A 48334-nucleotide genomic window follows, 5' to 3' on the forward strand; every position below is an offset into this window, starting at 1 on the left:
CTGGAGAGCCCGCAGGCGGTGCGCGACTTCCTCAAGGCGCGGCTGCGCCACGAGGCCCACGAGGTGTTCGCCTGCCTGTTCCTCGACGGCCGGCACCGCGCCCTGGCCTTCGAGGTGCTGTTCCACGGCTCCATCGACAGCGCCAGCGTGTACCCGCGCCAGGTGGTCAAGCGCGCCCTGGCGCACAACGCCGCGGCGCTCATCCTCACCCACAACCATCCGTCGGGCATCGCCGAGCCGAGCCAGGCCGACCGCGTGCTGACGCGGCGCCTGAAGGACGCCCTGGCGCTGGTGGACGTGCGCGTGCTCGACCACTTCATCGTCGGTGACGGCGAGCCGCTGTCGATGGCGGAGATGGGCTGGGTCTGACGCGCGCCGGGCGGCTGGCAGCGGCCACCCGCCCGGCGAGGAGCCTCAGAGGCTGACCTTGGAGAAGTCCTGGCGGCCGAAGGGGTTCACGGCGTAGCCCTTGACCTCCTTGCGCAGCAGCACCGAGGCCGTGGGGTGCGCCAGCGGCAGCCACAGGGCCTGGTCGTGGATCAGCCGCTGGGCGTCGTGGTAGAGCGCGCTGCGCTTGTCCTGCTCGCTGAGCGCCTTGCCCTGGCTGATCAGGCTGTCCAGCCTCGGGTCGCAGAAGCGCGCGAAGTTCAGCCCGGACTTCACGCTGGCGCAGGAGAATTGCGGGGTGAGGAAGTTGTCCGGGTCGCCGTTGTCGCCGGCCCAGCCCATGAACAGCAGGTCGTGCTCGCCGGCCTTGGCGCGGCGGATCAGCTCGCCCCATTCGATCACCCGCACCTCGGCCTTGACGCCGATCTTCGCCAGGTCGGCCTGCAGCAGCTGCGCGCCCAGGCTCGGGTTGGGGTTGAGCAGGCTGCCGCTGGGGCGTGTCCAGATGGTGGTCCTGAAACCGTCCTTGAGCCCGGCCTTTTCCAGCAGCGCCCGGGCCCGGGCCGGGTCGTAGGGGTAGCCGGGGATGTCCTTGGCGTAGCTCCAGGTGTTCGGCGGGTAGACGCCCTCGGCGGCGCTGGCGCTGCCCTCGAACACCGACTTCAGGTAGGTCTGGCGGTCGAAGGCGAGGTTGATCGCCTGGCGCACCTCGGGCTTGTCCAGCGGCGGGTGCTGGCTGTTCAGGGCGACGAAGGCGGTCATGAATGCCGGCGTCTGCTCGACGCGCAGGGCCGGGTCCTTGGCCGCGGCCTCGACGTCCAGCGGCTTGGGCGACAGGGCGATCTGGCATTCGCCGCGCTTCAGGCGCTGCAGGCGCACGTTGGCGTCGGGGGTGATGGCGAACAGCAGGTTGTCCACCGCCGGCTTGCCGGCGAAGTAGTCCGGGTTGGCTGTGTAGCGGATCTGCGCGTCCTTCTGGAAGCGCTTGAACACGAAGGGGCCGCTGCCGATGGGCTGGGCGTTGAGCTTCTCCGGGGTGCCGGCCTTCATCAACTGGTCGGCGTACTCGGCGGAATAGATGGAGGCGAAGCCCATGCTGAGCATGGGCAGGAAGGTGGCGTCGGGGTGGCTGAGGGTGAAGCGCACCTGGTGTTCGTCGACCTTCTCCAGGCCTTTTATCAGAGCCGGCAGCTGTAGCGACTGGGCGTGGGGGAAGCCGCTCTGCGCCACCTTGTGCCAGGGGTTGGCGGGGTCGAGCATGCGCTGGAAGCTGAACAGCACGTCGTCGGCGCCCAGTTCGCGACCGGGGTTGAAGTAGTCGGTGTGGTGGAACTTCACCCCGGCGCGCAGCCTGAAGTCGTAGGTCAGGCCGTCGGCGGAGACCGTCCAGCTCTCGGCCAGGCTCGGCACCACCTTGCCCTGCGCCGCGTCGAACTCCACCAGGCGGTTCATCAGCACGTCGGCCGAAGCGTTGGTGGTGGTCAGGGCGTTGAACTGCACGACGTCGAAGCCATCGGGGCTGGCCTCGGTGCAGACGCTGAGGGTGCTGGCGCCGGCCAGGGCGGGGGCGAGCAGCAGGGCGAGGGGAAACAGACGCATGACGGACTCCGGAAATGGTGGGAAAATGCCCGTCCCGTGGGCTGGGCGCAGTCATGCAAGGCCGTTGTCGGCCTTGAACCGGCTACCCTAGACCAAGCCGCGGCGGCCGACAACGGTGAAAGGCGACGAACGGCAACGGCGGCGGGCCGCGGCCGCGCGGCGCCGGCATGTGGATAAGCTGCCTGCGCCCTTGCGGCTCTAAGTGCCTTTCTGATATAAAGCTGCGCTCTTTTCTGGGGCCCTGCCCCGTCGACTCGGAATCGAGCGGCGGACGGGCAGGTAAGACCCGGGTGGAAAACCGAGTATCAACGAGTTCAAGCAGCCAACCCATGCCGGGTTTGGCATGTGGTTTACAGAGGGCTGAGCCATGTCGAGAGTTTGCCAAGTGACCGGTAAGGGTCCGGTTACCGGGAACAACATTTCCCACGCACACAACAAAACCCGCCGCCGTTTCCTGCCGAACCTGCAGCACCACCGTTTCTGGGTTGAGTCCGAGAAGCGCTTCGTACGCCTGCGCGTTTCCGCCAAGGGCATGCGTATCATCGACAAGCGTGGCATCGAGGCCGTCCTGAACGACCTGCGCGCCCGCGGCGAAAAATTCTAAGGAGCTGCAATCATGCGTGAACTGATCCGTCTGGTGTCCAGCGCCGGTACCGGCCACTTCTACACCACCGACAAGAACAAGCGCACCAAGCCTGAGAAGATCGAGATCAAGAAGTTCGATCCGGTCGTTCGCAAGCACGTGATCTACAAGGAAGCCAAGATCAAGTAATTGATCCGGCCCTTGCGAAGAAACCCGCCACCTGGCGGGTTTTTTCATGCCTGCGCGGTGGGGTCGTTCGTGCCACCGGGGCGTCCGGCGCGGCCGGTGAATCCCTACGATGAAATATCCGCGCGCACCGACAAACCACTCAGGACAGTCCCCTCTTCCTTCAGGTCGGGGCGCATAGCCGAGGGTTGGGGAGAGGGTGCTCTTCCCCCCAATACATACGCCCCCGGCAAAAACAAAAACGCCGCTTTAGAGAAAGCGGCGTTTTTCGTCGAACGGCTATCAAGCCTTCTGTTCGAAGATCACATAGACCTTGCGGCAGGGCTCCAGCACCTCCCAGGTGCCCTTGAAGCCGGCCGGGATGACGAAGCGGTCGCCGGTGCGCACGGTCTTGGCGCCGCCGTCGGCGTCGCGGATCACCGACACGCCCTGGAGGATCTCGCAGTACTCGTGCTCGGTGTAGCTGACGGTCCAGTGGCCGACCGCGCCTTCCCAGATGCCGACGTTGAACTGGCCGCAGGGGCTGGCGTAGTGGTTGCGCACGCTTTGCTCGGGATCGCCCTTGAGGACCTTCTCCGGCGCCGGGCGGTAGTGCTCGGCGGCGGTGCCGGCCTGGGCGAAGTCGACGATCTGCTCGATGTTCATGCTGACTCTCGTTTTATTGTGGGTTGTGCGAGTGCCGCGCCCCTGCGGGCGGGCCCGGACGGAGGCGGAATCGATCGAGTCTATGTTTAATAAAACGAACGTGACAAGGCGTTTTAGCCCTAAAGTGTCAAAAATATTGAAAATTCGCCCATCCCGGTTTAGGGTGGCGGACAGCGTGGCCCTCGCGCCGCCTTGCAGAATTTCTGACAGCGCGCCCTTCCCCCGGGCGCCGGGACTTCATAAGTAATTCAATAAGAGGACAAGTTGTCATGAGTACCCTCACTCGCGCCGACTGGGAAGCTCGCGCCCAGAACCTGAAGATCGAAGGCCGCGCCTTCGTCGATGGCCAGTACGTCGACGCCGTCGATGGCGCCACCTTCGATTGCATCAGCCCGGTGGATGGCCGCTTCCTGGCCAAGGTCGCCAGCTGCGACGCCGCCGACGCCGAGCGCGCCGTGCAGGTTGCCCGCGCCGCCTTCGAGGCCGGCGTGTGGTCGCGCCAGGCCCCGGCCAAGCGCAAGAAGATCATGATCCGCTTCGCCGAACTGATGATGCAGCACGCCGAAGAGCTGGCCCTGCTGGAAACCCTGGACATGGGCAAGCCGATCAGCGACGCGCTGAACATCGATGTCGCCAGCGCCGCCAACAGCATCCGCTGGAACGCCGAAGCCATCGACAAGGTCTACGACGAAGTCGCCGCCACCCCGCACGACCAGTTGGGCCTGGTCACCCGCGAAGCCGTGGGCGTGGTTGCCGCCATCGTACCGTGGAACTTCCCCCTGCTGATGTCCTGCTGGAAGCTCGGCCCGGCCCTGGCCACCGGCAACTCGGTGATCCTCAAGCCGTCCGAGAAGTCGCCGCTGACCGCCATCCGCGTTGCCCAGCTGGCCATCGAGGCCGGCATCCCGAAAGGCGTGCTGAACATCCTGCCGGGCTTCGGCCATACCGTGGGCAAGGCCCTGGCCCTGCACATGGACGTCGACACCCTGGTGTTCACCGGTTCGACCAAGATCGCCAAGCAACTGATGGTCTATGCCGGCGAGTCCAACATGAAGCGCGTCTGGCTGGAAGCCGGCGGCAAGAGCCCGAACATCGTCTTCGCCGACGCGCCTGACCTGAAGGCCGCCGCCGAATCCGCCGCCAGCGCCATCGCCTTCAACCAGGGCGAAGTCTGCACCGCCGGTTCCCGCCTGCTGGTGGAGAAGTCCATCAAGGCCGAGTTCCTGCCGCTGGTGGTCGAGGCGCTGCAGGCCTGGAAACCGGGCAACCCGCTGGACCCGGAAACCAACGTCGGCGCGCTGGTCGACACCACCCAGATGAACAACGTGCTGAGCTACATCCAGGCCGGCCACGACGACGGCGCCAAGCTGGTGGCCGGCGGCAAGCGCACCCTGGAAGAGACCGGCGGCACCTACGTCGAGCCGACCATCTTCGACGGCGTGACCAACGCCATGCGCATCGCCCGCGAGGAAATCTTCGGCCCGGTGCTGTCGGTGATCGAGTTCGAGGATGCCGAGGAAGCCGTGCGCATCGCCAACGACACCCCGTACGGCCTGGCCGCCGCGGTGTGGACCGGCAACCTGTCCAAGGCCCACCTGATCGGCAAGGCCCTGCGCGCCGGCAGCGTGTGGATCAACCAGTACGATGGCGGCGACATGACCGCGCCCTTCGGCGGCTTCAAGCAGTCGGGCAACGGTCGCGACAAGTCGCTGCACGCCTTCGACAAGTACACCGAGCTGAAGGCCACCTGGATCAAACTGTAAGACGATCCTGGCCTGAAAGCAGGTCGGCCCCGCGCGTTCGCCGGGGCCGGCTCTGACGAAGAGCCATACCCGCGGCCGGGTTTCCCCATGGGGAGCCCGGCCGCTTTGCATTGCGCACCGGGCTCGGCATCTGGCCCGGAGTGCGCTCCGGATGGAACGGGAGAACGACAATGCGTTGGGGTGCCTATTCCGCTGTCTGCCTGTCGGTCATCAGCATCGGCCTGGCCCTCGGCCTGACCATGCCGCTGGTGTCCCTGCGCCTGGAGGGCTGGGGCTACGGCAGTTTCGCCATCGGCGTGATGGCCGCCACACCGGCCGCCGGCGTGCTGCTCGGCGCGCTGATCTCCGGGCGCCTGGCCGCGCGCCTGGGCACGCCGCGGCTGATGCGCTGGTGCCTGCTCAGCGGGGCCTTTTCCGTCGGCCTGCTGGCGTTGCTGCAGAGCTACCCGGTGTGGCTGCTGCTGCGCCTGCTGATCGGCGTGCAACTGACCGTGGTGTTCATCCTCGGCGAAAGCTGGATCAACCAGTTGGCGGTGGAGAAATGGCGCGGCCGCCTGGTGGCCCTGTACGGCACCGGCTATGCGCTGAGCCAGCTGTCCGGGCCGGTGCTGCTGACCTTCATCGGCACCGCCGACGACCGTGGCTTCTGGCTCGGCGTCGGCCTGCTGGTGTTCGGCTCGTCGCTGTTGATAGGTCGCAGCGGCGCGCCCCGGGTCGATCCGCACAGCGCCTCGGGGCGCGGGCTGTTCGCCTTCTGCGCCAAGCTGCCGGCCGTTGCCTGGGCGGTGGTGCTGTTCGCCGGCTTCGAGGCGATGATCCTCACCCTGCTGCCGGTCTACGGCGTGCGCCAGGGCTTCACCCAGGCGGTGGCGCTGACCATGGTCACGGTGGTGGTGGTCGGCGATGCGCTGCTGCAGCTGCCCATCGGCTGGCTGGCCGACCGCGTGTCGCGCCAGGCGCTGTTCAAGGGCTGCGGCATCGTCCTGCTGCTGAGCAGCCTGGGCATCCCGCTGCTGCTGCACGGGCCGGTGATCTGGCCGGTGCTGGTGCTGTTCGGCGCGAGCGCCGGCGGGCTGTTCACCCTGTCGCTGATCCTCATCGGCGAGCGCTACCGCGATGACGCGCTGGTCCGCGCCAACGCGCACATCGCCCAGCTGTGGGGCATCGGCTGCCTGATCGGGCCGCTGACCACCGGCGCGGTCAGCCAGTGGGTGAGCGGCCATGCGCTGCCGCTGATGATGGCCCTGGGCGCCTTCGGCTTCGTCGTGCTGGTGTGGCGCAAGGGCCTGCCGCCGGTGGAGCTGCAAGGCGACGAGCTGCCCGAGGCGAGCGGGCGCTGAGGCCCGCCGATTGCGCCGAGGCGCTCTTCGTAGGGCGCATAACGCCCCAAGCGTTATCTGCCGTCATCCTGGCGCCGATGTGCCAGCCAACGGCGGATAACCGCGAACGGTTATGCGCCCTACGGTTCCGGGGGAGCATCGGCGGGCCCTACAACATCCTCTCCAGGCCGATTGCGCTGGCGATCCAGGCGTTGAAGCGGCGCCACAGGCTGCCCGGCTCGTGGTGCAGCACCCGTGGGTGGCCGTCGATCTCGTCGACCCAGGTCAGCCGCGGGCGGCTGCCGCTGCGGTCGATGCGCACCTGGTAGCTGACGCTGGGCGACATCCCGGCCAGCGCCAGCTTGCGCGTCTGTTCCGCCAGCGCCGGGCTGTCGACGATGACGCCGACCTCGGTGTTCCAGATGATCGAGCGCGGATCGAAGTTGAAGGAGCCGATGAACACCTGGCGCCGGTCGAAGACGATCGCCTTGCTGTGCAGGCTGGCGCTGCTGGAGCCGCGCACCGTCCAGGGTGCGCCGGCCAGGCGCTGGTCCGGCTGGGCGCGCAGCTCGTGGAGCTTCACCCCGTGCTCCAGCAGGGCCATGCGGTAGGGCGCGTAGCCGGCGTGCACGGCCGGCACGTCGGTGGCCTCCAGGGAGTTGGTCAGCAGGCGCACGCTGACGCCCCGGTCGGCGCGGCCGGTGAGGTAGGTGACGCCGCTGTCGGTGGGCACGAAGTAGGCCGAGACCAGGATCAGCTCCTTCGACACCTGGCGGAACAGCGGGTCGAGCTGGGTGCTCAGTTGTTGCTGCGGGCGGCTCTGGCCGCGGTCCAGGACCTTCAGCGGGTCGTCCCAGATGGCCCGGCCGGGGGCCCAGACCAGATCGTCGAGCCAGCTGTCGAGGTTGGTCGAGGCGCCGCGCAGGTGCAGGCGCTGCAGGTAGGCCGAGTGGCGCACCCGGCTCTTCTCCAGGTAGCTGTCCAGGTGCCGCCGGGCGCGTTCGAGGTCGGCGCGCTCGGGCTTGCCCCACAGGTAGTCCTCGATGGGCCGGCTGATGGCGCTGTTCCAGTACTGGTCGAAGCTCTGCCCCAGCTCCGCGGCCACCGGGCCGACGCCGAGCAGGTCGAGGTCGCTGAAGTTCATTTCCGCCTTGGCGCCGAAGTACTCGTCGCCCAGGTTGCGCCCGCCGACGATGGCCACGCTGTTGTCGGCCAGCCACAGCTTGTTGTGCATGCGCCGGTGCTGCTCGGCGAGGTTGAACAGGCGCCCGAGGTTGCGCGTGATGCCGGTGCTGCGGCCCAGGTGCAGCGGGTTGAACAGGCGCACCTGGATGTTCGGGTGGGCGGCCAGGGTGCCGATCTCGTAGTCCCAGCCGTCGCTGCTGGTGTCGTCGATCAGCACGCGCACGCGCACGCCGCGGTCGGCGGCCTTGAGCAGCTCGTGGATGAGCGCGCGGGTAGTGAGGCCGTCGTGGACGATGTAGTACTGGATGTCCAGGCTGCGCTGGGCGGCGCGGATCAGCTCGGCGCGGGCGAGGAAGGCGTCGCTGCTGGAGGCCAGCAGGCGGAAGCCGGAGGCGCCGGGGTGCGCCGCCGCGCGCCGCTGCACGGCGTCGCCGAGGGCCGTGCCGCTCGGCGACAGGGCGTGGGAGGGCGTGGGCAGGGGAACGCTGGCGCAGCCGCCGAGCAACAGCAGCGCCAGCAACAGGAAGCGTTGTAGCAAGCGGGAGTCTCCTGGCGTCCCGGTTGGCGGGACTGCGGAGATTCTAGCCGCTCAGCGCCTCCTTGAAGCGATACCAGGCCATGCCCAGCGCCAGCAGCGGCGAACGCAGCAGCCTGCCGCCGGGGAAGGTGATGTGCGGGACCTTGGCGAACAGCTCGAAGCCGCTGCCCTGCTGCCCGGCGATCGCCTCGGCGAGCAGCTTGCCGGCCAGGTGGGTGGCGTTCACCCCGTGGCCGGAATAGGCCTGGGCGAAGTACACGTTGGGCTGGTCGGGCAGGCGGCCGATCTGCGGCAGGCGGTTGGCGCCGATGCCGATCATGCCGCCCCACTGGTAGTCGATGCGCACCTCGGCCAGGTGCGGGAACACCTTGAGCATCTTCGGCTGCATGTAGGTGGCGATGTCCGCCGGGTCGCGCCCGGAATAGTGGCAGGCGCCGCCGAACAGCAGGCGGTTGTCGGCCGAGAGGCGGTAGTAGTCCAGGGCCACGCGCTGGTCGCACACCGCCATGTTCTGCGGCAGCAGCTCGCGGGCCAGGTCGGCGGGCAACGGCTCGGTGGCGATGACGTAGCTGCCGGCCGGCAGCACCTTGCCGTCGAGGTAGTTGTTCAGGCCGTTCTGGTAGGCGTTGCAGCCGATCACCAGGGTCCTGGCGCGCACGCTGCCCTTGGCGGTGCGCACGCGCACCTCGGCACCGTAGTCGATGTGGGTGACCTGGGAATCCTCGAACAGGCGCACGCCCAGGGACTGCGCGGCGGCCGCCTCGCCCAGGGCGAGGTTGAGCGGGTGCAGGTGGCCCGAGCCCATGTCGACCATGCCGCCGACGTAGCAGTCGGCGCCGACGATGCCGCGCATCTCCTCCTGCGGGACCAGGCGCAGTTCATGGGTGTAGCCCAGGCCCTTGAGCTCCTCGTAGTCCTCGCGGAAGCCCTCGACGTCCGAGGCCTTGTTGGCCAGGTCGCAGTAGCCCCAGGTCAGGTCGCAGTCGATGCCGTACTTCTCCACGCGCTGGCGCACGATCTGCACCGCCTCCAGGCCCATCAGCTTGAGCTGGCGCACGCCGTCCCTGCCGATCACCGGCTCGAACTGCTCGACGCCGTGGCCGACGCCGCGGATCAGCTGCCCGCCGTTGCGCCCGCTGGCGCCCCAGCCAAGCTTGTGGGCCTCCAGCAGGACCACCGAGAAGCCGCGCTCGGCCAGCTCGATGGCGGTGTTCAGCCCGGAGAAGCCGCCGCCGATGATGCACACGTCAGCCTTTTCCTCGCCGGCCAGGGGAGGGCACTCGATGCGACGGTTGACGGTCGCGGCGTAGTAGGAAGGGGCGTGCTGGTCGGTGTGCACCGGGAGGCGAACGCGGGCGTTCATGTGCGATATCCTGATTATTGTGTTGTTAAAATTTTACGCAGGATAAACGCCGACTTCCCGCCGCGCCAAGGGGGGAAGCCGCAAAAGTTCGACAGGCTGTTGCGATCAGTCGGGAATCGGCAGGGTCAGGCTTTCCTTGACCTCTTCCATGACGATATAGCTCTTCGACTCGCGCACGTGCGGCAGCTTCAGCAGGATGTCGCCGAGCAGCTTGCGGTAGGAGGCCATCTCCGAGATGCGCGCCTTCACCAGGTAGTCGAAGTGGCCGGATACCAGGTGGCACTCCAGCACGTGGGGCAGCTTGAGCACCGCGCGGCGGAAGTCCTCGAAGGTGTCGCCGGACTTGTAGTCCAGGCTGATCTCGACGAACACCAGCAGGCTGGCCTTGAGGTACTGCGGGTTCAGCCGGGCGTTGTAGCCCATGATGATCCCTTCGCGCTCCAGGCGCCGCACGCGCTCGGTGCAGGGGGTGGTGGAGAGGCCGACGCGCTCGCCCAGCTCGGTGAAGGAAATGCGCCCTTCTTCCTGGAGGATGCGCAGGATATTGCGGTCGATCTTGTCCAGTTCGCGGCGGCTTTGGTGCTGGGTTCTCATGGAGGCTGCTCGGGGCGGTGCTTATGGTTGGTGATTGTCGCCAAATATAGACGTTAAGCCAGTGGATATCACTGCCCCTTGATCTTCTGCGGGCACGCCGCCAGCCTGTTCCCAGGTCCGCGCCGGATGCGCGGGCCTTCCATTTCCGCCACTGGAGCCTGGCATGCGCTCGACCCGTACCCGAATCCTGCTGTTGCTGGCGCTGCTCGTGGTGCTGCTCGCCGTCTGGGCGGGGCAGGCCTGGCAGCGGCTGCTCGCGGAGCAGGGCGTCACCCGTCTGGACTGGCAGGGGCCGGGGATTTCATTGGACGGCCTGACACTGAAACAGCTGGCCGTGACGCGGGAAAAATCCGCTTCGCGCCTGGATATCCAGGCCGACCAGCTGCGCCTGGGTTGGCCGCGGCGCATCGACGGGCGCTGGCGCCTGGGTGGCCTGGAACTGCAGCGGCTGCACGTGGGGTCCTGGCCCTCCGCCGCGACGACGGAAGAGGCGGGGGAGTGGCCGACGCCCGACCAGGTGGGCCTGTGGCTCGGCCTGCTGCCGCAGCGGGTCGCCCTGCAGCGCGCCGAGTTCGAACTGCCCTGCGCTGGGCAGCAGCGCTGCACTCTGGTCGGCAGCCTGCACTGGCAGCAACTGCCCGGCAATGCCGCGTCCCTGGCCGCCGAACTGCAGCAAGGCGGCCAGCGCCTGGCCCTCGACGGCACCCTGCGCCCGGAACAGGACGCCTGGCGGCTGGCGCTGAAGGCCGATCTGGATGGCGAACGCCTGGTCGACCTCGACGCCAGCTGGGCGCCGGCCGAGCGCCATTGGCGCGGCAGCCTGGCCAGCCCTGGGGTGCCACCGCTGGACGCCGTGCGCGCCTGGCTGGCGCCCTGGTTGCCGACGCCGACCCTGCCGGTTTCCCTGCCCGAGGCCGGGCGCCTGCGCCTGAGCTGGGACAGCACCCTGGGCGGCGACGGCCCCTGGCCGGACTGGCCCGCCCTGCGCGACAGCCAGGGCGAGCTGGAGCTGGCCATGCAACTGCCGCAGCCCTGGCCGCTACCGGGCCTGGGCGCCTTGCAGGGCGACCTGCAGCTGCAGGCGGCGGCGACCCAGCCGGGGCAATGGCGGCCGCGGGTGCTGGACGGCGACCTCTACCTGGCCGACCTCTACGGTGACTGGCTGCAGGCGCTGCCGGTCGGCCTGCGCCCGGCCAGCCTGCGCCTGGGCCTGCAGCCGGACGACAGCACCCCTGGCGCGGTACGCCTGGACCTGCGCGGCAAGGGCGCCAGCGAGCTGCGCCTGCAGGGCGTGCTGGCGCTGGTCGAGGGCGAACCCTTGTCGCTGGCGTTGAGCCAGGCACGCCTGCAGGCCCAGGTGCCGGACCTGCAACTGCCCGGCCTGCGCCTGGGCAAGGCGGCGCTGGACCTGCCGCTGGACGGCGAGATAGGCCAGGCCTCCGCCAGCCTGCGCCTGGGCGCGGGCGCCAAGCTGGGCCTGGGCAGCCTGGCCGGCCCCCAGGGGCTGAAGGCCAGCAAGCTCAGTGCGATACCGGACAAGGCCACGCTGGCCCTGGGGTATGCCGCCGGCCAGCCCTTCAGCCTCGGCTTCGACGGCGCCGTGCAACTGGCGGTCGGCGAGCTGCGCCAGGCGCACCTCAGACCGCTGGCCTGGAGCTACCAGGGCCAGCTCGGCGCCGGCCTGGCCCAGCAGCAGCTCAAGGGCCGGTTGCAGAACAGCGGGGGCCTGGCCGCCGACGTCGAGTTGCGACACCAGGCCGATGGCGCCCTGGACGTTACGGCGCAACTGCCGGAATTCTTCCTGCGCAGCGGCAACCCGCTGGCGGCCAGCCTGGCCGACTGGCCGGCGCTGCTCAGCCTGAACAACGGCCGCCTGCAGGTCCGCGCGCAGTGGCGCCTGCCGCCGGGGCAGGTCGCCCAGCAACTGGACCTGACGCTGAACGGCCGTGGCCTGGAAGGCGTCTACGACCGCAGCGAAATCCACGGCCTGGACGGCGAGGCGAAACTGCAGCTGCGCGGCTCGCAGCTGACGCTGCAGTTGCCCGGCCTGCGCGTGGCGCAGCTCAACCCCGGCGTGCTGCTCGGGCCCCTGCAGTTCCAGGGCGGCTACAGCGCCGGCCTGGACCAGCCGCTGGCCGGCCGCCTGGACTGGCGCCAGGCCGAGCTGAAGCTGTTCGGCGGCCGCGCCTGGCTGGACGCCGGCGTGCTGCAGCTGGCCCGCGACAACCCGGCGCAGAGCCTGCACCTGCAGGGCGTGCTGCTGGAGGAAATCCTCAAGGCCTACCCCGCCGAGGGCCTGGCCGGCAACGGCATCCTCGACGGCGAGCTGCCGCTGCTGATCGGCCCGGCCGGGCTGCGCATCCAGGGCGGCCAGGTGGCCGCGCGGCAGCCGGGCACCCTGCAGTTCCGCTCGGAGAAGATCCGCGCCCTCGGCCAGAGCAACCCGGCCATGCAACTGGTGGCGACCATGCTCGACGACTTCCGCTACGAGCGCCTGGCCAGCCGCGTGGATTATGCTGAGGGCGGCCGCCTGCTCCTGGCCCTGGCCATCAGCGGCCGCAACCCGGCGCTGGAGCAGGGGCGGCCGGTGAACCTCAACGTCAACCTGGAGGAGAACATCCCGGACCTGCTGACCAGCCTGCAGCTGAGCGACCGGGTCAGCGACACCATCCGCAAGCGCGTGCAGGAACGCCTGCGCAACCCGCCACCTGCCGCGCCCTGATCGCAAGGAGAACCGCATGCGCCCAAGCGCACTCATCGCCGTCCTGGCCCTGCTCGGGCTCAGCCAGGGCTGTACGCCGACGGTACAGCTGGCGGCGCCCAAGGAGCCGATCAACATCAACCTCAACGTGAAGATCGAGCACGAGATCTACATCAAGGTCGACAAGGCCCTGGATGGCATCATCAACGAGAACAGCGGTCTGTTCTGAGGAGCTTCTACATGACACTGCGCAGCAAACTCGGCGTCGCCCTGCTGGCCCTTTGCGTCAGCCTGCCGGCCCTGGCCATGAGCCTGGAGCAGGCCATGTCGGCCCTGGGCGGGGCCAAGGCCCAGGGCCTGGTCGGCGAGCAGCCCGACGGCTATCTCGGGGTGGTCAGCAACAGCGGCCAGGCGGCCGACATCGCCGCCCAGATCAACGCCGCGCGCCGCGCCGAGTACCAGAAGGTGGCCGGCCAGAGCGGCGCCAAGCTCGGCGACGTGGAAGCTCTGGCCGGCAAGAAGGCCATGGACCGCACCCCGTCCGGGCAATACATCCAGCTCAACGGCAAGTGGGTGCGCAAGTAAGGGGATTTCCCTGGTGGCGCCGCCTGTCGGGCGGCGCCTGCGACCCGCCGTCGCGGCAGCGCTTATTCCTGCCGGCCCCGCCCCTGGCGGGAGTAATTCCCGTGTTCGCCGAAGCCCACCGAATTAGTTGCTGAAAACCGCGATCCGACATAGTTGCATGGCTATGGGTTTTTCAGGTGTTTTTGTGGATTATCTGGTGGATGCGCCTCCACGAAAGGCCTTTCTGCCAAGAATTTCCTTTAATTAACGCCTGTTAAATAGTGATTATTTCTGCGGTCGAATTCCTATACTGCGCGCATCTGACGTTCAAAATAAGAAACGTCGCGTGCCCCACGCGACGTAGGAGGCAGCGATGCGCGTTCTGGTCCTTGGCAGCGGTGTGATCGGCACCGCCAGTGCTTACTATCTGGCCCGTTCCGGCTTCGAAGTGGTGGTGGTCGACCGCCAACCCGGCCCGGCCCTGGAAACCAGCTTCGCCAACGCCGGCCAGGTTTCCCCCGGCTACGCCTCGCCCTGGGCCGCCCCGGGCATCCCGCTCAAGGCCATGAAGTGGCTGCTGGAGAAGCACGCTCCGCTGGCCATCAAGCTCACCGGCGACCCCAGCCAGTACGCCTGGATGTGGCAGATGCTGCGCAACTGCAACGCCGCCAGCTACGCGGTGAACAAGGAGCGCATGGTGCGCCTGTCCGAGTACAGCCGCGATTGCCTCGACGAGCTGCGCGCCGAGACCGGCATCGCCTACGAAGGCCGCACCCTGGGCACCACCCAGCTGTTCCGCACCCAGGCCCAGCTCGACTCCGCCGCCAAGGACATCGCCGTGCTGGAAAGCTCCGGCGTGCCCTATGAAGTCCTCGACCGCGCCGGCATCGCCCGCGTTGAACCGGCCCTGGCCAAGGTGGCCGACAAGCTGGTCGGCGCCCTGCGCCTGCCCAACGACCAGACCGGCGACTGCCAGATGTTCACCACCAAGCTGGCCGAGCTGGCCCAGGGCCTGGGCGTGGAGTTCCGCTTCAACCAGAACATCCAGCGCCTGGACTTCGCCGGCGACCGCATCAACGGCGTCTGGATCGATGGCCAACTGGTCACTGCCGACCACTACGTGCTGGCCCTGGGCAGCTACTCGCCGCAGATGCTCAAGCCGCTGGGCATCGACGCCCCGGTCTACCCGCTCAAGGGCTACTCGCTGACCGTGCCGATCACCAACCCGGACATGGCGCCGACCTCGACCATCCTCGACGAGACCTACAAGGTCGCCATCACCCGCTTCGACCAGCGCATCCGCGTCGGCGGCATGGCCGAGATCGCCGGTTTCGACCTGTCGCTGAACCCGCGCCGCCGCGAAACCCTGGAAATGATCACCACCGACCTCTACCCCGAGGGCGGCGACGTCAGCCAGGCGACCTTCTGGACCGGCCTGCGCCCGGCCACCCCGGACGGCACCCCGATCGTCGGCGGCACCCGCTACCGCAACCTGTACCTGAACACCGGCCACGGCACCCTGGGCTGGACCATGGCCTGCGGTTCGGGCCGCTACCTGGCCGACCTGATGGCGAAGAAGCGCCCGCAGATCAGCACCGACGGCCTGGACATTTCCCGCTACAGCAATGCCTCGGAGAGCCAGAATGGCCATCCAGCGCCTGCACACTAATGGCCGCATGAGCCAGATCGTCGTCCACAACGGCACTGTCTACCTGGCGGGCCAGGTGGGCGACGACATGGGCGCCGGCATCGAACAGCAGACCCGCGAGGTCCTGGCCAGCATCGAGCGCCTGCTCGAGGAGGCCGGCAGCGACAAGACGCGCATCCTCTCGGTGACCATCTACCTGAAGGACATCGATGCGCACTTCGCCGGCATGAACGCCGTCTGGGACCAGTGGCTGCCGCAAGGCACCGCCCCGGCCCGCGCCACCGTGGAGGCCAGGCTCTGCGAGCCGGAGATCCTGGTGGAGATGTCGGTGGTCGCGGCGCTGCCGTAAACCTTTGCGTGGGGCCTGGTCGGATTGCCAGGCCTTTTTTTGCTTCATGGCCTTCGCCGGGCGAGTCCGCCCGCGAATCGTCGTACCCGAATAACAGAGAGTTCCCGCCATGCGTCCAGCCCGTGCCCTGATCGACCTCCAGGCCCTGCGCCACAACTACCGCCTGGCCCGCGAAGTCAGTGGCGCGCGTGCGCTGGCGGTGGTCAAGGCCGATGCCTACGGCCACGGCGCGGTGCGCTGCGCCAGGGCCCTGGAGGCGGAAGCCGACGGCTTCGCCGTGGCCTGCATCGAAGAGGCCCTGGAGCTGCGCGAAGCCGGCATCCGCGCGCCCATCCTGCTGCTGGAAGGTTTCTTCGAGGCCAGCGAGCTGGAGCTGATCGAGCGCCATGACTTCTGGTGCGTGGTGCACTCGGCCTGGCAACTGGAGGCCATCGAGCGAGCGCGCCCGGCCAGGCCGCTGACGCTCTGGCTGAAGATGGACTCGGGCATGCACCGCGTCGGCTTCTTCCCGCAGGACTACGCCGCCGCCCTGGCGCGCCTGCAGGCCCTGCCGCACGTGGCCAAGGTGGTGCTGATGAGCCACTTCGCCCGCGCCGACGAGCTGGACTGCGCGCGCACCGAGGAGCAGGTCGCCGCCTTCGAGGCCGTGCGCGCCGGCCTGGGCCAGCCCTACGAGGTCAGCCTGCGCAACTCCCCCGGCATCCTCGGCTGGCCGAGCGTGCCCAGCGACTGGGTGCGCCCGGGCATCATGCTCTACGGCGCCACCCCCTTCGAACAGGCCCAGCCGCTGGCCGACCAGCTGCGCCCGGTGATGACCCTCGAGTCGCAGGTCATCGGCGTGCGCGAACTGCCGGCCGGCGAGCCGGTGGGCTATGGCGCGCGCTACGTCGCCGAGCGCCCGGTGCGCGTCGGCGTGGTCGCCATGGGTTACGCCGACGGCTACCCGCGCCATGCGCCGGACGGCACCCCGGTGTTCATCGACGGCCAGGCCAGCCGCATCATCGGCCGGGTGTCCATGGACATGCTCACCGTCGACCTCACCGACCTGCCCGGCGCCGGCCTTGGCAGCCGCGTCGAGCTGTGGGGGCCGAACGTTCCGGCCAGCGCACTCGCCAGCCTGTGCGGCAGCATCCCCTACCAATTGTTCTGCAACCTCAAGCGCGTACCGCGTGTCTACAGCGGCGACTGAGCGACGAACTGTGTAAAGTTTGCGCAGTATCTGAGACCGATCTGTTGTAAATACTGAACGGTGTTGCCATGATACGGAGCACTTCGGAACCCGCTCGCCGCAAGGCGCAGGCGGGTTCCGGCCGTTAGAGCCTGGCAGAACAAGAAATTAAGGAGGACTCCACCCTTGGACGTTGGCGCTCGTCTGCAAGCCATCCGCAAACTCAAAGGGCTGTCCCAGCGTGAACTCGCCAAGCGCGCGGGCGTCACCAACAGCACCATCTCGATGATCGAGAAGAACAGCGTCAGCCCGTCGATCAGCTCCCTGAAGAAGGTGCTGGGCGGCATTCCCATGTCCCTAGTGGAATTCTTCTCGCTGGACATCGAGCAGGACAGCAACACCCAGGTGGTCTACAAGGCGGACGAACTCAGCGACCTGTCCGACGGCGACATCGTCATGAAGCTGATCGGCAAGGCCTACCCCAGCCGCGCCATCACGCTGCTCGACGAGACCTACCCGCCTGGCGCCGATACCGGCAACGACATGTACTCCCACGAAGGCGAGGAGACCGGCGTGCTGGTCGAAGGCCGCCTGGAACTGACCGTCGGCGACGAGGTGTACATCCTCGAAAGCGGCGACAGCTACTATTTCGACAGTACCCGCCCGCACCGCTTCCGCAACCCCTTCGAGGCGCCGGCGAGGCTGATCAGCGCGACGACTCCGGCAAATTTTTAGAGGCGGCTGAGCCGCCTGCGACCGTATGACGCAAGGCCTCCGCGGCCCTTGCAATTGTTTCAGGCGCGCGGTCTTCCGTTATACTTGCGCCCGCCCGCGCCGCCGAGACTGCGATGGATACCGTGCCCGGGCGTACAAGCCACGATGAGGGTAAAAGGGTGAACCTGATAAAGAAAATCCTGGTGGCCCAGGCCGCCGTACTGGCCCTGCTGGCCGCTGGCGCCCAAGCCACGACCAATGACGACATCGCCAAGCGCCTGGAACCGGTGGGCAAGGTCTGCGTCCAGGGCAAGGAGTGCGAAGGCGTCGGCGCCGTCGCTTCCGCCGGAGGTGGCGGTGCGCCGCGTTCGGGCGAAGAGATCGTCGGCAAGGTCTGCACCAACTGCCACGGCACCGGCCTGCTGGGCGCGCCCAAGGTGGGCGACAAGGGCGAGTGGGGCAAGCGCGCCAAGGAGCAGGGCGGCCTCGACGGCCTGCTGGCCAAGGCCATCTCCGGCATCAACGCCATGCCGCCGAAAGGCACCTGCGCCGACTGCTCGGACGACGAGCTGAAGGCCGCCATCGAGCACATGTCCGGCCTCTGATCCATGGCCTGACCTGACAGGAAAAGCCGCTTACGGGCTGATGCTGTCCGCTTAAGAAAGAATGCCGTTTCTTCCCTTGGGAGAAACGGCATTTTTCATAGGGGGCTTCGTTTGCGGTGATGGCCCTGCGCTCCGATCCCCAACCCGTCATTCCCGCGAACGCGGGACGCGGCGCCATCGCGAACAGCGCTTGCGCTGGCCCGAAGGGGAATGACCCAGAAGCGTGGGGGCTTGGTGTAGCGCGCCGCTCCGAGTGCTCGGACGTTTCTCTGGAAACCAGTAGGGCGCATAACGCCTACGGCGTTATCCGCCGAATCGCGGACAGAGTCCGCTCCTGCGGTTCAGGGAAGCACGGGTGTAGGAGCGGACTTTGTCCGCGATTGGATTCACCGGCCACGCCGGACATCCCGGTGGCACGAACGGCCCCCTCTCCCTCCGGGAGAGGGCTGGGGAGAGGGCGCGGAGGTAGGTCGAGCGCCTTCGCTGAACCACCGCATCGCTTGAATGAAAAGACGGCGGAGCGTCCCCGGCGGTTTCCGGTCCAAACTGGACAGGGAACCCACGGAGGATCGCACCTTGGCGCACCGCTGCACCCTCGACGAAGCCGTCGACCGACTGTTGGCCGGGCTCGATGGCCCGATACGCCTGGGCCTGCCCCTGGGCCTTGGCAAGCCCAACCACCTGGTCAACCAGCTCTACCGGCGCCTGGGCGAACAGCCGGCGCGCCAGCTGACGCTCTACACCGCGCTGTCGCTGGGCCGGCCCCGGGCCGGCAGCGAGCTGCAGCGGCGCTTCCTCGAACCCTTCGTCGAGCGCCTGTACGGCGACTACCCGGAACTCGACTACCTGCGCGACCTGCGCCAGGGCAGCCTGCCGCCGAACGTGCGCGTCGAGGAGTTCTACCTGCAGCCGGGCAGCCTGCTGGACAGCGCGCCGGCGCAGCAGAACTACATCAGCTGCAACTACAGCCACGTCGCCCGCGACCTCGACGCCAAGGGCATCAACGCCGTAGCCCAGCTGGTCGCCCGCGACCCGGCGCGCCCCGGCAGGCTGAGCCTGTCGTGCAACCCGGACATCACCCTCGACCTGCTGCCCATGCTGCGCCGCCGCCGCGCGGCCGGCGAGCGCATCCTCTGCATCGCCGTGGTGCACCGCGACCTGCCGTACATGCCGGGCGACGCCGAGGTCGACGAGGACGTCTTCGACCTGCTGGTGGAGCAGCCGGCGGACGCCAGCACGCTGTTCTCCACGCCCTACATGCCGGTGGGCTGGCAGGACCATTGCATCGGCCTGCACGCCAGCGCGCTGGTGCGCGACGGCGGCACCCTGCAGGTCGGCATCGGCGCCATGGGCGATGCCGTGACCTCGGCGCTGCTGCTGCGCCAGCGCGACAACGCCGCCTACCGCGACCTGCTGGCGGCCCTGGCGGTGCCGCAGCGCCACGGGCAATTGATCGACCGCGAGGGCGGGCTGGGCCCCTTCAGCGAAGGCCTCTACGGTTGCAGCGAGATGTTCGTGCCGGGCCTGCTGGACTTGGCCGAGGCCGGCGTGCTGGGGCGGCGGGTCTATCCACAGGTACAGCAGCAGCGTGCGGACGCCGGCGAGGCCGTGCCCGGCGGTGTCTGGCTGCATGGCGGCTTTTTCCTCGGCCCGCAGGCTTTCTACCAGCGCCTGCGCGAGCTGCCGACCGAACGCCTGGCCGGCATCGGCATGACCGGCATCGGTTTCGTCAACAACCTCTACCACGACGAGGAACTCAAGCGCCAGCAACGTCGCGACGCGCGCTTCATCAACAGCGCCTTCACCGTGACCCTGCTCGGCGCCGGGGTGGCCGACCAGCTGGAGGACGGCCGCGTGGTCAGCGGCGTCGGCGGGCAGTACAACTTCGTCGCCCAGGCCCATGAGCTGCACGGCGGGCGCTCCATCCTGCTGCTGCGCAGCTGGCGCGAGAACGGCGGCGAGGTCAGCTCGAACATCGTCTGGAACTACGGCCACACCACCATCCCGCGGCACCTGCGCGACATGGTGGTGACCGAGTACGGCATCGCCGACCTGCGCGGCCGGAACGACGCCGAGGTGATCGAAGCGCTGCTGGCCATCGCCGACTCGCGCTTCCAGGACGGCCTGATCGCCGAGGCCAAGGCGGCGGGCAAGCTGCCGGCGGACTTCGAGCTGGACCGGCGCTATCGCGACAACCTTCCCGAGCGCCTGCAGGCACTGTGCGCGCAGCACCGCGAGGCGTTGCCGGAATACCCGCTGGGCTGCGATTTCACCCCGGAGGAACGCGACCTGCTGCGGGCGCTGACCTGGCTGAAGAGCAAGCTCAGGCTCAGCGAGATACTCGAACTGGGCAAGGCCACCCTGGACGCGCCGGAGCCGGAAGCCTTCCCGGCGCACCTGGCGCGCATGGGCCTGGAGCAGCCGGACGGCTTGCGCGAGGAGCTCTACCAGCGCCTGATCCTCGCCGGCCTGCACGCCACCCGGAACGGCTTTGTGTAGGAGCGAGCTTGCTCGCGAACGACCCCGCTGCGGAATCCGTTCGCGAGCAAGCTCGCTCCTACGAAGAGCATGAAGGGCACAAAAAAGGCGGGAACCCTTGCCGGGCGCCCGCCTTTTTCACGTCTCGGTCCGGATCAGTCGAGGAACTCGACCTCGCCGCCCGCCAGGGACTTCACCCGGGCCAGGGATTCGACGCGGTAGCCTTCGCTTTCCAGCAGCTTGCGGCCGTCCTGGAAGGACTTCTCGATGACGATGCCCAGGCCGGCGATGCTCGCTCCGGCCTGCTGGATCAGGTCGATCAGCGCCTTGGCGGCGTGGCCGTTGGCGAGGAAGTCGTCGATCACCAGCACGTGGTCGGCGGCGGTCAGGTGCCGCGCGGAGATGGCGATGGTGCTCTCGGTCTGCTTGGTGAAGGAGAACACCTTGGAGATCAGCAGGTCGTTCTTCAGCGTCAGCGACTGGAACTTGCGGGCGAAGATCACCGGGATGCCCAGCTCGAGGCCGGCCATGACCGCCGGGGCGATGCCCGAGGCCTCGATGGTGACGATCTTGGTGATGCCCTGGCCCTTGAAGCGCTCGGCGAACTCGTGGCCGATCTGCTTCATCAGCAGCGGGTCGATCTGGTGGTTGAGGAAGGCGTCTACCTTGAGGACCTGGTCCGACAGGACGATGCCTTCGCTACGGATTTTGTCTTTGAGGGTGTTCAATTTTGGTGCTTCCTGGCGAAGCTGCTGTCGCGGGTGAAGCGCGCAATTCTACCTCGGAAGCACCGGCCTGCGCGACCTCCCGACAAAAGAAGAAGCTGATCGGATGGACAGCTTCCGCTGGCCGTCGCCGTGGCATTCCATTGTAGGAGCGCGCCCTGCGCGCGAATCGCGGGCAGGGCCCGCTCCTACAGGTTACCGGTTGGCAGCGATTTTCGCAGGCGCGGTGGCTCCGCTGGGCTTCAGCGCTTGAGCAGCGCGCGGATGTCCGCCAGGGCGGCGTTGCCCTTGGCCGCCTTCACTTCCTGGGGCGCGTCCTCCTGGCCTTCCCAGACCAGGTCTTCCGGCGGCAGCTCGTCGAGGAAGCGGCTCGGCGAGCAGTCGATGATCTCGCCGTACTGCTTGCGCTTGGCGGCGAAGGTCATGGCCAGGTTCTTCTTCGCCCGGGTGATGCCGACGTAGGCCAGGCGCCGCTCTTCCTCGATGCTGTCGGCCTCGATGCTGGAGCGGTGCGGGAGGATCTCCTCTTCCACGCCGAGGATGAACACGTAGGGGAATTCCAGGCCCTTGGAGGCGTGCAGGGTCATCATCTGCACGCCGTCGGCGCCTTCCTCTTCCTCCTGCTGGCGTTCGAGCATGTCGCGCAGGACCAGCTTGGCGATGGCCTGCTCGATGGTCATGTCGCCGTCCTCGTCGCGCTCCAGGGTGTTCTTCAGCGCCTCGATGAGGAACCAGACGTTGCCCATGCGGAAGTCGGCGACCTTGTCGCTGGAGGCGTTCTGCCGCAGCCAGTTCTCGTAGTCGATGTCCATCACCATGCTGCGCAGCGCGCCGATCGGATCGCTGCCGGCGCACTGCTCGCGGACCTTGTCGATGAAGCGCTTGAAGCGCTGCAGGCGTTCGACGTAACGGGCATCCAGGTGTTCGCCCAGGCCCAGCTCGCCGGTGGCGGCGAACATCGAGCAGCCGCGCTCGGTGGCGTAGTTGCCGAGCTTCTCCAGGGTCGCCGAGCCGATCTCGCGGCGCGGCACGTTGATCACCCGGAGGAAGGCGTTGTCGTCGTCCGGGTTCACCAGCAGGCGGAAGTAGGACATCAGGTCCTTCACTTCCTGGCGGGCGAAGAAGCTGGTGCCGCCGGACAGGCGATAGGGAATCTGGTGGTGCTGCAGCTTCAGCTCGATCAGCTTGGCCTGGTAGTTGCCGCGGTAGAGGATGGCGAATTCGCTGTAGGGCCGCTCGGTCTTCAGGTGGATGGTGAGAATCTCCATGGCCACCCGCTCGGCCTCGGCTTCCTCGTTGCGGCAGCGGATCACCCGGATCGGGTCGCCTTCGCCCATCTCGCTCCACAGCTGCTTCTCGAACACGTGGGGGTTGTTGGCGATGAGGATGTTGGCGCACTTGAGGATGCGGCTGGTGGAGCGGTAGTTCTGCTCCAGCATCACCACCTTCAGCGAGGGGAAGTCGTCCTTCAACTGCATCAGGTTTTCCGGGCGCGCGCCGCGCCAGGCGTAGATCGACTGGTCGTCGTCGCCGACCACGGTGAAGTGCGCGCGCTGCTGCACCAGCAGCTTCACCAGCAGGTACTGGCTGGCGTTGGTGTCCTGGTATTCGTCCACCAGCATGTAGCGCACGCGGTTGCGCCACTTCTCGAGGATGTCCGGGTGGTCCTGGAACAGCTTCACCGGCTGCAGGATCAGGTCGTCGAAGTCCACCGCGTTGTACGCGCGCAGGGTGCGCTGGTAGTGCAGGTAGACCATGGCCGCGGTCTGTTCCTTGGGGTTGCGCGCCTTGGCCAGGGCCTCTTCGGGCAGGATCAGGTCGTTCTTCCAGCCGCCGATGAGGTTCTTGATCTCGTCCAGGCCGTCGTCGCCGGAATACTCCTTCTGCATGATGTCCGTCATCAGCGCCTTCACGTCGCTCTCGTCGAAGATCGAGAAGCCGGGCTTGTAGCCCAGGGCGGCGTATTCCTTGCGGATGATGTTCAGGCCCAGGTTGTGGAAGGTGGACACGGTCAGGCCCTTGCCCTCGCCGGGGCGCAGCAGGGTGCTGACGCGCTCCTTCATCTCGCGCGCGGCCTTGTTGGTGAAGGTGACGGCGACGATGTACTGGGCGCGGATGCCGCACTGCTGGACCAGGTAGGCGATCTTGCGGGTGATCACGCTGGTCTTGCCGGAGCCGGCGCCGGCCAGCACCAGCAAGGGGCCGCCGACGTAGTTCACGGCCTCTTGCTGCCGGGGATTGAGTCGGGACATGGGGAAGGAGGAAATTTCATGGCGAAGCGGGCGGCCATTCTACCAGCCCCGCCCGGGGCTGCGGAAAAACGGCGATCTGTGACGCCGTCGCGTTTCGCCGTTTTGGATAAATTCATACTTGTATTAGGCTTGTGGCAGCATTAGTTGAAGAAAACTCTGAAGAGTTTCCTTGGTTCCGCGCCGACAGACGGCAACGCACGGGCGCTGGAACGCCAATCCGGATGGCCGGGGCATGGGATGGCGCCCGGGGTATTCCTTTTCTTTTCATGGGGGTCGCTTGGCTGCGTCGGTCGAGTCCACGCGCCTGCTCCTGCTGGCCGAAACGCCGCAGTGGGCCCAGCTGCTGCGCGAGCATCTCGCCGCGCTGGGCAATGCGTATTCGCTGATCACCGCACCTTCCTGGGAGTCCGCCCGCAGCCTGTTCGACGAGGACGAGGTCGGCCTGGTGCTGGCCACCCCGGGCAGGCTGCCTTCGCGGGAGAACTGCCGGCTGCCGGTCATCCTGCTGCTGGAGCGCGAACCGGCGCAGGCGCCGGCCGGCGTGGCCGACTGGCTGACGCCGCAGCAACTGAGCGCCGAAGTGCTGCGCCGTTCCCTGCGCTACGCCCGCGAGCGCAGCGGCCTGGAGGCCACCCTGCAGCGCCTGGCCGAGCAGGACCCGCTGACCGGCATCGCCAACCGCCAGGGCTTCCAGACGCTGCTGGCCGCGCAGCTGGACGAGTTCCAGGGCCGCGGCCTGGCCCTCGGCCACCTCGACCTGGACAACTTCCGCCACGTCAACGACTCCCTCGGCCACCAGGCCGGCGACCGCCTGATCCTGCAGGTGGTGGCGCGCCTGCGCTCGCAGCTGGAGCACGGCGACCGCCTGGCCCGCCTGGGCAGCGACGAGTTCGCCCTGCTGCTGGACACCCGCCGTGACCCGCGGCGCGCCGAACGCCTGGCCGAGCGCATCGTCGAGGTGCTGGGCGAGCCCTACTGGGTGGAGGGCGAGAGCCTGCTGCTGGGCTGCAGCCTGGGCCTGGCCCATGCCCGTTCCGGCGACAGCGCCGACGCCTTGATGTGGCACGCGCACATCGCCATGCAGCAGGCCAAGATGGGTCAGGGCTGCACCTTCCACCTGTTCGACGAGCGCATCAACCGCGGCGCGCGCAGCCTGGCCGAACTGGAGAGCGAGCTGCGCCGGGCCCTGCGCCGCGACGAACTGGAGCTGCACTACCAGCCGCGCCTGGACCTGGAGAGCGACACCATCGTCGGCCTCGAGGCCCTGGTGCGCTGGCGCCACCCCAGCCGCGGGCTGCTCACCCCGGGGGACTTCGTGCCCCTGGCCGAGGAGAGCGGGCTGATCGTGCCGCTGGGCTACTGGGTGATCGCCCGCGCCCTGCGCGACATGCAGTGGCTGCTCGGGCGCGGCCTGCCGCCGCTGCACATGGCCATCAACCTGTCGTTCCGCCAGTTCCAGGACAGCCAGCTGCTGCCCACGCTGCAACGGCTGATCGCCGAGCGCGGGGTGGATGCGCGCTGGCTGGAATTCGAACTCACCGAAACCGCCGTGATGCGCCGCAGCGAGCAGGTCCTGCAGACCATGCAGACGCTGGGGCAACTGGGGGTGCGCTTCTCCCTGGACGACTTCGGCACCGGTTTCTCCTCCTTCGTCCACCTCAACAGCCTGCCGATCACCCTGCTGAAGATCGACAAGAGCTTCGTCGGCGGCATGTCCGAGCGCGCGGAGAACCGCCAGCTGGTGCGGGCCATGATCAACCTGGCGCACAACCTCAACCTGGAAGTGGTCGCCGAGGGCGTGGAAAGCGCCGAACAGCGGCAGCTGCTGCGCCAGTTCGGCTGCGACCAGGTGCAGGGCTACTGGATCAGCCGCCCGCTGCCGCTGGCGGAGCTGGCGCGCTTCCTGGTGTTCGGCGCCGGGCGCGCGCTCAGGCAGCGGGACCCGGCCGGTAACTGAAGCCCGGCGCCACGGCCGGGCGCAGCAGGCGCGCGGTGCGCGCCTCGAAGGCCAGGCACAGGCCCAGCGCGGTGCACGCCAGGCCCGCCGCCAGCCCCCACCAGACGCCGTGCGGGCCCCAGCCGAAGGGGAAGGCCAGCAGCCAGGCCAGCGGCACGCCCGCCAGCCAGTAGCCGGCCAGGCCCACCAGGAAGGTGGTGCGGGCGTCCTTGAGGCCGCGGATGGCACCCATGGCGATGCTCTGCAGGCCGTCGAACAGCTCGAACCAGGCGGCGATCGCCAGCAGGCTCACGGCCAGTTGCACCACCGCCTGGTTGGCCGGCTGGTCGAGGTCCAGGAACAGGCCGATGACCTGGCGCGGCGCCAGCCAGAACAGCAGGGCGAAGGCGAACATGCACAGCGCGCCGAAGCCGATGCCCACCCGCCCGGCGCGGCGCGCCTCGGGCAGGCGGCCGGCGCCGTAGTGCTGGCCGATGCGGAAGGTCACCGCGTAGGAAATCCCCACCGGCACCATGAAGGCCAGGTACACCGACTGGATGGCGATCTGGTGCGCGGCCAGCGCCGTGGTGCCGATGGCGCCCATGCACAGGGTGGCCACGGCGAACATCCCCGACTCCACCGCGTAGGTGCCGCCGATCGGCAGGCCCAGGCGCAGGGTCTCGGCGACCTGCCCGCGCTGCGGCCGGCCCAGGCCGCGCAACAGCGGGTAGCCGGCGTAGGCCGGGTGCCAGCGCAGGTACAGTGCGAGGATCAGCGGCAGGGCGTTCATCACGATGGCGGTGACCAGGCCGATGCCGGCCAGGCCCAGGCGCGGCAGGCCGAACCAGCCTTCGAGGAAGGCGTAGTTCAGGCCCAGGTTGGCCAGCGCGCCGAGCACGCTGATGGCCATCACCGGGCCGGGCCGCTCGATGGCGCTGGTGAAGCCGCGCAGCACCATGAAGGCCAGGTAGCCGGGCAGGGCGAAGAGAATGCTGTGCAGAAAACTCATGGTGCCGTGCACCGTCGCCGGCGCCTGGCCGAGCGCCAGCAGCAGCGCCTCCAGGTTCCACAGCAGGCTGCCGGCCAGCAACGCCAGGCCCAGGCCGACCCATAGCCCGGCGCGGGTGGCAGCGGCCGCGCCGGCGCTGTCGCGCGCGCCATGCCGGATCGCCACCAGGTTGCCGGTGGCCGCCACCACGCCGCTGCACACGGTGGAGACGAAAGCGTAGGTGGAGGCGCCCAGGCCCCCGGCGGCCAGGGCCTCGGGGCCGAGCTTGCCCATCATCAGGGTGTCGGTGAAGACCATGGCGACATAGGCCAGCTGGGCGGCGATCAGCGGCCCGGCCAGGCGCAGGATCGCCCGCAGTTCGGTGTGGTAGGGGGTGTGCATGGCATGAGTCTGGCTTGGGTTGGGCCGCGTCCGGCGCGTCCCGGGTTCGTCGATTGGCCCATTCTGGTGGGGCGCGGGGCCTTCCCACAAAAGGAAAAAAGCGATGCAATACATGAGTAAGACTCATGTATGAAGGCCCACCATGTCCCGCCGCCTGCCACCGCTCTATGCCCTGCGCGCCTTCGAGGCGGCCGCCCGGCACGCCTCCTTCACCCGCGCCGCCGAGGAGCTGGCCATCACCCAGAGCGCGGTGAGCCGCCACGTGCGCACCCTGGAGGAGCACTTCGACTGCCAACTGTTCCAGCGCCAGGGCCGCCAGCTGCGCCTGACCGAGCCGGCGCGCCTGCTGCTGCCGGGCCTGCGCGATGGCTTCGACGCCCTGGAGCGCGCCTGCGCCAGCCTGCACAGCGACGAGGACGTGCTGCGCCTGAAGGCGCCCTCGACCCTGACCATGCGCTGGCTGCTGCCGCGCCTGAGCATCTTTCGCATGGCCAACAGCGATATCGAGGTGCAGCTGACCAGCGCCTGGATGGACGTCGACGCGGTGGATTTCGCCCGCGAGCCCTTCGACTGCGCGGTGCTGCTCGGCGATGGGCATTTCCCCGCGGAATGGGAAAGCTGCCTGCTGTTCCCCGAATGGCTGATCCCGGTCGGCGCCCCGCAACTGCTCGACGATGGCCTCTGGGACGTCGAGCGGCTGGCCGCCGCGGAACTGCTGCACCCCACGCCGGACCGCCGCGACTGGCGCCGCTGGCTGCAGCGCATGGGGCTGTGCGACCAGGTGTCGCTCAAGGGCGGCCAGGTGTTCGACACCCTGGAGCTGGGCATAGTCGCGGCCACCCGTGGCTACGGCCTATCCATCGGCGACCTGGTGATGGTCACCGAGGACGCCGCCGCCGGCCGCCTGGCCCTGCCCTGGCCCAGTGCTGTGGCCAGTGGCGAGAGCTACTACCTGGTGTGGCCGAAGGCGCGCCGGCAGCAGGAGCGCCTGCGCCGTCTGAGGGACTTTCTTCTCGCCGAAGTCAGCGCAATGCGACTGCCCCAGGTGGAAGTGCTGGAGTAGGTTGTAGGACGTTTCCAGGCCCCCTGCGGCCGGAATGCGCATGCGACGCCCAGCCGCCTGTCTGGCCCTTTTCCCCCTTGCTACGGTCGCGGAGGAGGGGGAAACGCCCGGCGCCAATGATGGGCCATAGCCCGCATCGCCGCGCCTTCCCCGACATTCGCAACCGGGGGAACATTCGATGAAAACCTGTGGACTACTGTTCGGCATCCTGTTGCTCGGCGGCCTGGCCAACGATGCCGTGGCCACCACCGAACTCCAGCACTGGCCGGCGCCCGCGGCGAAGCAACTCGACGCGCTGATCGCGGCCAACGCCAACAAGGGCGCCTACGCCGTCTTCGACATGGACAACACCAGCTACCGCTACGACGTGGCCGAGGCGTTGCTGCCGTACCTGGAGAACCATGGCGTGCTGACGCGGGAGAAACTGGACCCGTCGCTGGCGCTGATTCCCTTCAGGGACCGCAAGGAGCATAAGGAAAGCCTGAATAGCTACTACACCCGCCTGTGCGAATTCGACCACCGCGTCTGCTACCCCTGGGCCGCCCAGGCGCTTTCCGGCCTGACCCTGCGCGAGCTCAAGGGCCACGTCGACGCCATGATGGCGAGCGGCAAGCCGGTCAAGAGCGACTACTACGACGGCGACACCCTGCGCAGCGTCGAGGTGCAGCCACCACAGTTGTTCAGCGGCCAGCAGGAACTGTTCAACCGGATGATGGAGCACGGCATCGAGGTCTACATCCTCACCGCCTCCCACGAGGAACTGGTGCGCATGGTCGCCAGCGACCCGAAGTACGGCTACAACGTGAAGCCGGAGAACGTCATCGGCGTCAGTACCCTGCTCAAGGACCGCAAGACCGGCGCGGTGACCACCGCGCGCCGGCAGATCGCCGAAGGCAAGTACGATCCCGAGGCCAACCTGGACCTGGAGTTCACCCCCTACCTGTGGACGCCGGGCACCTGGATGGCCGGCAAGACGGCGGCCATCCAGACCTACATCGACCCGTGGAAGAAGCCCATCCTGGTGGGCGGCGACTCGCCCAGCAACGACGGCCACATGCTGTTCCACAGCACCGCGGACGACGGCCTGCGCCTGTGGGTGAACCGCAAGGCCAGCTACATGGACCAGCTCGACGCCATGATCAAGGCCAACGCCGACGCCCAGTCCGCCCTCGGCCAGCCGGCCAGCGCCGACAGGAACTGGCTGGTGGTCACGCCCGAGGAGATTCTCTGAGCCACCGGCGGGGCGGCCCGTTGCGCCGCCCCGCCGTTTCCAGGCATGCCCTGTCGCTCCTGGCCAAGTCCTGGCGCGCAGGCAACGCCCGAGGTCGCGTTCATCGCAGGACTGCAACACGGCTTTGCTAGGGTGAAGGCTGGACTAGTCCAGGGAACGGCCCGCGCCGGGTCTTTCCACCCACAAGACCACCTCGGGGGAAACCAGATGAAACCCATGCGCACCCTGCTCGCCGCGCTGCTGCTCGGCGGCCTGGCCAGCAGCGTCTTCGCTGCCACCGAACTCAAGCACTGGCCGGAACCGGCCGCCAAGCAACTGGACGCGCTGATCGCGGCCAACGCCAACAAGGGTGCCTACGCCGTCTTCGACATGGACAACACCAGCTACCGCTACGACCTGGAAGAGTCGCTGCTGCCCTTCCTGGAAATGAAGGGCGTGCTGACCCGCGAGAAGCTCGACCCGTCGCTGAAGCTGATCCCCTTCAAGGACGTGGGCGGCCACAAGGAAAGCCTGAACAGCTACTACTACCGTCTCTGCGAGGTCGACGACCTGGTCTGCTACCCCTGGGTCGCCCAGGTGTTCTCCGGCTTCACCCTCAAGGAACTCAAGGGCTACGTCGACGAACTGATGGCCTACGGCAAGCCGGTCCCCAGCACCTACTACGAGGGCGACGCGGTCAAGACCATCGAGATCCAGCCGCCCAGGGTCTTCACCGGCCAGCAGGAGCTGTACAACAAGCTGATGGAGAACGGCATCGAGGTCTACGTGATGACCGCCGCCCACGAGGAACTGGTGCGCATGGTCGCCAGCGATCCGAAGTACGGCTACAACGTGAAGCCGGAGAACGTCATCGGCGTCACCACCCTGCTCAAGGACCGCAAGACCGGCGCACTGACCACCGCGCGCAAGCAGATCGGCGAAGGCAAGTACGATCCCAAGGCCAACCTGGACCTGGAGATCACCCCCTACCTGTGGACCCCGGCGACCTGGATGGCCGGCAAGCAGGCCGCCATCCTCACCTACATCGACCAGTGGAAGCGCCCCATTCTGGTCGGCGGCGACACCCCCAGCAGCGACGGCTACATGCTGTTCAACGGCACCGCCGAGAACGGCATCCACCTGTGGATAAACCGCAAGGCCAAGTACATGGACCAGCTCGACGGCATGATCAAGAAGAACGCCGAGGCCCAGGCCAGGCTGGGCCAGCCGGTCACCGCGGACAAGAACTGGGTGATAGTGACGCCGGAGCAGATCCAGTGATCGCCGGATACCGCCAGCCAGGTGCATAGGTGAAGTTCTTAAGGATTATCCGTTCGCTGTTGCGGACTTGTCCGATCCTTAACGTGGGAATTTCTCCAGGGCACTGCTTGTAGCTTCACCTGAATGGGACCGGGCGGATTGTCCGCCCGGTCTGCATTTCAGGAGAGCGCCCATGCCCGTCGGTTCGCCAGCCTTTCGCGTCCTGGCCGTGCTCGCCCTGCTCGCGCCGATCGGTTCCCTGGCTGCCAGCGAGGATTTCAACGCTGCAGCGGTCGGCTCGTATCAGGAGCCCGGCTTCAACAGCAACCGGCAGTTCGCCGATGGCGAACAGGTCGACAGCATCGACCCCTTCAGCGGAGCGCTGAAGATAGTGACCAGGGACCTGTTCATTCCGGGCAACGGCGGCCTGGATATCGAGGTGCTGCGTAACTATCAGAGTGTCACCAATTCCCGGGGGCCATACAGCAACGGCCACATCGAGAGGACGCCCTTCGGTACGGGATGGGACCTGCATTTCGGGCGTCTCTGGGTTTCGGATACCTACAATCGTCTTGCCCAGTCCGACAACAATCGCGGCTGCCAGATCGGGCAGGTGGCCTCCAACCTAAATCCCATTCTCGAATTGCCCGATGGTTCGCGGCATGTCCTGGCCAATGGCGATGGCAGCGATCATGCCTTCGTCAGCAAGGCGCGCTGGATCGGCCGCTGCCTTCCCACCAAGCAGAACAAGGGGGATGGCGGTCTGCTGGTGTTCTCCCCCGATGGCCGGAAGTACGTCTTCGACCTCCTTGGCACCGTTTCTCCGGACAAGCAACTGCGCAGCTATTTCGTCACGCGCATCGAAGATGCCGACGGAAATGCCCTCGACTTCAGCTACAACATTTCGAAATCCAACAAACTGGCACGGCATCACCTGCTCAAGCGCATCACGGCGACGGATGGGCGCGTGGTCGACTTCAGCTACCACGACGAGAATGGCCCGAGGGCCGTGCTGACGGGCGTTTCCGCCAATGGCGTCAGCATCGGTTACGGCTATGCCGACGCCAATTGGAATGTCGGAGCCAAGCCCCACTACCTGACCAGCGTGAACTACCCCGACGGCACTCGCTGGGCGTATGCCTACAACAATGCGAACTCGTTGGTGGGTACCGTGCCCGGTCGTTTCTCGATGACCGGCATGACCAGTCCGCTCGGCCTGCGTGTCGGTTACGCATACGGCTTCCAGCAGATGGGCGTCGATCTTGCGGAGAAGCTCAACGTCGTACAGCGCAGGACCCTGTCCGGGATATTGGGAACGCAGCCGCGCGACCTCGTCTGGGAGTACCAATACGTCAAGGGCTTCGCTCCCGGGAACGACCAGACCTTCGAGCGAGGGCCGCTGCAGTGCGTCACCTACGAGCATGTAGGTACCAATACCATCGCCAATGGCGCCTCGGGTGTCGACCAGGGCCTGTGGAAGGTCGGCAGTCTGGTGCGCAAGACCATGACTGGCCGGGCGGGAGTGGGCTGCGGGCCGACATTGCGTGAGGAGACCTACGCCTGGGACCGCCAGGAGATTTCCCCGCAGAAGGAAATGCGCCGCTACAACCTGCTCGTCGAGAACAGGACCCGGGCCCCCGTACTGGTCCAGCGCGCCATCACCCAGGATGGCGCCACCTATGTGACCCGCTACACCCACGATGCCTACGGCCAGCCGTTGACCGTGGCCGAGCAGGGGCAGGGCAGCAGGACGACCCGGTTTCGCTATACCCGTCCGGGCGGGCGCTGGATGCTCGGCAAGGTTTCCCACCAATCCATTTCGGGTATTCCCGGCGAGATAGCCAACAGCTATACCGGCAGCGGCCGGCTGGCACAGAAATCAATGTTCGGCGTGGTCACTCGCTATGCCTACAGTGCCGGTGGCGACCTGACCAGCGAGACCGATGCCAATGGCCATGTCACCACGTATGCCGACCACTTCCGGGGAATTCCCAGGCTGACTCGCCAGGCCGATGGCGGGCTGGTCCGGCGTACGGTGAACCCTACCGGCACCCTGGCGTCGCTGACCGATCCATTGGGCCGGGTCAGCAGCTATACCTACGACGCGATGAACCGGGTAACCCGCATCCAGTTACCGAAAAGCAGCCATACCCGCTACGACATCAACTATGCCTTCGGTCCCACGGGCGTCATGCAGACGGCCGTTCGTGCCGGCTATACGCTGGCCAGGCAATACAACTCCCTGGGCCAGCTCATCGTCCAGATCGAGGCCGGCGGTGCATCGACCATCGAGACTGCTGCCATCTACCGGGCGGATGGCCAGAAGATAAGTCTTTCGCTGCCCGGCTACGGGGGGCTGAATCCCCATGCCCAATATTACGAGTACGACGGCCTCGGGCGGCTCACGCGAGTGCGCCATGCCGATGGCAGCGCCGCCACGACCGCCCATGGCGCAGGCAACGTCCAGACGCAGTGGGACGAGAACGGCAACGCGATCACCAGCCATTACCTGGCCTATGGCGACCCGGACCAACGCGAACGGGTACGCATCGAACAGCCGGGGGGCGTCGTCACCCATGTCGGCCGTGATCCCCTGGGGCGTGTCACCGTGCTCGAACAGGGTGGCCTGCGGCGCACCTATGCCTATGGCAGCCGTGGTTTCCTGGTGAGCGAATACAACCCGGAAACCCTGACGACCCAGTATGGGTACGATGCTGTAGGCAACCGTATCAGCCGCAAGGTCGGTGCGGCGGCCACCGACCATTTCATCTACGACGCCATGAACCGCCTGGTGTCGAGCAGCTATGGCGGCGTACAGACGTTCACCCGCAGCTACGATCCGGGCGGCCGGCTGGTGCGCCAGACGTCCTATCAGGGCACTGTCTGGGACTTCGCCTACAACGCCCACGACCAGATCATCCGCGAGACCCTCACCGAGCCCGGCGCATCGCGCGCGCTGACCATGGGGTATGGCTACAACTCGCGGGACCAGTTGCACACCATCACCTACCCCAGTGGCCTTGAGGTCTTCTACAACCCCGATGTGTATGGGCGCCCGACCCAGGTGGGTGCTTTCGCCCATGGCGTCAGCTTCCATGCCAATGGTGCGCTACGCTCGCTGACCTACGCCAACGGCAGGACCCTGAGCATCGGCCAGGACCCCCGGCGCCTGCGCCCGACCGACAGGCGCGTGGGCGGGCTACCGCAGTTCAACGTGCCCATGGCGCTGCGCTATGGCTACGACGCTGCCGGTAACCTGACCCAACTGGTCGACGAGGTGGATGGCCGTCACAGTCAGTCGATGCGCTACGACGGGCTGAACCGCTTCGTGTCCGCCAATGGCGCCTGGGGTGAAGCGAGCTATGGCTATAACGGCCGCGGCGACCTGACCTTCCAGCAGACCGGTGGCGCCCGGATCGACTACAGCTACGACGGCCAGGGGCGCCTTGCCGCGCTCAATGGCTCCCTGAATGTCGGTTTCACCTACAACAATCGAGGCAACGTCACCCAGGGACGGTCGCGCTACACCTATAACGGCGCCAGCCAGATGCTGCTGTACTGCGCCAGCCCGCAATGGGACTGTCCCTCCCCCAGCGAAACCTACCGCTACGACCCGCGCGGTTACCGCAGTGCGACCGCATTCGCCGACGGTACCCAGGTGCTTTCCCTGTATGGCCAGGAGGGGCGGCTGCTGCGCGAGGACTTCCCCGCCGATGGCGGGTTCGTCGAGCACATCTACCTGGCGGATGAGCGGATCGCCTCCCGCATGCAATGCGAGTTCGTCGACGACGACGGCAACGGCGTCTCCAACTGCAAGGAAAAGCGCTACCCGGTGAATGGTCGCCAGGGCACCGTTTTCTGACTATCGGCCAGGGGGAACGATCATGCGTCAATGGATAAAGCTGGCTGGCCTTTGCCTGCTGCTGCTCTGCGGCATGGTTAACGCCAACGAGGTCTTCGTCACCTACTACCACAACGACCATCTGGGCTCGCCGGTGGCTGCCACCGACGAAACCGGAAACCTGCTCTGGCGAGAGCATTACCGGCCCTATGGAGATCGCCAGGACCGCCCCGGCTACCAGGGCTACGGCACGCTCGGTTTCACCGGTCATGCGCAGAACCAGGCCAACGGTCTGGTCTATGCCGGGGCTCGCTATTACGACCCCTTGATAGGGCGATTCCTGTCGGTGGATCCGAAGGAGGCCAGCGAGGAAACACCGGGAAGTTTCAATCGCTATGCCTATTCCCTGAACAATCCCTACGGCTACAGCGATCCGGATGGACGTTGGGTGGCCGCCGCGTTGGGTGTGCTGGATGCTGGATTGACGATCCATGGCATCTATTCCGAGTACCGCAGGGGCGGAATGGAGGCCGCGCAGGCGGAGGTGGGCAAGGCTGTAGCGGCTCATTTGGTGGGAGGTTTGGCCGGGAATGTACTCAGGCGGGGGTATATTCTGGCAAAGGAAGGATCCATTGCTGCAAAAGCAACAATAGCAATACCTGAAAACCGAGTTGGTCATATCTTTAGAAAGGCTGAAGGACACATACCCGATACTCCCGCCAATCGAGAGTTACTTACAAACTTGGCGAATGACAATAAATCAGTGCTTGGGGTGGATCGCCACGGAACCATCTGGTCTGCGAAGTTATTGCCGGATGGTAGCCAGGCATGGGTGCAAACAAGAGGAGGCCAGGTGATCAATGGCGGAATTAATAAAGCACCTAAGCCATATGACCCTGAAAGAGGATTGGCATCACTTAAGCCAAGAGGAAGTAAAGATGGAAAATGATAAAAGATTGACTCTAGAACAAGCTTTTTGTGCGATGTTTTACTTTCTTGAAAATGAATATGAGCTAACAAAATCTGAGGACATAGCGATAATACTTAGCTCTCTTGATTGGACAGTCTTGTCTGATAACTCGGGACCGCCAGATCCTGCAGCATGGGACGATTGGCTTGAAGCAGTAAAGAAGGCCAAAAAAGACAACCCTGCTTGGTAGTTGAGTTGCTGCTTGCGCGGGTAACTGCTAGATATAAGGAACATCTAGTTTTCATGCCTTTCGCGTATTTCCTCTCATATTGAAAGTTTTACTAATAGTCCAGGCTCTTTTCTGCAGTTTAGTGACGGGTTGACGGCTTGTTAAATGGAGTGGCTTTTTTATTCGAGGCTTTAAATTTTCTAACCTGAGTTAAGGCGGGTTGGAGGATCGAGCGTCATATTGAACGAGGTCGCACTACAATAGCGCTGGATCTTTTTCTGGATTTCTAGACGTCAAGGGACGGCATGAAGCTTGAAATTGACAAAGACTTCGAGTTATTAGGATATAGCGATTGTCGCTATAAGAAACTGACCATCGAGGTCCAATATAAAGGAGAGCCTGTCGCTCAGATTAATCAAGATATGGGGAGGGATAGGTTAGAGTTAGAAATTTTTGTCGGGCTAGGTAGTTCAAGCCTGAAAGTTCCGTTGTCTGGATTTGTAGATGCTTTGATTCTGGCCAGGGACTCAATTTCGAAAGAAATTGAATGCTGAACGTATTCCAAAAGTATTTGATTGTTGGAATAGGTGCACGTGGAAACCCAACTGTGGAATTTGGACGGTCAGTAGGTGTTGACGGAAGAGTTGGTCCAACTGTTACAAGAGGATAAAGGTTGGCTAGTGATATTTTTTCGGATCGTAATGCTCGGTGAGATAAATCAAGATATAAGAGCTATAGCTGTTGGATATAGTGGTAATGGTGAGTTATTGATCCGCTATTTTCTTGATCGTAAATTAATTTATTTTGATCGATAAGTTTAATATAGATCACCTAAGTACAGTCGAACCTAAACGGGATTTTACTCCCCTTTGTAGTTTTGTTTACTCTCGGCGGGAGAGGGTCTAAGTTGCAAGGTTAATCGGATCTAAACTTGGCGTTCAAGCCAGGCTTGGTGATTCTGTTAGTCGTGAGCTGCTTGCAGGGGCTGGAAGTTTTCAGATTTTATATTTTTAGACTTTGTGAGAGTTTTACAGTTTGGAAAAAAGAGATAGCTCCCTCCAGTCATTCGACTATCTGCTCATTCTGCGAGGGGCTTGCGCCTTTGCAGTGGTGTTGAGAAATTACCCGTTTGAGTTCTATACGGCTCTTGGTACCTCCCACCTGGAGTGGCTGTTGCGACCCTTCGGCTACATACCGGTTCTTGTTTTTTTCTGCTTGAGTGGGTTTCTGATTACCCAGAACTTTATACTCGGTCGTTATGAGCCGGGTTCTGTTTTAGGTGTTTGGGGGTACTACAGAAATAGAGCGTTGAGAGTGTTGCCGTTGTATTATTTTTCTATTCTCGCCTGTCTCTTGATCTATTGGCCAGAGTCATTCTATCGCTGGGATGAGGTTCTGGCTTTGTTTGGGTTCGTTGGTGCATATAAGATTGATGGTGGCATAATTTTCAATCATGTTTACTGGAGCCTTCCTGTCGAAGTGGCTTTCTTCGTCCTGGCGCCAGTCTTGTTCTTTTTCATGCGTTGGCTCTGCTTGAGCCTTGGTGCGCTTGGAGCCTTGCTCTTCATTATTCTTGCATACTTTATATACAGCGCAATTGTATTCTGGGATATTCCTTATGACGATGGCTTTTTAATGAGTCGCGTGATATGGAACCGACTGGCTCACCATGATGTGATTTACAATTTCGAAGTGTTTCTTCTGGGCGGGATTGCGGCCTTTTATGTCAATGGTCAATCTCGGAGAGGTACTGTGCGTGGCCAATTGTTTTTCAAAGTTTCACTGGCATCGTTGATTCTGCTGATGTTCGCGAGAACTGGAATTGTAGGAGATGCTCTGTTTCAGAAAGGCAAGGTTGACGCCTTCACTCTCTACCTTCTCTTGCCATTGCTTGGACTCTGGTTCCTGGGCTTTACGATGCTTTACGCCAAGCCGCAGCTTATCCGCGTGTCGCGGATTGGTTTGCTCTTCCGACGGGCTCTTGAGGCACTAGGGCATTGGTCATATGGCGTTTATCTCTTTCATATGCCGATTCTTTCCATCGTCGAGAAATTTGATATCCTGTCCGGTAGTGCATACCAGAACTCTGTCATGAGTTTCCTGGCGTTGATTTGCGTAATTGCCTTTTCGGCGATGACTTATCGTTTAATAGAAAAGCCTGTAATGAGGTTCAGGATGCGCTCCGGTCATTTGGTATCGAGTTCGGCGTGAGTTTGGTCGGTTATCACGCCCCGGCTCAGCGCCGGGGCTCGGCCAACTGCTGCAGGCCATGCTCCAGGCTGGCGGCGGACAACTCGCCCATGTGGCTGTGGCGCAGGCGGCCGTCGGCGGCGTAGAAGAACGTGGTCGGCATGCCGTAGGCGCCGGTGGCCTGGCCGAACTGGTTGCCACTGTCGAGCAGGACTTCCCGGGGCTTCAGCTTCTGGCTGGCGAGGAAGCCGGCCACGGCCTCGGCCGACTCGCCCTGGTTGGCCAGCACGAAGCGTACGTCCGGGCGCGCCTGCTGGGCGGCTTCCAGCACCGGCATCTCGCGCCGGCAGGGCGGGCACCAGGTGGCCCAGAGGTTGACCACCAACGGGCGGCCGTCCAACTGGCCGAGATTCACCGGCCGGCCTTGAAGGTCGCTCAGCGCCAGGGCCGGCAGTCGCTGGCCGCGGTCCAGGGCGGAGACCAGCGCGGTGCCGCCGCCCCAGACGCAGACGCCTGTCACCAGGGCGATGGCCAGCGGCCGGCGCAGGCCGTCGTTGCGCCAGGCCAGCCAGGTGCCGAGCAATGCCGCGGCGAGTGCGCCCGGCCAGGCCAGGAAGCCGCCGTCGCGGATGTCCAGCACGCCCCAGGGCGCCGCCGCGTATTGCCCTGCGTAGCGCGCGACGAAGGCCAGGCGCGCCACCAGCAGGCCGGCCAGGAGCATGGCGAACAGCGCCCCCTCGGGGTTGCCGCCACGCCTGCGCCCGGCCAGCCAGCCGCCCAGCAGTGCGGCGAGGAAGCCCAGGTAGAGCAGGGCCTGGGGCATGGGAATGGCGAGCGGGCCGAGGATCAGGCTGGTCATGGCGGTCTCCGGGAGGCGGGCCGCGAGTATCGCAGTCCCGCGCTGCCGGGCGTGAGCGGTGCTGTGGATAAATGTTTCGACCCCATATTGCCCCGAGGCACGGCGTTCCCCCGTAGGAGCGGACTTCGTCCGCGATAGCCGGAGGTTCCGGCGCAGTTCGCGGATGAGATCCGCTCCTACGCCGCTCACCCACGCCATTCCACTGTAGGAGCGGGCCCTGCGCGCGAAATCGCGGGCAGGGCCCGCTCCTACAGGGAAATGCCACACCTTCCGGCAACCTGTAGGAGCGAGCTTGCTCGCGAACGGACTTCGCAGCGGGGTTTATTCGCGAGCAAGCTCGCTCCTACGAAGAGCATTTCGGCGCGGGCCGCAAGACAGTTGCTCCTACGACCGTGCCTCCTCACGCCAGGGCTGTGTCTTCCCCGGCCTCGGCGTGCAGCTCCTCCACCAGACGCGTGGCGCAGGCGCCGACCTTGCGCACGGCTTCTTCGATGCGCGGCAGGTCGCGGTTGGAGTAGTTCAGGCGCAGGCAATTGCGGTACTTGCCGGAGGCCGAGAAGATGCTGCCGGCCGCCACCTGCACGCGCTCGGCCTGCAGTTCGCGGTTCAGCCGCACGCTGTCGAACTGCGGGTGCAGTTCCACCCAGAGCATGAAGCCGCCCTGTGGCCGGGTGGCGCGGGTGCCCTCGGGGAAGTAGCGGGCGATCCAGTCGGTCATCAGGTCGCGGTGGCGCTGGTATTGGGCGCGCATGCGGCGGATGTGCGGCTCGTAGTGGCCGCCGCCGACGAACTCGGCCAGGGCCATCTGCGGCTGCGGCGCGCAGGTGCCGCTGGCGATGTACTTGAAGTGGAGGATGCGGTCCAGGTAGCGCCCCGGCACCACCCAGCCGGTGCGCAGGCCCGGCGCCACCGTCTTGGAGAAGGAGCTGGCCAGCAGCACGCGGTCGTCGGTGTCGAACGACTTGATGCTGCGCGGCCGCGGGTAGGCATAGGCCAGCTCGCCGTAGATATCGTCCTCGAGGATGGGCACGTCGTAGCGCTGGGCCAGGCTGAGCAGGGCGCGCTTGCGCGCGTCGGGCATGATGTAGCCCAGCGGGTTGTTGCAGTTGGGGGTGAGCAGGATCAGCTTCACCGGCCATTGCTCCATGGCCAGCGCCAGGGCTTCCAGGCTCACCCCGTTGGTCGGGTCGGTGGGGATTTCCAGGGCCTTCAGGCCGTACGCCTTGAGCGCCTGCATGGCGCCGTGGAAGCTCGGTGAGTCGATGGCGACGATGTCGCCCGGCTGGCAGATGGCGCGCAGGGTGATGGCCAGGGCCTCCTGGCAGCCGGTGGTGATGACGATTTCGCTGGGCGGCACCTGGCAACCGGAGTCCAGCATCAGCCGGGAAATCTGTTCGCGCAGGGCCAGCGAGCCCTGGATGCCTTCGTAGCCCAGGGCCTGCAGGTCGGTGCGCCGCGCGGCATTGGCCATGGCGCGCTGCAGCGGCTTGAGTGAAGGGCTGGCGATGTCCGGGGTGCCGCGGCCGAGCTGGACGAAATCGCCGCCGGGGGCGCGGCGCACCTGCTCCAGCACCTGGTCCCACTGCGATACGTCCACCGGCCGCTGCGCCGGGCGGGTCATCGCCGGCATGGCCGGTTGCGGGCGTCGTTCGGGGACGAAGAAGCCGGACTTGGGCCGCGGCTCGACCAGCCCTGCATCCTCCAGCACCCGGTAGGCCTGCTGCACGGTGCTGATGCTGACGCCGTGCTCCTCGCTTAGCGCGCGCACCGAGGGCAGGCGGTCGCCGGGGCGGTAAAGCCCCTGCTCGATGCGTTCGCCCAGGGTGCTGGCCAGTTGTGCGTAGCGCTTCATGACAGTTGCCCCGTGCCGCGCCATGGCGGCGAAGACCAGTACAGATTGGGCAAAAATACGCCATTCAGTTGGTTTTTTCCGCTTTCTGTATGGAAAAAATTCCATTTCCTTGAATCTGTAATGAGACTGGCCCATTCGCCACCCTATCCACAGGCTCGGAGAAGGAGGGGCGACATGAACGGCATGACAGATGTGCGCTTGACCCTGTACCAGCGCGAACTGCTCGGCCTCGACGACGGCAAGCTGGTCCCGCGCGGCCCGGCGGAAAGTCGCTGGCGGCAGTTCTGGCGGCGGGTGCGCACGCGCAGGCAACTGCTCGAACTCAGCGACGAACAGCTGCGCGACATCGGCATTTCCCGCGAGCAGGCGCGCATCGAGGCGCTGCGGCCGTTCTGGCGCTGCTGAGCTTCAGTGCCCGGCGCGGTATTGCAGGGCTTCGGCCAGGTGCGCCCGGGCGATGCGCTCGGCGCTTTCCAGGTCGGCCAGGGTGCGGGCGACCTTGAGGATGCGGTGCAGGGCGCGCAGGGACAGGTCCAGGCGCTCGCCGGCGGTTTCCAGCCAGGCCTGGTCCTGGTCGTCCAGTGCACAATTCTGGTGCATCGCCTTGAGGTCGAGAACGGCGTTCGCGCAACCCTGCCGCGCCAGCTGCCGCTCGCGGGCGCGGGCCACCTGCGCGGCGACCTCGGCGCTGCCCAGGCTGCCCTCCTGGGGGACGAGGCGCGTGGTCTCGCGGCCCACGGTCAGGTGCAGGTCGATGCGGTCCAGCAGTGGGCCGGACAGCTTGGCGCGGTAGCGCTGGATCTGCTCCGGGGTGCAGCGGCAGCGGCCGCTGGGGTCGCCGAGGTAGCCGCAGGGGCAGGGGTTCATCGCCGCCACCAGTTGGAAGCGCGCCGGGAAGCGCACCCGGCCGTTGGCCCGGGCGATCACGATTTCTCCCCCTTCCAGGGGCTCGCGCAGCACTTCCAGAACCTTGCGGTCGAATTCCGGCAACTCGTCGAGGAACAGCACGCCTTCGTGGGCCAGGGTGATCTCCCCCGGTTGCGGCCGGCTGCCGCCGCCCACCAGCGCGGCGGCCGAGGCGCTGTGGTGCGGCTGGCGGAACGGGCGCTGCGGCCAGTGCGTCAGCGGCCCACGCCCGGACACGGAGTGGATGGCCGCCACCTGCAGCGCCTCGTCTTCGCTCAGCGGCGGCAGAAGCCCCGGCAGGCGGCTGGCCAATAGCGTCTTGCCGGTGCCCGGCGGGCCGCTCAGCAGCAGGTTGTGCGACCCGGCGGCTGCCACCAGCAGGGCGCGCTTGGCCGCGGCCTGGCCCTGGACCTCGGCGAGGTCGGGGTAGGGCGGGGTTTCCCGCAGCAGGCCGCGGGCCTGGTAGGGCGGCAGGGGCGCCTGGCCGGTCAGGTGCGCGGCCAGCTCCAGCAGGTGGCCCACGGCGTAGACGGTCAGGCCGCTGGCCAGGCTGGCTTCCTCGGCGTTTTCCTTCGGCACCACCAGGGCGCGGCCCGCGGCGCGCGCCGCCAGGGCGGCCGGCAGCACGCCCTGGACCGGGCGCAGGGCGCCGGACAGGGCCAGTTCACCGAGGCATTCCAGGCCGTCCAGGTTGGCGCCGGCCAACTGGCCGTTGGCGGCGAGCAGGCCCAGGGCGATGGCCAGGTCGAAGCGCCCGCCGTCCTTGGGCAGGTCGGCCGGGGCGAGGTTGAGGGTGATGCGCCGGGCGGGGAACTCGAAGCCGGCGTTGAGGATGGCGCTGCGCACGCGGTCCTTGCTTTCCTTGACCGCGGTTTCCGGCAGGCCGACCAGGGTCAGCGACGGCAGGCCATTGGCCAGGTGCGCCTCGACGGTGACACCGGGGGCTTCCACGCCTACCTGGGCGCGGCTGTGGACGATGGCCAGGGACATGGCAGGGCAGCTTCTTCCAGAGCAAACCCCGAGTTTAGGAGGTCACTGATGCCGGGGTCATGCTCGCTGCCGCTGTAAGGGCGCTAATGTCCGGTAGGAAACTTCCCGTTGGTCAGGGGCAATGGAAGGGGGCTTTCGTAAGCCGGCCCAAGTCGATGCCGTGCAGCCACGCGCCGGGTCATTCGGCCTCGGCGGGCGGCGCGAGTTTGGCCTCCAGTTCGGCGACCTTGGCTTCCAGCGCCTCCAGGCGGGCGCGGGTGCGGGCGAGCACCACCATCTGGCTGTCGAACTCGTCGCGGCTGACCAGGTCGAGCTTGCCGAAGGCGCTCTGCAGCAGGACCTTGAACTGCGCCTCCAGCTCGGCGCGGGGCAGCGGCGATTCACCGCCGAAGAGGCGGCTGGCCTGTTGGCCGAGGGCGTCGAGGAAGGCTTTGGGCGGCAGCATGGCGAGGTTTTCCAGTTGGGACTGGGTGGGGAGTCTATCACGCTGCCCGGTGCCGCTGGCGCGGACCGGGGCAGCCGCCGCAGGTTCTGCGTGCTAGCGCGGGGCATCGGCCTGGGCCGTGGACAGGTCCGCGAAGACCTTGGCGAACATGGGCGCCAGGAGCCGGCTGCCCGCCGCGTTCAGGTGGTTGTCATCGGCGTAGTAGGCCTGTCCTTCCCGGCCGCCGTAGCACTGCCCTTCGTCGCACAGGTAGGGAAGCGGATCGAGAATGTTCACGTCGCAGGCTTCGCGGGCGCGGTCCTGCACGCCCCAGACGAAGCCGTTGCGCGCCTCGTAGTCGGCCCGGCTGAGGGTTACTTGCGGCGCCTTCCCCTGGAGCATCTTCCTGCTCATCACATCCGGCACGTCGACGCGCATTTCCGGTATCGGCCGCACCAGGTAGACCGGGCGCTGCCGCGCCAGGGCGCAGGCGTGGTCGATGTAGAGCCGGGTGAACGCCTCGAGCCATTCGCTGCTGGGCTCGTCCACGGGCGAGCTGACGTAGGCCTGCGGCCGGTTCTTGCGGTTCTGGTCGATGCCGTTGTAACCCAGCGGGTAGACGGAGGTGCGGGTAACGATGATCAGCGGCACCCGGCTGGGCGCGTCGCCGAGTTCGGCCGGCAGTTGCCGGCGCATGCGGTTGCAGGTGTCCTCCGGGTTGTCGCGCGGGTGTTCGCGGATGTGCAGCCCGGGAACCGGCAGGCAGGCCGGTGCGGCCCGCAGGTAGATGCCCTGGCCGGCGTCAGGCAGTGCGAGTTGTGCGGCGGTGACCACGGAGGCGGCGTGGCTGTCGCCGATGAGCATGGCCTGGATGTCCGGCCCGCCATACACGCAGCCCGCGCCCTTGCTCAGGCACTCCCCGTTGCGCGGCGTGCCCTGCAGGGCCTGTTCCCGCATCGCCAGGATGTCCGCGGGCATCCGTTGCGGGAAGCCTTTCGCCCTGACCACCACCTGCGCCATGTAGCCGGCAAGGATCATCAGGCCGGCCAGTCCGGCCACGGCGAACGCTCGCCGGCTAGTGCCCAGCCAGCGCCGCGTCGGTTGTTCCACCAGCCGGTAGGAGAGCTCGCCCAGCAATAGCGTCAGCAGCAGGGCTGCGGCGATCCACAGGGGGGCTTGCCGGTGGCCGGCATGGAACAGCCAGGCGACCAGCGGCCAGTGCCACAGGTACAGGGAGTAGGAACGCGTGCCCAGCCACTGAACGGCGCCATGGGTGCACCACGACGAGGCTTCCCGCCGGGCCGCCAGCACCATGGCGGTTCCCAGTGTCGGCAGCAGCGCCAGCGCACCGGGCCAGGCGGCGGACTCGTCGAGCAGGAACACCGACGCCCCTATCAGCGCCAGGCCGCCGGCTTCCAGCAGGCGCCGTGCCGTCGCCGGGAGCCCGAGGTTCGAGCAGAGCAGGAAGCACAATCCGCCCAGGAGCATTTCCCAGGCGCGGGCGGGCAGGAGGTAGAAAGCCTTTTCCGGATGGCTGGCGGTCAGCGTGATGCACAGCGCCAGCGAGCAGGAGAACAGCGCCAGGTGCACGCCCACGAGCGTGCCGCGCCGGGGCAGCAGCTTCCAGGCGAGGGCGAGGATTAGCGGCAACGCCAGGTAGAACTGCCACTCGACGGACAGCGACCAGGTGTGCAGCAGCCATTTCGCCTGGCTGGCGCTGTCGAAGTAGCCGGCTTCCTTCAGATACAGGTGATTGGACAGGAAGGCCAGGGACTGTCGGGCGTGCCGGCCGAGGGTCTTGTAGTCGTTTGGCGCGAGCAGCAGCCAGCCGACGGCCAGCACGACCGCGCAGACCACCAGCAACGCCGGAAGGATGCGTCTGGCCCGGGCCCAGTAGAACGCCAGGACGGAGAAGCCGCCACGCTGCAGGCCGGTGCCGATGATCCCCGCCATGAGGTAGCCGGAGAGCACGAAGAACACATCCACGCCGGCGAATCCGCCGTCCAGTCCGCCGACGTCGAAGTGATAGAGGATGACCGCGACCACCGCCAGGGCTCGCAGGCCGTTGATGTCCTGCCTGAAGTGGTTGGCGGGCGTGGGTTTCGTCTGGCCGGACCGGGCGCGGCGGCTGGGGAGAAGGCTCATCGCTGGTTTTCCGCAAATCGGCGAAAGATAGGTCTTTCGACTCCTGCGGCGACGCCCGCTCGGATACTGAGGAACTTGCCTTCAGGCTTTCGGAAAATCCCTTCGGAGAGATGGCCCTGGTCCAGCGCTGGTCGAGCCTCTTCCCTATGGCGCAGCCCGGATGGCCCAGGTCGGCCCCCCGGTTTGGCGGGAAAAAGGGGCCGCTGCACGATTTTTGCGCAAGCTTGGTGGCATGACTGCCCGGTTCTGGTGCGCGACATGGCACCCGGCCATCGCCCCGGCGCCGCTGTTTTTCGCTAAGAGGCTGAATCGGCGGGCTTTTCGCCGAGCTGGCAAGGTTCCTGCTTCGGCGCTGACATAGCGTGCACCGATGCAGGTCCGGTGCGGCTGGCGGAGCTGACGAGCGCTTCGCGGGAAGCGGCTGGAAGAGGTCGGAGTGCTGAGGTAGGGCGGCCGGCGCGTTACAAAGCCAGACACTGCGCTTAGACTTGTCCCCGGGTTCGTTTTCCTGGGGCGAGTCCACCAAAACACGGGAGAGAGTTTCATGAAGCTAGTCACAGCCATCATCAAGCCGTTCAAGCTCGACGACGTGCGCGAGTCGCTGTCCGAGATCGGCGTGCAGGGCATCACTGTGACCGAAGTCAAGGGCTTCGGCCGGCAGAAGGGGCACACCGAGCTGTACCGTGGTGCGGAATACGTCGTCGACTTCCTGCCCAAGGTGAAGATCGATGTGGCCATCGCCGATGACCAGTTGGACCGCGTCATCGAGGCCATCACCAAGGCCGCCAACACCGGCAAGATCGGCGACGGCAAGATTTTCGTCGTGAATCTGGAACAGGCGATCCGCATCCGTACCGGCGAGACCGGTACCGACGCCATCTAAGCCAACCGAACCCCCCGCCCCAGGAGAAACAACAATGACTCTGCGCAAGTTCGCAGGGCTAGGCGCCCTATTGCCCCTCGCAATGCCCGCACTGGCCATGGCCGACGAGGCAGCGGCCCCCGTCCTGAACAGTGGTGACACCGCCTGGATGCTGATTTCCAGCGCCCTGGTGCTGATGATGACCATCCCCGGCCTGGCGCTGTTCTACGGCGGCATGGTGCGCGCCAAGAACGTCCTGTCGATCATGATGCAGTGCTTCGCGATCACCGCGCTGATCAGCATCCTGTGGGTCGTCTACGGCTACAGCCTGGCCTTCGACACCGTCGGCATGGAGAAGGGCGTGATCAACTTCGCCTCCTTCGTCGGCGGCTTCGACAAGGCCTTCCTCAGCGGCCTGACCAGCGAAGGCCTGACCTCCGCCTCGGCGCTGTTCCCGGAAAGCGTCTTCGTGATGTTCCAGATGACCTTCGCGATCATCACCCCGGCGCTGATCGTCGGCGCCTTCGCCGAGCGCATGAAGTTCTCCGCGCTGCTGATCTTCACCGGCCTGTGGTTCACCCTGGTCTATGCCCCCATCGCGCACATGGTCTGGAGCGGTGACGGCGGCCTGCTGTGGGACTGGGGCGTACTGGACTTCGCCGGTGGCACCGTGGTGCACATCAACGCCGGTGTCGCCGGCCTGGTGGCCTGCCTGGTGATGGGCAAGCGCAAGGGCTACCCGACCGCCGCCATGGCCCCGCACAACCTGGGCTACACCCTGGTCGGCGCCGCCCTGCTGTGGGTGGGCTGGTTCGGCTTCAACGCCGGTTCCGCCGCCGCCGCCAACGGCACCGCCGGCATGGCCATGCTGGTGACCCAGATCGCCACCGCCGCCGCCGCCCTGGGCTGGATGTTCGCCGAGTGGATCACCCACGGTAAGCCCAGCGCCCTGGGCATCGCTTCGGGCGTGGTCGCCGGCCTGGTGGCCGTGACCCCGGCCGCCGGCACCTGCGGCCCGATGGGCGCGATCATCCTCGGCCTGGCCGCCGGCGTGATCTGCTTCTTCGCCGCCACCAGCCTCAAGCGCGCCATCGGCTACGACGACTCCCTGGACGCCTTCGGCGTGCACGCCGTCGGCGGCATCGTCGGCGCCCTGCTGACCGGCGTGTTCGCCGCGCCCGCCCTGGGCGGCTTCGGCACCGTCACCGACATCGGCGCCCAGCTGTTCATCCAGTTCAAGGGCGTGGCCTTCACCATCGTCTACACCGGTATCGTCAGCTTCGTGATCCTCAAGGTGCTGGACCTGGTCATCGGCCTGCGCGTCACCGAGGAAGAAGAAACCGTGGGCCTGGACCTGGCCCTGCACAACGAGCGCGGCTACAACCTGTAAGTTCGCTCGGGTTCGACGAAGGGCGCCCTCGGGCGCCCTTTGTTTTTTTCTGCGCTTCGCTAGAATGCGCCCCGATCGGTAGCCAACAGGAGGCCCCGCCATGTGGAAGCAGACCCAGATCACCCTGCGCCCGCGGTCGCGCGGTTTCCACCTGGTCACCGACGAGGTGCTGGCGGCATTGCCGGACCTGGCGCGTTGCCGGGCCGGCCTGCTGCACCTGCTGTTGCAACACACCTCGGCGTCGCTGACGCTGAACGAGAATGCCGACCCCTCGGTCCGGCGGGACTTCGAGCGATTCTTCAATCGCCTGGTGCCGCAGGGCGAGCGTGGCTACGAGCACGATTACGAAGGGCCGGACGACTTGCCCGCGCACTTCAAGGCCAGCCTGCTGGGCTGCCAGCTGACCCTGCCGGTCAGCGCCGGGAGACTGGCGCTGGGCACCTGGCAGGGCATCTACCTGGGCGAACACCGCGATCACGGCGGGCCGCGCAAGGTGCTGGCGACCCTGCAGGGCGAGGCTCTGTGAATTTTTTCCGGCAGCGTTCGTCAAAGCGCGCGGCTGGGCTATAACTAACCTGCTTTGCAGCACCACGAGGTTGAATAATGAGCGACGAAGAACTGGAACAAGACGAGTTGGAAAGCGGCGACGAGGACGACGGCGAGGAGTTGGCTGCAGCTGACGATGGCGACGCCGAAGGCGAAGCCGACGAGGCCCCGGCTTCCTCTGGCGGCAAGAAAGCCAAGGCAGCCGTAGAAGAAGAGGAACTGCCCTCGGTCGAGGCCAAGCAGAAAGAGCGCGACGCCCTGGCCAAGGCCATGGAAGACTTCCTCTCCCGTGGTGGCAAGGTCCAGGAGATCGAGCCCAACGTGGTCGCCGATCCGCCGAAGAAGCCGGACAGCAAATACGGCAGCCGCCCTATCTGAGGGCGACGTCGTGAAAAAGCCCGCCCTCTCCGCCAGGGGAGCGGCGGGCTTTTTCTTTGTGACGGCCTGTGGGGGCGGCTTTTCGTAGGAGCGAGCTTGCTCGCGAACAGTGGTTACCGGTGACGTAGGTGTTGGGTTCAAGAGCGCCCTCTCCCCAACCCTCGGCTGCGCGCCCCGCCCTGAAGGGAGAGGGGGCTGTCCCGAGTTGCCGGAAACTCCAGAGTTATCCTGAGACGCCTATCTCCCCGTCGCCATTCCCGCGAGCGCGGGAAGCCGGGGTTCGCGAGCAAGCTCGCTCCTACGAAGAGCAAAAGCGGCTCTTGCTCTGGTTTTTGGACTTCCAGAGAAACAACCGAACGCACCGGAACGCCCCTTCAGAAGGCCGAGCGAAACCGGCGCTCAGGAGGTCATGCGACATGGATGTCGCGAGAGCCCCGATCAGCACAGGGACGTGCTGTCGGGGGGGGCCTCCGTGGCGGGGGAATTCGCGAGGGTAGCCCGGCTTCATCGGGCCCGTATGTCGGGGCAAGCCTTTTTGGTTCCTTTTGTGGCGTTTGACAAAAGGGACTCGCCCGAGGGGGCGAAAC

Annotated in this window: 41 protein-coding genes (1 of these 41 cut by a window edge); 28 read left to right on the top strand and 13 right to left on the bottom strand. The window is 66.3% G+C overall.

The window, feature by feature from the left end; all coding sequences use genetic code 11:
* Positions 1 to 369, top strand: partial view of a RadC family protein gene (gene radC / locus VV867_RS16615; RefSeq protein WP_089390752.1) — the 3' portion only. The gene continues 306 nt to the left of window position 1, outside the view; the window shows 369 of its 675 coding nt (coding positions 307–675); its start codon lies beyond the left edge, outside the window; the stop codon is at positions 367 to 369.
* A gap of 45 nt (positions 370 to 414) precedes the next feature.
* Here radC and VV867_RS16620 read toward each other — a convergent pair whose 3' ends face one another.
* A complete protein-coding gene (locus VV867_RS16620) occupies positions 415 to 1986 on the bottom strand; it encodes an ABC transporter substrate-binding protein (RefSeq protein WP_328567017.1) in 1572 nt (523 codons plus the stop codon).
* Between the two features lie 367 nt (positions 1987 to 2353).
* On the opposite strand from VV867_RS16620, the gene rpmB reads away from it, so the two are divergent.
* Positions 2354 to 2590 carry a 50S ribosomal protein L28 gene (gene rpmB / locus VV867_RS16625; RefSeq protein ID WP_009614118.1) on the top strand — a complete coding sequence of 79 codons (237 nt, stop codon included), beginning with the start codon at positions 2354 to 2356 and terminating at the stop codon, positions 2588 to 2590.
* Between the two features lie 12 nt (positions 2591 to 2602).
* Entirely contained in the window at positions 2603 to 2758 is a 156-nt protein-coding gene (rpmG, locus tag VV867_RS16630; RefSeq protein ID WP_009614117.1) for a 50S ribosomal protein L33, read from the top strand.
* Between the two features lie 279 nt (positions 2759 to 3037).
* Here the strand turns inward: rpmG and VV867_RS16635 are convergent, their stop codons facing one another.
* A complete protein-coding gene (locus tag VV867_RS16635) occupies positions 3038 to 3400 on the bottom strand; it encodes a cupin domain-containing protein (protein ID WP_109937157.1) in 363 nt (120 codons plus the stop codon).
* Between the two features lie 269 nt (positions 3401 to 3669).
* Between VV867_RS16635 and VV867_RS16640 the strand changes: the two genes are divergently transcribed.
* Positions 3670 to 5163: an aldehyde dehydrogenase gene (locus tag VV867_RS16640; RefSeq protein ID WP_109937156.1), complete on the top strand. Its 1494-nt coding sequence runs from the start codon at positions 3670 to 3672 to the stop codon at positions 5161 to 5163.
* Between the two features lie 170 nt (positions 5164 to 5333).
* Complete coding sequence (locus VV867_RS16645) at positions 5334 to 6503, top strand: MFS transporter (protein ID WP_109937155.1); 1170 nt, start codon at positions 5334 to 5336, stop codon at positions 6501 to 6503.
* Positions 6504 to 6651: 148 nt separating this feature from the next.
* Here the strand turns inward: VV867_RS16645 and VV867_RS16650 are convergent, their stop codons facing one another.
* From VV867_RS16650 to dadR, 3 genes are all read right to left on the bottom strand, one after another.
* Positions 6652 to 8205 carry a phospholipase D family protein gene (locus VV867_RS16650; protein ID WP_328567018.1) on the bottom strand — a complete coding sequence of 518 codons (1554 nt, stop codon included), beginning with the start codon at positions 8203 to 8205 and terminating at the stop codon, positions 6652 to 6654.
* A gap of 43 nt (positions 8206 to 8248) precedes the next feature.
* Complete coding sequence (locus VV867_RS16655; protein ID WP_328567019.1) at positions 8249 to 9568, bottom strand: NAD(P)/FAD-dependent oxidoreductase; 1320 nt, start codon at positions 9566 to 9568, stop codon at positions 8249 to 8251.
* A 105-nt stretch (positions 9569 to 9673) separates the two neighbouring features.
* Complete coding sequence (gene dadR / locus VV867_RS16660; RefSeq protein ID WP_009614106.1) at positions 9674 to 10162, bottom strand: transcriptional regulator DadR; 489 nt, start codon at positions 10160 to 10162, stop codon at positions 9674 to 9676.
* Between the two features lie 163 nt (positions 10163 to 10325).
* Between dadR and VV867_RS16665 the strand changes: the two genes are divergently transcribed.
* From VV867_RS16665 to VV867_RS16705, 9 genes are all read left to right on the top strand, one after another.
* Positions 10326 to 12884, top strand: coding sequence for a YdbH domain-containing protein (locus VV867_RS16665; RefSeq protein WP_328567020.1), 2559 nt, complete (start codon positions 10326 to 10328; stop codon positions 12882 to 12884).
* Positions 12885 to 12900: 16 nt separating this feature from the next.
* A complete protein-coding gene (locus VV867_RS16670) occupies positions 12901 to 13092 on the top strand; it encodes a YnbE family lipoprotein (protein WP_089390761.1) in 192 nt (63 codons plus the stop codon).
* A gap of 11 nt (positions 13093 to 13103) precedes the next feature.
* Entirely contained in the window at positions 13104 to 13448 is a 345-nt protein-coding gene (locus VV867_RS16675) for a YdbL family protein (RefSeq protein WP_009614101.1), read from the top strand.
* A gap of 352 nt (positions 13449 to 13800) precedes the next feature.
* A complete protein-coding gene (dadA, locus tag VV867_RS16680) occupies positions 13801 to 15096 on the top strand; it encodes a D-amino acid dehydrogenase (protein WP_275628243.1) in 1296 nt (431 codons plus the stop codon).
* Entirely contained in the window at positions 15071 to 15424 is a 354-nt protein-coding gene (locus VV867_RS16685) for a RidA family protein (protein WP_275628244.1), read from the top strand. The genes dadA and VV867_RS16685 overlap by 26 nt, the downstream gene beginning before the upstream one ends.
* A gap of 109 nt (positions 15425 to 15533) precedes the next feature.
* A complete protein-coding gene (gene alr, locus VV867_RS16690; protein WP_328567021.1) occupies positions 15534 to 16613 on the top strand; it encodes an alanine racemase in 1080 nt (359 codons plus the stop codon).
* A 165-nt stretch (positions 16614 to 16778) separates the two neighbouring features.
* A complete protein-coding gene (locus tag VV867_RS16695) occupies positions 16779 to 17327 on the top strand; it encodes a cupin domain-containing protein (protein WP_089390766.1) in 549 nt (182 codons plus the stop codon).
* Between the two features lie 158 nt (positions 17328 to 17485).
* A complete protein-coding gene (locus VV867_RS16700) occupies positions 17486 to 17911 on the top strand; it encodes a c-type cytochrome (protein WP_305888143.1) in 426 nt (141 codons plus the stop codon).
* 645 nt (positions 17912 to 18556) lie between these two features.
* A complete protein-coding gene (locus VV867_RS16705) occupies positions 18557 to 20410 on the top strand; it encodes an acetyl-CoA hydrolase/transferase C-terminal domain-containing protein (RefSeq protein WP_328567037.1) in 1854 nt (617 codons plus the stop codon).
* A 134-nt stretch (positions 20411 to 20544) separates the two neighbouring features.
* Here the strand turns inward: VV867_RS16705 and VV867_RS16710 are convergent, their stop codons facing one another.
* Both VV867_RS16710 and rep read right to left on the bottom strand, forming a co-directional pair.
* The gene (locus VV867_RS16710) at positions 20545 to 21117 is read right to left on the bottom strand and encodes a xanthine phosphoribosyltransferase (RefSeq protein ID WP_109937148.1); all 573 of its coding nucleotides are present in this window, start codon (positions 21115 to 21117) and stop codon (positions 20545 to 20547) included.
* Between the two features lie 239 nt (positions 21118 to 21356).
* Positions 21357 to 23366, bottom strand: coding sequence for a DNA helicase Rep (rep, locus tag VV867_RS16715; RefSeq protein ID WP_328567022.1), 2010 nt, complete (start codon positions 23364 to 23366; stop codon positions 21357 to 21359).
* 232 nt (positions 23367 to 23598) lie between these two features.
* On the opposite strand from rep, the gene VV867_RS16720 reads away from it, so the two are divergent.
* Positions 23599 to 25323 carry a putative bifunctional diguanylate cyclase/phosphodiesterase gene (locus VV867_RS16720; RefSeq protein WP_371921194.1) on the top strand — a complete coding sequence of 575 codons (1725 nt, stop codon included), beginning with the start codon at positions 23599 to 23601 and terminating at the stop codon, positions 25321 to 25323.
* Here the strand turns inward: VV867_RS16720 and VV867_RS16725 are convergent.
* A complete protein-coding gene (locus VV867_RS16725; protein WP_328567023.1) occupies positions 25295 to 26692 on the bottom strand; it encodes a NorM family multidrug efflux MATE transporter in 1398 nt (465 codons plus the stop codon). The two genes, VV867_RS16720 and VV867_RS16725, sit on opposite strands and share 29 nt — an antisense overlap.
* 142 nt (positions 26693 to 26834) lie before the next feature.
* Here VV867_RS16725 and VV867_RS16730 point away from each other — a divergent pair, with 142 nt between their 5' ends.
* The 8 genes from VV867_RS16730 (at position 26835) to VV867_RS16765 (ending at position 37416) form a co-directional block, all read left to right on the top strand.
* Positions 26835 to 27755, top strand: coding sequence for a LysR substrate-binding domain-containing protein (locus VV867_RS16730; protein ID WP_328567024.1), 921 nt, complete (start codon positions 26835 to 26837; stop codon positions 27753 to 27755).
* Positions 27756 to 27933: 178 nt separating this feature from the next.
* Positions 27934 to 28986, top strand: a complete 1053-nt coding sequence (locus VV867_RS16735) for a haloacid dehalogenase-like hydrolase (protein ID WP_328567025.1) — start codon at positions 27934 to 27936, stop codon at positions 28984 to 28986.
* Between the two features lie 207 nt (positions 28987 to 29193).
* Positions 29194 to 30246: a haloacid dehalogenase-like hydrolase gene (locus tag VV867_RS16740; RefSeq protein ID WP_328567026.1), complete on the top strand. Its 1053-nt coding sequence runs from the start codon at positions 29194 to 29196 to the stop codon at positions 30244 to 30246.
* A 172-nt stretch (positions 30247 to 30418) separates the two neighbouring features.
* On the top strand, positions 30419 to 34087 hold the full coding sequence (locus VV867_RS16745; protein ID WP_328567027.1) for an RHS repeat protein: 3669 nt from the start codon (positions 30419 to 30421) through the stop codon (positions 34085 to 34087).
* Positions 34088 to 34109: 22 nt separating this feature from the next.
* On the top strand, positions 34110 to 35015 hold the full coding sequence (locus VV867_RS16750) for an RHS repeat domain-containing protein (protein WP_328567028.1): 906 nt from the start codon (positions 34110 to 34112) through the stop codon (positions 35013 to 35015).
* Positions 35005 to 35226, top strand: a complete 222-nt coding sequence (locus tag VV867_RS16755; RefSeq protein WP_328567029.1) for a hypothetical protein — start codon at positions 35005 to 35007, stop codon at positions 35224 to 35226. The genes VV867_RS16750 and VV867_RS16755 overlap by 11 nt, the downstream gene beginning before the upstream one ends.
* A gap of 284 nt (positions 35227 to 35510) precedes the next feature.
* Complete coding sequence (locus VV867_RS16760; RefSeq protein WP_275628256.1) at positions 35511 to 35759, top strand: hypothetical protein; 249 nt, start codon at positions 35511 to 35513, stop codon at positions 35757 to 35759.
* A gap of 481 nt (positions 35760 to 36240) precedes the next feature.
* Positions 36241 to 37416 carry an acyltransferase family protein gene (locus VV867_RS16765; RefSeq protein WP_328567030.1) on the top strand — a complete coding sequence of 392 codons (1176 nt, stop codon included), beginning with the start codon at positions 36241 to 36243 and terminating at the stop codon, positions 37414 to 37416.
* A gap of 25 nt (positions 37417 to 37441) precedes the next feature.
* Here the strand turns inward: VV867_RS16765 and VV867_RS16770 are convergent, their stop codons facing one another.
* The gene (locus VV867_RS16770; protein WP_328567031.1) at positions 37442 to 38254 is read right to left on the bottom strand and encodes a redoxin family protein; all 813 of its coding nucleotides are present in this window, start codon (positions 38252 to 38254) and stop codon (positions 37442 to 37444) included.
* Between the two features lie 400 nt (positions 38255 to 38654).
* A complete protein-coding gene (locus VV867_RS16775; RefSeq protein WP_328567032.1) occupies positions 38655 to 40106 on the bottom strand; it encodes an aminotransferase-like domain-containing protein in 1452 nt (483 codons plus the stop codon).
* Positions 40107 to 40280: 174 nt separating this feature from the next.
* On the opposite strand from VV867_RS16775, the gene VV867_RS16780 reads away from it, so the two are divergent.
* Positions 40281 to 40511 carry a DUF1127 domain-containing protein gene (locus VV867_RS16780; protein ID WP_275628259.1) on the top strand — a complete coding sequence of 77 codons (231 nt, stop codon included), beginning with the start codon at positions 40281 to 40283 and terminating at the stop codon, positions 40509 to 40511.
* Between the two features lie 3 nt (positions 40512 to 40514).
* Here the strand turns inward: VV867_RS16780 and VV867_RS16785 are convergent, their stop codons facing one another.
* The 3 genes from VV867_RS16785 to VV867_RS16795 all read right to left on the bottom strand — a co-directional run bounded on the left by VV867_RS16785 (position 40515) and on the right by VV867_RS16795 (position 44571).
* The gene (locus VV867_RS16785; protein WP_328567033.1) at positions 40515 to 42002 is read right to left on the bottom strand and encodes a YifB family Mg chelatase-like AAA ATPase; all 1488 of its coding nucleotides are present in this window, start codon (positions 42000 to 42002) and stop codon (positions 40515 to 40517) included.
* Positions 42003 to 42180: 178 nt separating this feature from the next.
* Positions 42181 to 42447, bottom strand: a complete 267-nt coding sequence (locus tag VV867_RS16790; RefSeq protein ID WP_109934390.1) for an accessory factor UbiK family protein — start codon at positions 42445 to 42447, stop codon at positions 42181 to 42183.
* A gap of 93 nt (positions 42448 to 42540) precedes the next feature.
* A complete protein-coding gene (locus tag VV867_RS16795) occupies positions 42541 to 44571 on the bottom strand; it encodes an acyltransferase family protein (RefSeq protein ID WP_328567034.1) in 2031 nt (676 codons plus the stop codon).
* A gap of 544 nt (positions 44572 to 45115) precedes the next feature.
* On the opposite strand from VV867_RS16795, the gene glnK reads away from it, so the two are divergent.
* From glnK to sutA, 4 genes are all read left to right on the top strand, one after another.
* Positions 45116 to 45454 (top strand): P-II family nitrogen regulator, encoded by a 339-nt coding sequence (gene glnK, locus VV867_RS16800; protein WP_003457590.1) that lies wholly within the window; start codon positions 45116 to 45118, stop codon positions 45452 to 45454.
* A gap of 34 nt (positions 45455 to 45488) precedes the next feature.
* On the top strand, positions 45489 to 46823 hold the full coding sequence (locus tag VV867_RS16805; protein ID WP_109934392.1) for an ammonium transporter: 1335 nt from the start codon (positions 45489 to 45491) through the stop codon (positions 46821 to 46823).
* 100 nt (positions 46824 to 46923) lie between these two features.
* Entirely contained in the window at positions 46924 to 47349 is a 426-nt protein-coding gene (locus VV867_RS16810; RefSeq protein ID WP_328567035.1) for a secondary thiamine-phosphate synthase enzyme YjbQ, read from the top strand.
* A 77-nt stretch (positions 47350 to 47426) separates the two neighbouring features.
* Positions 47427 to 47747 (top strand): transcriptional regulator SutA, encoded by a 321-nt coding sequence (sutA, locus tag VV867_RS16815; protein WP_109934394.1) that lies wholly within the window; start codon positions 47427 to 47429, stop codon positions 47745 to 47747.
* The last annotated feature ends 587 nt before the right edge of the window (positions 47748 to 48334 follow it).

This window comes from Pseudomonas sp. JH-2, assembly GCF_036231725.1.
In the GTDB taxonomy this organism is placed as follows: Bacteria; Pseudomonadota; Gammaproteobacteria; order Pseudomonadales; family Pseudomonadaceae; genus Pseudomonas; species Pseudomonas delhiensis.

Excerpts from the sequence above, each read along its gene's own strand:
- VV867_RS16620 (WP_328567017.1), bottom strand. The coding sequence starts at position 1,986 with ATGCGTCTGTTTCCCCTCGCCCTGCTGCTCGCCCCCGCCCTGGCCGGC.
- rpmB (WP_009614118.1), top strand. The coding sequence starts at position 2,354 with ATGTCGAGAGTTTGCCAAGTGACCGGTAAGGGTCCGGTTACCGGGAAC.
- rpmG (WP_009614117.1), top strand. The coding sequence starts at position 2,603 with ATGCGTGAACTGATCCGTCTGGTGTCCAGCGCCGGTACCGGCCACTTC.
- VV867_RS16635 (WP_109937157.1), bottom strand. The coding sequence starts at position 3,400 with ATGAACATCGAGCAGATCGTCGACTTCGCCCAGGCCGGCACCGCCGCC.
- VV867_RS16640 (WP_109937156.1), top strand. The coding sequence starts at position 3,670 with ATGAGTACCCTCACTCGCGCCGACTGGGAAGCTCGCGCCCAGAACCTG.
- VV867_RS16645 (WP_109937155.1), top strand. The coding sequence starts at position 5,334 with ATGCGTTGGGGTGCCTATTCCGCTGTCTGCCTGTCGGTCATCAGCATC.
- VV867_RS16655 (WP_328567019.1), bottom strand. The coding sequence starts at position 9,568 with ATGAACGCCCGCGTTCGCCTCCCGGTGCACACCGACCAGCACGCCCCT.
- dadR (WP_009614106.1), bottom strand. The coding sequence starts at position 10,162 with ATGAGAACCCAGCACCAAAGCCGCCGCGAACTGGACAAGATCGACCGC.
- VV867_RS16665 (WP_328567020.1), top strand. The coding sequence starts at position 10,326 with ATGCGCTCGACCCGTACCCGAATCCTGCTGTTGCTGGCGCTGCTCGTG.
- VV867_RS16670 (WP_089390761.1), top strand. The coding sequence starts at position 12,901 with ATGCGCCCAAGCGCACTCATCGCCGTCCTGGCCCTGCTCGGGCTCAGC.
- VV867_RS16675 (WP_009614101.1), top strand. The coding sequence starts at position 13,104 with ATGACACTGCGCAGCAAACTCGGCGTCGCCCTGCTGGCCCTTTGCGTC.
- dadA (WP_275628243.1), top strand. The coding sequence starts at position 13,801 with ATGCGCGTTCTGGTCCTTGGCAGCGGTGTGATCGGCACCGCCAGTGCT.
- VV867_RS16685 (WP_275628244.1), top strand. The coding sequence starts at position 15,071 with ATGGCCATCCAGCGCCTGCACACTAATGGCCGCATGAGCCAGATCGTC.
- alr (WP_328567021.1), top strand. The coding sequence starts at position 15,534 with ATGCGTCCAGCCCGTGCCCTGATCGACCTCCAGGCCCTGCGCCACAAC.
- rep (WP_328567022.1), bottom strand. The coding sequence starts at position 23,366 with ATGTCCCGACTCAATCCCCGGCAGCAAGAGGCCGTGAACTACGTCGGC.
- VV867_RS16720 (WP_371921194.1), top strand. The coding sequence starts at position 23,599 with ATGGGATGGCGCCCGGGGTATTCCTTTTCTTTTCATGGGGGTCGCTTG.
- VV867_RS16725 (WP_328567023.1), bottom strand. The coding sequence starts at position 26,692 with ATGCACACCCCCTACCACACCGAACTGCGGGCGATCCTGCGCCTGGCC.
- VV867_RS16730 (WP_328567024.1), top strand. The coding sequence starts at position 26,835 with ATGTCCCGCCGCCTGCCACCGCTCTATGCCCTGCGCGCCTTCGAGGCG.
- VV867_RS16735 (WP_328567025.1), top strand. The coding sequence starts at position 27,934 with ATGAAAACCTGTGGACTACTGTTCGGCATCCTGTTGCTCGGCGGCCTG.
- VV867_RS16740 (WP_328567026.1), top strand. The coding sequence starts at position 29,194 with ATGAAACCCATGCGCACCCTGCTCGCCGCGCTGCTGCTCGGCGGCCTG.
- VV867_RS16745 (WP_328567027.1), top strand. The coding sequence starts at position 30,419 with ATGCCCGTCGGTTCGCCAGCCTTTCGCGTCCTGGCCGTGCTCGCCCTG.
- VV867_RS16750 (WP_328567028.1), top strand. The coding sequence starts at position 34,110 with ATGCGTCAATGGATAAAGCTGGCTGGCCTTTGCCTGCTGCTGCTCTGC.
- VV867_RS16755 (WP_328567029.1), top strand. The coding sequence starts at position 35,005 with ATGGAAAATGATAAAAGATTGACTCTAGAACAAGCTTTTTGTGCGATG.
- VV867_RS16760 (WP_275628256.1), top strand. The coding sequence starts at position 35,511 with ATGAAGCTTGAAATTGACAAAGACTTCGAGTTATTAGGATATAGCGAT.
- VV867_RS16770 (WP_328567031.1), bottom strand. The coding sequence starts at position 38,254 with ATGACCAGCCTGATCCTCGGCCCGCTCGCCATTCCCATGCCCCAGGCC.
- VV867_RS16775 (WP_328567032.1), bottom strand. The coding sequence starts at position 40,106 with ATGAAGCGCTACGCACAACTGGCCAGCACCCTGGGCGAACGCATCGAG.
- VV867_RS16780 (WP_275628259.1), top strand. The coding sequence starts at position 40,281 with ATGAACGGCATGACAGATGTGCGCTTGACCCTGTACCAGCGCGAACTG.
- VV867_RS16785 (WP_328567033.1), bottom strand. The coding sequence starts at position 42,002 with ATGTCCCTGGCCATCGTCCACAGCCGCGCCCAGGTAGGCGTGGAAGCC.
- VV867_RS16790 (WP_109934390.1), bottom strand. The coding sequence starts at position 42,447 with ATGCTGCCGCCCAAAGCCTTCCTCGACGCCCTCGGCCAACAGGCCAGC.
- VV867_RS16795 (WP_328567034.1), bottom strand. The coding sequence starts at position 44,571 with ATGAGCCTTCTCCCCAGCCGCCGCGCCCGGTCCGGCCAGACGAAACCC.
- glnK (WP_003457590.1), top strand. The coding sequence starts at position 45,116 with ATGAAGCTAGTCACAGCCATCATCAAGCCGTTCAAGCTCGACGACGTG.
- VV867_RS16805 (WP_109934392.1), top strand. The coding sequence starts at position 45,489 with ATGACTCTGCGCAAGTTCGCAGGGCTAGGCGCCCTATTGCCCCTCGCA.
- VV867_RS16810 (WP_328567035.1), top strand. The coding sequence starts at position 46,924 with ATGTGGAAGCAGACCCAGATCACCCTGCGCCCGCGGTCGCGCGGTTTC.
- sutA (WP_109934394.1), top strand. The coding sequence starts at position 47,427 with ATGAGCGACGAAGAACTGGAACAAGACGAGTTGGAAAGCGGCGACGAG.